The organism is Pyramidobacter porci, assembly GCF_009695745.1.
GTDB classification, from domain to species: Bacteria; Synergistota; Synergistia; order Synergistales; family Dethiosulfovibrionaceae; genus Pyramidobacter; species Pyramidobacter porci.
Window position 1 is genome coordinate 114229 of record NZ_VUNH01000004.1, and the last position, 57671, is coordinate 171899.

The 57671-nt window shown below is 57.8% G+C and carries 52 protein-coding genes (2 of these 52 only partly in view); 17 read left to right on the forward strand and 35 right to left on the reverse strand.

From position 1 onward, the window contains the following. The 5 genes from FYJ74_RS05140 to FYJ74_RS05160 form a co-directional block, all read right to left on the reverse strand. On the reverse strand, positions 1-1354 hold the 5' portion of the coding sequence (locus FYJ74_RS05140) for a TRAP transporter large permease subunit (RefSeq protein WP_154528512.1). 11 nt of this gene lie to the left of the window's left edge; 1354 of the gene's 1365 nt are visible here — the first part of the coding sequence; the start codon lies at positions 1352-1354; the stop codon falls past the left edge of the window. Between the two features lie 136 nt (positions 1355-1490). Next, positions 1491-3221, reverse strand: coding sequence for a malonate decarboxylase subunit alpha (gene mdcA, locus FYJ74_RS05145; protein WP_229769353.1), 1731 nt, complete (start codon positions 3219-3221; stop codon positions 1491-1493). Between the two features lie 268 nt (positions 3222-3489). Beyond that, positions 3490-4047: a DUF6305 family protein gene (locus tag FYJ74_RS05150; RefSeq protein WP_078015595.1), complete on the reverse strand. Its 558-nt coding sequence runs from the start codon at positions 4045-4047 to the stop codon at positions 3490-3492. A gap of 52 nt (positions 4048-4099) precedes the next feature. Beyond that, the gene (locus FYJ74_RS05155) at positions 4100-5836 is read right to left on the reverse strand and encodes a gamma-glutamyltransferase family protein (protein ID WP_154528513.1); all 1737 of its coding nucleotides are present in this window, start codon (positions 5834-5836) and stop codon (positions 4100-4102) included. A gap of 617 nt (positions 5837-6453) precedes the next feature. After that, positions 6454-7386, reverse strand: a complete 933-nt coding sequence (locus tag FYJ74_RS05160) for a LysR family transcriptional regulator (RefSeq protein ID WP_154528514.1) — start codon at positions 7384-7386, stop codon at positions 6454-6456. A 250-nt stretch (positions 7387-7636) separates the two neighbouring features. Between FYJ74_RS05160 and FYJ74_RS05165 the strand changes: the two genes are divergently transcribed. The 5 genes from FYJ74_RS05165 to FYJ74_RS05185 all read left to right on the forward strand — a co-directional run bounded on the left by FYJ74_RS05165 (position 7637) and on the right by FYJ74_RS05185 (position 12919). Continuing rightward, positions 7637-8611, forward strand: a complete 975-nt coding sequence (locus tag FYJ74_RS05165) for a Bug family tripartite tricarboxylate transporter substrate binding protein (RefSeq protein ID WP_195838809.1) — start codon at positions 7637-7639, stop codon at positions 8609-8611. Positions 8612-8735: 124 nt separating this feature from the next. Next, the gene (locus FYJ74_RS05170) at positions 8736-9206 is read left to right on the forward strand and encodes a tripartite tricarboxylate transporter TctB family protein (protein ID WP_195838810.1); all 471 of its coding nucleotides are present in this window, start codon (positions 8736-8738) and stop codon (positions 9204-9206) included. Between the two features lie 19 nt (positions 9207-9225). Continuing rightward, positions 9226-10716 (forward strand): tripartite tricarboxylate transporter permease, encoded by a 1491-nt coding sequence (locus FYJ74_RS05175; RefSeq protein WP_195838811.1) that lies wholly within the window; start codon positions 9226-9228, stop codon positions 10714-10716. A gap of 16 nt (positions 10717-10732) precedes the next feature. Continuing rightward, positions 10733-11899 carry an amidohydrolase family protein gene (locus FYJ74_RS05180; protein ID WP_154528518.1) on the forward strand — a complete coding sequence of 389 codons (1167 nt, stop codon included), beginning with the start codon at positions 10733-10735 and terminating at the stop codon, positions 11897-11899. A gap of 123 nt (positions 11900-12022) precedes the next feature. Beyond that, positions 12023-12919: an isocitrate lyase/PEP mutase family protein gene (locus FYJ74_RS05185; protein WP_154528519.1), complete on the forward strand. Its 897-nt coding sequence runs from the start codon at positions 12023-12025 to the stop codon at positions 12917-12919. Between the two features lie 144 nt (positions 12920-13063). Here FYJ74_RS05185 and FYJ74_RS05190 read toward each other — a convergent pair whose 3' ends face one another. The 10 genes from FYJ74_RS05190 to FYJ74_RS05235 all read right to left on the reverse strand — a co-directional run bounded on the left by FYJ74_RS05190 (position 13064) and on the right by FYJ74_RS05235 (position 24506). Then, positions 13064-14092 carry an alpha-hydroxy-acid oxidizing protein gene (locus FYJ74_RS05190; RefSeq protein ID WP_154528520.1) on the reverse strand — a complete coding sequence of 343 codons (1029 nt, stop codon included), beginning with the start codon at positions 14090-14092 and terminating at the stop codon, positions 13064-13066. A 557-nt stretch (positions 14093-14649) separates the two neighbouring features. After that, the gene (locus tag FYJ74_RS05195; RefSeq protein WP_195838812.1) at positions 14650-15996 is read right to left on the reverse strand and encodes an amidohydrolase; all 1347 of its coding nucleotides are present in this window, start codon (positions 15994-15996) and stop codon (positions 14650-14652) included. A 65-nt stretch (positions 15997-16061) separates the two neighbouring features. Beyond that, positions 16062-17003: a LysR family transcriptional regulator gene (locus FYJ74_RS05200; RefSeq protein WP_154528522.1), complete on the reverse strand. Its 942-nt coding sequence runs from the start codon at positions 17001-17003 to the stop codon at positions 16062-16064. 94 nt (positions 17004-17097) lie between these two features. Then, complete coding sequence (locus FYJ74_RS05205) at positions 17098-18006, reverse strand: L-2-amino-thiazoline-4-carboxylic acid hydrolase (protein ID WP_195838813.1); 909 nt, start codon at positions 18004-18006, stop codon at positions 17098-17100. Between the two features lie 47 nt (positions 18007-18053). Then, on the reverse strand, positions 18054-18938 hold the full coding sequence (locus FYJ74_RS05210) for an L-2-amino-thiazoline-4-carboxylic acid hydrolase (RefSeq protein ID WP_154528524.1): 885 nt from the start codon (positions 18936-18938) through the stop codon (positions 18054-18056). Positions 18939-18988: 50 nt separating this feature from the next. Continuing rightward, entirely contained in the window at positions 18989-19951 is a 963-nt protein-coding gene (locus FYJ74_RS05215; protein WP_154528525.1) for an ABC transporter ATP-binding protein, read from the reverse strand. After that, positions 19948-20985, reverse strand: a complete 1038-nt coding sequence (locus FYJ74_RS05220) for an ABC transporter ATP-binding protein (RefSeq protein WP_154528526.1) — start codon at positions 20983-20985, stop codon at positions 19948-19950. The genes FYJ74_RS05215 and FYJ74_RS05220 overlap by 4 nt, the downstream gene beginning before the upstream one ends. Positions 20986-20997: 12 nt before the next feature. Then, on the reverse strand, positions 20998-21915 hold the full coding sequence (locus tag FYJ74_RS05225; protein ID WP_154528527.1) for an ABC transporter permease: 918 nt from the start codon (positions 21913-21915) through the stop codon (positions 20998-21000). Positions 21916-21929: 14 nt separating this feature from the next. Next, a complete protein-coding gene (locus FYJ74_RS05230; protein WP_154528528.1) occupies positions 21930-22856 on the reverse strand; it encodes an ABC transporter permease in 927 nt (308 codons plus the stop codon). Between the two features lie 144 nt (positions 22857-23000). Then, entirely contained in the window at positions 23001-24506 is a 1506-nt protein-coding gene (locus FYJ74_RS05235; RefSeq protein ID WP_229769354.1) for an ABC transporter substrate-binding protein, read from the reverse strand. A gap of 592 nt (positions 24507-25098) precedes the next feature. Between FYJ74_RS05235 and FYJ74_RS05240 the strand changes: the two genes are divergently transcribed. After that, on the forward strand, positions 25099-25518 hold the full coding sequence (locus FYJ74_RS05240) for a winged helix-turn-helix domain-containing protein (protein WP_229769355.1): 420 nt from the start codon (positions 25099-25101) through the stop codon (positions 25516-25518). 792 nt (positions 25519-26310) lie between these two features. Here the strand turns inward: FYJ74_RS05240 and FYJ74_RS05245 are convergent. Together FYJ74_RS05245 and FYJ74_RS05250 are read right to left on the reverse strand one after the other, a co-directional pair. Then, complete coding sequence (locus FYJ74_RS05245; protein WP_154528530.1) at positions 26311-26856, reverse strand: phosphohydrolase; 546 nt, start codon at positions 26854-26856, stop codon at positions 26311-26313. Between the two features lie 314 nt (positions 26857-27170). After that, positions 27171-28145, reverse strand: a complete 975-nt coding sequence (locus tag FYJ74_RS05250; RefSeq protein ID WP_154528531.1) for a D-2-hydroxyacid dehydrogenase — start codon at positions 28143-28145, stop codon at positions 27171-27173. Between the two features lie 261 nt (positions 28146-28406). Here FYJ74_RS05250 and FYJ74_RS05255 point away from each other — a divergent pair, with 261 nt between their 5' ends. Continuing rightward, a complete protein-coding gene (locus tag FYJ74_RS05255) occupies positions 28407-29039 on the forward strand; it encodes a flavodoxin (protein ID WP_195838814.1) in 633 nt (210 codons plus the stop codon). 171 nt (positions 29040-29210) lie between these two features. Here the strand turns inward: FYJ74_RS05255 and FYJ74_RS05260 are convergent, their stop codons facing one another. The 6 genes from FYJ74_RS05260 to FYJ74_RS05285 all read right to left on the reverse strand — a co-directional run bounded on the left by FYJ74_RS05260 (position 29211) and on the right by FYJ74_RS05285 (position 38465). Beyond that, positions 29211-30374, reverse strand: coding sequence for a helix-turn-helix domain-containing protein (locus FYJ74_RS05260; RefSeq protein ID WP_154528533.1), 1164 nt, complete (start codon positions 30372-30374; stop codon positions 29211-29213). A gap of 301 nt (positions 30375-30675) precedes the next feature. Next, positions 30676-31065, reverse strand: a complete 390-nt coding sequence (locus FYJ74_RS05265) for a bleomycin resistance protein (protein WP_154528534.1) — start codon at positions 31063-31065, stop codon at positions 30676-30678. Between the two features lie 103 nt (positions 31066-31168). Continuing rightward, positions 31169-32698: a glutamine-hydrolyzing GMP synthase gene (gene guaA / locus FYJ74_RS05270; protein ID WP_154528535.1), complete on the reverse strand. Its 1530-nt coding sequence runs from the start codon at positions 32696-32698 to the stop codon at positions 31169-31171. A 127-nt stretch (positions 32699-32825) separates the two neighbouring features. Further along, positions 32826-34682 (reverse strand): DEAD/DEAH box helicase, encoded by a 1857-nt coding sequence (locus tag FYJ74_RS05275; RefSeq protein ID WP_154528536.1) that lies wholly within the window; start codon positions 34680-34682, stop codon positions 32826-32828. Positions 34683-34758: 76 nt separating this feature from the next. After that, positions 34759-36195: a proline--tRNA ligase gene (gene proS, locus FYJ74_RS05280; RefSeq protein WP_154528537.1), complete on the reverse strand. Its 1437-nt coding sequence runs from the start codon at positions 36193-36195 to the stop codon at positions 34759-34761. A 152-nt stretch (positions 36196-36347) separates the two neighbouring features. After that, positions 36348-38465, reverse strand: coding sequence for a patatin-like phospholipase family protein (locus tag FYJ74_RS05285; protein ID WP_154528538.1), 2118 nt, complete (start codon positions 38463-38465; stop codon positions 36348-36350). A 311-nt stretch (positions 38466-38776) separates the two neighbouring features. On the opposite strand from FYJ74_RS05285, the gene FYJ74_RS05290 reads away from it, so the two are divergent. Then, complete coding sequence (locus tag FYJ74_RS05290) at positions 38777-39703, forward strand: DMT family transporter (protein WP_154528539.1); 927 nt, start codon at positions 38777-38779, stop codon at positions 39701-39703. A gap of 271 nt (positions 39704-39974) precedes the next feature. Further along, positions 39975-40322, forward strand: a complete 348-nt coding sequence (locus FYJ74_RS05295) for a YtxH domain-containing protein (RefSeq protein ID WP_229769356.1) — start codon at positions 39975-39977, stop codon at positions 40320-40322. A 100-nt stretch (positions 40323-40422) separates the two neighbouring features. On the opposite strand, the gene FYJ74_RS05300 is transcribed toward FYJ74_RS05295, so the two are convergent. Continuing rightward, the gene (locus FYJ74_RS05300) at positions 40423-41379 is read right to left on the reverse strand and encodes a CRISPR-associated endonuclease Cas3'' (protein ID WP_154528540.1); all 957 of its coding nucleotides are present in this window, start codon (positions 41377-41379) and stop codon (positions 40423-40425) included. Positions 41380-41659: 280 nt separating this feature from the next. On the opposite strand from FYJ74_RS05300, the gene FYJ74_RS05305 reads away from it, so the two are divergent. After that, positions 41660-42241 carry a DUF5662 family protein gene (locus FYJ74_RS05305; protein WP_154528541.1) on the forward strand — a complete coding sequence of 194 codons (582 nt, stop codon included), beginning with the start codon at positions 41660-41662 and terminating at the stop codon, positions 42239-42241. 125 nt (positions 42242-42366) lie between these two features. Here the strand turns inward: FYJ74_RS05305 and larE are convergent, their stop codons facing one another. The 4 genes from larE to FYJ74_RS05325 all read right to left on the reverse strand — a co-directional run bounded on the left by larE (position 42367) and on the right by FYJ74_RS05325 (position 45498). Further along, complete coding sequence (gene larE / locus FYJ74_RS05310) at positions 42367-43176, reverse strand: ATP-dependent sacrificial sulfur transferase LarE (protein WP_154528542.1); 810 nt, start codon at positions 43174-43176, stop codon at positions 42367-42369. Between the two features lie 21 nt (positions 43177-43197). Further along, complete coding sequence (gene larC / locus FYJ74_RS05315) at positions 43198-44019, reverse strand: nickel pincer cofactor biosynthesis protein LarC (RefSeq protein ID WP_154528543.1); 822 nt, start codon at positions 44017-44019, stop codon at positions 43198-43200. After that, complete coding sequence (larB, locus tag FYJ74_RS05320) at positions 44016-44771, reverse strand: nickel pincer cofactor biosynthesis protein LarB (protein WP_154528544.1); 756 nt, start codon at positions 44769-44771, stop codon at positions 44016-44018. The genes larC and larB overlap by 4 nt, the downstream gene beginning before the upstream one ends. Before the next feature lie 298 nt (positions 44772-45069). Continuing rightward, on the reverse strand, positions 45070-45498 hold the full coding sequence (locus FYJ74_RS05325) for an RrF2 family transcriptional regulator (protein WP_154528545.1): 429 nt from the start codon (positions 45496-45498) through the stop codon (positions 45070-45072). A 542-nt stretch (positions 45499-46040) separates the two neighbouring features. On the opposite strand from FYJ74_RS05325, the gene FYJ74_RS05330 reads away from it, so the two are divergent. Genes FYJ74_RS05330 through FYJ74_RS05340 form a run of 3 tightly spaced genes read left to right on the forward strand, consistent with a single transcriptional unit; the run spans position 46041 to position 48701 of the window. Beyond that, the gene (locus FYJ74_RS05330; RefSeq protein ID WP_154528546.1) at positions 46041-46976 is read left to right on the forward strand and encodes an ABC transporter substrate-binding protein; all 936 of its coding nucleotides are present in this window, start codon (positions 46041-46043) and stop codon (positions 46974-46976) included. A gap of 22 nt (positions 46977-46998) precedes the next feature. Then, positions 46999-47913, forward strand: a complete 915-nt coding sequence (locus FYJ74_RS05335) for an ABC transporter permease (RefSeq protein WP_154528547.1) — start codon at positions 46999-47001, stop codon at positions 47911-47913. Next, positions 47907-48701: an ABC transporter ATP-binding protein gene (locus FYJ74_RS05340; RefSeq protein ID WP_154528548.1), complete on the forward strand. Its 795-nt coding sequence runs from the start codon at positions 47907-47909 to the stop codon at positions 48699-48701. Before FYJ74_RS05335 ends, FYJ74_RS05340 begins: the two co-directional genes overlap by 7 nt. Before the next feature lie 86 nt (positions 48702-48787). Here the strand turns inward: FYJ74_RS05340 and FYJ74_RS05345 are convergent, their stop codons facing one another. From FYJ74_RS05345 to FYJ74_RS05355, 3 genes are all read right to left on the reverse strand, one after another. Then, positions 48788-49075 (reverse strand): helix-turn-helix domain-containing protein, encoded by a 288-nt coding sequence (locus tag FYJ74_RS05345; protein ID WP_009163915.1) that lies wholly within the window; start codon positions 49073-49075, stop codon positions 48788-48790. Between the two features lie 222 nt (positions 49076-49297). After that, a complete protein-coding gene (locus FYJ74_RS05350; protein WP_154528549.1) occupies positions 49298-49468 on the reverse strand; it encodes a hypothetical protein in 171 nt (56 codons plus the stop codon). A 26-nt stretch (positions 49469-49494) separates the two neighbouring features. Further along, positions 49495-50382 carry a LysR family transcriptional regulator gene (locus FYJ74_RS05355; protein ID WP_154528550.1) on the reverse strand — a complete coding sequence of 296 codons (888 nt, stop codon included), beginning with the start codon at positions 50380-50382 and terminating at the stop codon, positions 49495-49497. 112 nt (positions 50383-50494) lie between these two features. Between FYJ74_RS05355 and FYJ74_RS05360 the strand changes: the two genes are divergently transcribed. From FYJ74_RS05360 to FYJ74_RS05375, 4 genes are all read left to right on the forward strand, one after another. Further along, positions 50495-50725: a MerR family transcriptional regulator gene (locus tag FYJ74_RS05360; protein ID WP_154528551.1), complete on the forward strand. Its 231-nt coding sequence runs from the start codon at positions 50495-50497 to the stop codon at positions 50723-50725. Between the two features lie 253 nt (positions 50726-50978). Then, a complete protein-coding gene (locus FYJ74_RS05365; protein WP_154528552.1) occupies positions 50979-51419 on the forward strand; it encodes a cyclophilin-like fold protein in 441 nt (146 codons plus the stop codon). A gap of 40 nt (positions 51420-51459) precedes the next feature. Next, positions 51460-51939 (forward strand): flavodoxin, encoded by a 480-nt coding sequence (locus tag FYJ74_RS05370; protein WP_154528553.1) that lies wholly within the window; start codon positions 51460-51462, stop codon positions 51937-51939. A 454-nt stretch (positions 51940-52393) separates the two neighbouring features. After that, on the forward strand, positions 52394-52840 hold the full coding sequence (locus FYJ74_RS05375) for a GNAT family N-acetyltransferase (protein WP_154528582.1): 447 nt from the start codon (positions 52394-52396) through the stop codon (positions 52838-52840). 171 nt (positions 52841-53011) lie between these two features. On the opposite strand, the gene FYJ74_RS05380 is transcribed toward FYJ74_RS05375, so the two are convergent. The 4 genes from FYJ74_RS05380 to FYJ74_RS05395 all read right to left on the reverse strand — a co-directional run. Next, positions 53012-54388, reverse strand: a complete 1377-nt coding sequence (locus FYJ74_RS05380; RefSeq protein WP_154528554.1) for an SH3 domain-containing C40 family peptidase — start codon at positions 54386-54388, stop codon at positions 53012-53014. A 297-nt stretch (positions 54389-54685) separates the two neighbouring features. Further along, positions 54686-56077 carry a transglutaminase-like domain-containing protein gene (locus FYJ74_RS05385; RefSeq protein WP_154528555.1) on the reverse strand — a complete coding sequence of 464 codons (1392 nt, stop codon included), beginning with the start codon at positions 56075-56077 and terminating at the stop codon, positions 54686-54688. A 67-nt stretch (positions 56078-56144) separates the two neighbouring features. Then, positions 56145-57323 carry a DUF819 family protein gene (locus FYJ74_RS05390; protein ID WP_154528556.1) on the reverse strand — a complete coding sequence of 393 codons (1179 nt, stop codon included), beginning with the start codon at positions 57321-57323 and terminating at the stop codon, positions 56145-56147. Positions 57324-57405: 82 nt separating this feature from the next. Next, positions 57406-57671 carry the final stretch of a class I SAM-dependent methyltransferase gene (locus FYJ74_RS05395; protein ID WP_154528557.1) on the reverse strand. It continues 409 nt past the right edge of the window, so 266 of the gene's 675 nt are visible here — the last part of the coding sequence; its start codon lies off the right edge, out of view; the stop codon is at positions 57406-57408.

Below are 57671 nucleotides of genomic sequence, written 5' to 3' on the forward strand. Positions count from 1 at the left end.
GAATGCCCAGACCGCGCAGGAAGACCACGATCTCGTTGGCATAGACCATGACGACAACGCTGAGGATCAACGACAGGACGGCGGGGAGAACGCATTTCTTGAGCATCTTGCCCTGATTCCCAAGCCCTACGGCGCGGGCGGCAAACTGCGCGGAAACGGAGGTCGGCGGCAGCAGCGCGCCCACGCACATGATCAGCGTCAGGGCGGAGGTGACCCAGATCGCGTTCTTGTTCGTGAAGGCCATGATCAGAGGGATGCCGAGCACGCCGGCACAGCCGAAGGGCATCAGCAGACCGCCGACGATGGGCGCGACGACCGCGATGGACAGATAAAGCAGCGGCCCCTTCAATCCAAGGGCGCCGAGCACCGTAGCGCCGCGGGCGCCGGTCAGACCCATGATCTGAATCATCATGCCGACGGCGGCAAAGAGCGCCATGACCTCGACGGACTCGGACATGGACTGGACGGAGACCTTCCAGAAATTGATCTTCTTTTTGCTGCACAGCAGCGCCATGACGATGCCCATGCAGAACACCAGCGGCGTGCCGGGGTCGATCTGCGGATAATAACTCTTGACGATCATGTAACCGATCAGGAACACCAGCGGGAACTGAGGCAGGAATCCCTTCACCGCGGGATCGCCGGGGATCTTGGCGAGAACGGCTTCCTTGTCGACCTTGCTGACCGAGCGGCGGGCGATGTACAGCACCGAGAAGACGGCCAACGGCAGCGTCAAAATCAGCAGCGGGATCGCAAAACCCTCGTACGGCATGTAGACGCCCGTGCCGATCAGCATAGCGGGCACGTTGACGGGCGGCGCCACCATGCCGAACAGCGAGCCGAGAGCGATGATCGCCGCGGCGTCATCGCGCGAGACGCCGATCTCCAAAAGAATGGGCAGCACGAGCACGCCGGTGCTGAGGACCGACGCGGGGGCCGAACCGGTGAGCATGGCCGGCAGCATGATCAGGATCATGATCAGGATCAGCAGAAGCGTGGGCGACTTGTGGAAGCCGCCGACGATCTCGCGGGTCAGCAGATTCAAGGCGCCGTTCTCCTTGAGAATACTCATGAAAAGCATGCCGGCCGCCACCGTCAGCATCAGGTTGAGGAACAGCATGGAACCTTCCATGAAATGCCTCAGCAGCGACGGCACGGTCTCGCTGTTGCCGACGAAGACGCTGGCGATGGACGTGAAGTAGTCGCGTTTCAGAAGGGGATCGGTCATGCCGCCGACAACGGCCCCCGCGATCGACGCGACGACCAGCAGGACGGCGACGGGGATCTTACGCATGAACGAACCTGCCACCAGGATCGCCAGCATGACTCCCAAAACGATTAACGAATTGGTCATTCTCTTTCGTACCTCCAGAAAGGTAAAACTGTGACTTCGGCTTCGCTGCCCCACGGCAGCACTCTCACGCGCGGAACTTCGAATCGATCGCCGCACCCCGCCCGCGACCGCGGACGGAGCGACGGCAGACCGTTATTCACCGACGGGACGAATCCTCTTTCCCGGGCAGGAACTTTGCGGGCGGATCGTAGAGCCCGCCGGACCACTCCACCAGCTCCATGATGTCCTTGGCAGCCAGTCGGTCGCGGGTCGCCGTGGCCACGTCGATGCCAAGATCGGCGGGCGTTTTGACGATGCCGAGCTCGCGCATCCGGCGGCGCTCTTCCTCGCTGCCCTGCAGCCCCACGGGGGTCTTGCCGGCGACGCTGCGGATGGCGGCCCGGCGCTCTTCGATGTCGCGGCAGCGGTGCAGATACGCGATGCCCTGCTCGGTGACGATGTGAGTGAGGTCGTCGCCGTAGATCATGACGGGCTCGATGGGCAGGTTGGCGTTCTTCATCAGTTTCTCGGCGTCAAGATGCTCCACGAACGCGGGGATTTCTTTGAACTGGCCGGGATTCTTCTTGTCCCTGATCCTGGCGACCGTGTTCAGAATCTGCACGACCAGGCGGCGGCCGCGGTGCAGATCGGGGCCGATGGCAGCGGCCTGGGAGCCGACTTCGGCGCCCGCCTTGAGCCATGCCGCCGTCGAGTGACGACGGCCGCGGGAATCGCAGCCCATATTGGGAGCGCCGCCGAAACCGGCGACCTTCGTCGCCGTGGCCGTGCTGCTGTTGCCGTAAGGATCGATCTGCAGCGTCGCGCCGACGAACGCATCGATGGCGTAATGCCCGGCGACCTGCGACATGCAGCGGTTCGACCGCATCGAGCCGTCGGGGCCGATGAAGAACACGTCGGGACGGGCCGCCACGTAGCGTTCCATGCCCAGTTCGCCGCCGAAACTGTGAACCGACTTGACCCAGCCCGACTCAATGGCGGGAATCAGCGTCGGATGAGGATTGAGGATCCAGTTGGAACAGATCTTGCCCTTCAGTCCCAGCTCCTCGCCGTACGTGGGCAGCAGCAGCTCGATGGCCGCGGTGTCGTAGCCGACGCCGTGGTTCAGGTTCTGGATGCCGTATTCGGCGTAAATGCCTTTGATGGTCATCATCGCCGTCAGCACGCGGGCGTCGGTGATCTTGGCGGGATCGCGCGTGAACAGCGGCTCGATGTAGAACGGCCGGGGCGACGTGACGATGAAATCGACGAAATCGGCGGGGATGTCCACGCGCGGCAGCCGGTCCACGATTTCGTTGACCTGGACGATGACGATCCCCTGGCGGAACTTGGTGGCCTCGACGATCGTCGGCGTGTCTTCGGTGCTGAAACCGGTGTAGAGGTTGCCCTCCCGATCGGCGGCATCCGCCACGACCAGTGCCACGCGGGGCGTCAGATCGAGGAAATAGCGGCCGTAAAGTTCAAGATAGGTGTGAATGGCCCCGAGATCCAGCTTGCCGGCGCCGAGCAGCTCGGCGATGCGGCCGGACTGAGGCCCGGAGAACGAGAAATCAAGTTTTTTGGCGATGCCCTTTTCGAACACGTCGAGGTGCTCGGGCAGCGTCAGGACCGACTGCACCATGTGCAGATCGTGCACTTTGGCAGGATCGACGGCACACAGGCACTGGGCCAGAAAATCAGCCTGCTTCTGATTGTCGCCTTCGATGTTGACGCGGTCGAAAGGACGGATAACCGCTTCGAGCAGAGCGACGGCATCCTCCGCCGTGACGACCTTGCCGCTGCCGACGATCTTCGCCGCCGCGGCAAGACGTTCGTCGGTATCGCGCTTGATCGTATCCCAGGTGCGGGAAGTATCGTGATTGATCATCATCTGAAGTCTCCTTGAAATTTTTTGCAGTCCTCCGCTTCCCTTGCGTATTTCCTACACAAGAGAGAAGAATCCGCACAGTGCCGCATTCAGACAGGATGACGGGCTGCGGAATGCGCAATTTTCGGCGTCATGTCGGCAAAAAAGCCGAAAGAGGGCGGAACAGCTTTCCAACAACGCGAGTGAAATCCGCTCCCGCCCCGTTAAAACATCATGACTCACTCCCGCGAAAGAAGAATGAGTCATGACGTTCAGATCTATGCTTCTGAAATTACTTGAGCATCTCCGGCATGATCTTGCGAAGATCGCCGGTCTTCTGAATCGTGTACATGGGAACGTTCTTCTCAGTGCTGAGGTTGGTAAAGTAACCGTCAGCATTGCCGTCCTCACGAACGATCATGAAGTTGGCGTCGCCGGCAAAAGTCAGGAAAGGGGCCGAATTCGGACCGCGGCGGTCGGGGCCGCCGATGTGGAGCGCCACGACATACGCGTTGTTCTTCTTGGCTTCGGCGATGAGCTCGGTGCAGCGGGCCAGTTCGGAAGGGATGTCCAGACCGGCGGCGCCGAGCCCCTTGCCGCTGCCGCCGAGAACCACGAACAGCGTCTTGTACTTTGTCCAGTCAACGTCTTTGGCAAAAACCGCCATTTCGTAGTCGACCTGATACTTTTTCGTCATCAGCTTCACGGCGTTGGCGTCCTGGCTCTGACCAAAGGGGGTCAAAAGGACGGGCTGCTGAACCGTGGGAAGCGCCGGCTGATCGGCGAAAGCCGCCGCGCCGAAAGCGAGAAAGCTGGCGCAGAGAAGCGCCGCAAGCGTAAATTTCTTCATCGTTGCGAAAATCTCCTTTGAAGGATAGATTTGAGCGCCAGGCAAGAAAAACTTACCAGGCAAAGGTGTAGGCGTTTCTGGTGGGATCGGCGCCGACGCTCCAGAAGCCGTTCTCGCGCACGCCAAGGCCGAGAGAACCGGTATTGGTCACGGGAACCATCTTGTAGCCCATGGCCTGCAGCTCGTCGAGCACCTTGGGATCGACCTGGGTCGGGTAGTTGACCATGTAGGAGATCTGCTTGGGATACTTGTTCAGGCTGGCCGTGTCGCCGGCGGCGTCCGTAGCGATGCGGGGAGTTTCGACGGCGGCCTGGGGACGCATGCCGAACTCGACGACGTTCAGGAAACCCTGGACCTTGGTTTGTTCCTGACGGTCGGCGTTGGGCGTGCCGAAAGCCATGTAGGGTTCGCCGTCCTTCAGAGCGATCGAAGGCGTGATCGTCTGCACGGTACGCTTATGAGGCGCCAGCGCGTTGGGCAGATCCATGTCGGGCGAGTACTGGATGCGGCGGTCGTTCATCATGATGCCGTGCACCATCATGCTGGAACCGAAGAAATGGTTGATGGAGTGCGTCACGGCCACGATGTTGCCCTCGGCGTCGCAGACGAACATATGCGTCGTGTCGGGGCCCTTCTTCTCGTAGTCGACGAAGTACTTCTGGTCGCCCAGCGGGATCTCGTCGACGGCCTTGTTCATGTCGATCTGCTTGGTCATTTCCTTGGCGAACTCCTTGGTCAGGAGCGCCGCGGGGAACTTGTGGAAGCGCGGATCGGCGCTGAAGCGGTTGCGGTGGTTGATGGCGATCTGCAGAACCTGAGTGAGGACGTTGATGTAATCCTTGCTGTTGTGCCCCATGGCCTTGAGGTCATAGTTCTCGAGCATGTTGAGCGTCTCGATCAGAACGGTGCCCTGGCTGTTGGGAGGCGTGCAGTACACATCGATGCCGCGGTAGTTGGTGGTGATGGGGGTGGTCTCCTCGGCGTGGAACTCGTTGAAATCCTCGATGGAGAAATCGCCGCCGTTTTCGTTGTTCCACTTGACGATCTCTTCGGCGACAGGGCCGCGATAGAAGTAGTCGTCGGCCGCCTTGAAACCGTCGGCAAGCGTCTTGCCTTCGGCCGCCTTGGCCGCCACCTCGCCCATCGTCTTCATCAGATCGGCATAGTCCTTGTTCACGTAGACGTCGCCGGCTTTCAGCGCTTTGCCGTTGGGGAAGAACACCGCCTTGGCCTGATCGTTCATGGGGCCGGCGTTCTTCTCGATCATGTTGGCCAGGAAATCGTCGACGATGATGCCGTTTTCGGCCATGTCAACCACGGGAGCGAGGATGTCCTTCAGGGGCATCGTGCCGTACTTGGCGAGGAACGTCATCCAGCCCGACCACTCGCCGGGGATGTGCATGGAGAAAATGCCCTTGGCGGGAATCTCGGCGTCTCTCTCGAGCTGCTCCTTGGCCTTGTTGGGAGCCCAGCCGGTGCCGTTGAAGCTGAAGACCTTCTTGTCCTTGGCGGAATAACCGATCAGCTGCAGGTCGCCGCCGAAGATATGGCACATCATGACCTCGCTGTAGCTCTGAGCCGCGGCCATGGCCAGCGCCGCGTCGAAAGCGGTGCCGCCGGCCTGCAGGATCTTCATGCCGGCCAGTGCTGCGGCGGGACTGCCCGCATGGGCGACGGCGCGGCCGCTGATCGTGGGACGAGTCTGCTTGTACATCAGATTCGCGCTCGCGCTGCCGGCCCAAACGCCCAAGCCAAGCGCAACTGCTGCCAAAACCTTCTTACTCTTCATCGTACTTCCTCCTCACAAAGATGAAATACTCTCCCCTGCTCCATCCGGAGCGCCCTTGCCTAAAACTCTATATGTCAGCCCAACCAAATCACGGGGGACATCAAAAGGTTATAACAACCTGACGAAATTTTAACACAGGCCATTCAATAAAATTGTCATTGAAGCTAACCGACATGTTGGGAACCTATTTAAAATATAGCGGCGGTTCCTTTAAGAAACGGGTATGGAGCATCTCCCTCTTTCCGAAACGGACCGTTGCGCTTCGTCACGCGCCAGCCACGAAACGGCATGACGCATCTCGCGAAATCGACGGGGCCCTCCTTCAAAAAAACAAGTTCAACCTCGTCCTTTTCTTCACATGGACAGAAACGACTCTCCGAGGAAACGCGTCGACCGCTCCTCCCTTTCATCCCCGACACGCGGTCCATTATAAGCAAACCGCACTCATGCGTCTAATACATCAATTATATATCGCTTATGCTTCAAATTTATGATCGCGGTTTTGTTTTCGCAAGAAAAGGGCCTTCGCGATCTTTGCTTGTCCGTTACAAAATTTTCACCCCGCCCTTTTCATTTGCGGAGCGTCGCCAAACAAACTTCTCGCTTGACGATGCGCATCACAGCATCATCGTGTTGTATGAAAAGACGTGCTCGCGCCATTCCGTGCCCATGGCGTATTCCCAGAAGAGCCTCATGCCGCCGGTGAAGGAACTGCTTTCGCGCCGCAGCATGTAGACGTAACGCGTCACCTGCAGACGGCGCACCGGTACGATCATAATGTCATGGTTTTCGCGGTTGGCCGCCAGCAGCGAGCGCGCCACAAAACCGACGCCGGCGCCGAGCGTCACCGACGACAGCACGTCGTTGTTGCCCGACACCTGCATGACGACGTTCATCCGCTCCAATGACAGGCCGACGCGGTTCAGCGCCTGGATCAGCAGGCGCATCAAATTGCCCGAGGCGTCGCGCACGACCAGCGGCAGGCGCTTCAGTTCGCGCAGCGTAATCGGTCCTGTCAGTCCCATGCGTACCGGAGCGATCAAAACAAGCGGATCGTAAAAGAACCGCTCGAAAACGATGCCGTCGTCCTGCGGACGAGTGCCGGTCACGCCGAGATCGAACTCCCCCTCTTTGAGACGACGCGCCAGTTCGGTGCCGCGAAACGTTTTGACCTGTATCGTAAGCGCCGGGTTCTCCTCGCGGAATTTATTGGTCAGCACAGGCAGAAGCGAGCTGCCCGGCGTCGGCGTGACGCCGATTCTGACGGGCGCTTGCGGCGCATCCGACGACAGCGTGACTGCCGACAGCATGCCCCGATAATCGGTCAGCGCCTTTCGGGCGAACCCGGCGAAGATCTCGCCGGCCGCCGTCGGACGGACGGGGTGCCGCTGCCCGGGCGTGCGTTCCAATAGTCTCTGCCCCACTTCCGCCTCCAGCGCGCTCAGCGAAGTCGTGATGCTCGGCTGGCTCAGGTGCAGCAGACGGGCGGCAGCGGCAAAAGAACCGCAGCTCAAAATCGTCGCAAAAAGGTGAAGCTGTTCGAATCGCATCTGTTGGCCCCTCTTCTCTTGGAAATTTCTTATTGAAAAAACTTATAACTTTTAAAATCGAGTATACACGCATGGGACGATTTTGCCAGCCTTCAGAAAAATCAAATATACAGTTTTTCAATAGGTCATTCGTGAAACGCAAAAAACGGGCGCCTCGCAAGCCTTTGATTTTACTGGACTGGGCTGATATATTGAAACTGTGAACGAAATGACGTTCACACATACGAAATTATTCAACAGGGGGACAATCATGATGAAAAAGAGCGTCTTAGCAAAAGTCGCGTCTGTCGCCGCGCTGTTCATCACATGCGGTGCGGCCTTCGCCGCCGGCAAATACGACAACTGGCCGGAAAAGGATATTCACATCGTCTACTACACCCGCCCCGGTTCGGGCGGCGACACGTTCCTTCGCAACATGGCCGTCGCCGTCAAGGACAAGCTGAACGGCCACAACATCGTGATCGAGAATCTCATCGATCCTTCCGGCGCCGTGCCCTGGGGGCGCGTGCAGCGAGCGCCCAAAGACGGCTACACGCTGGCCTGCCTGAGCACCACGGTGGTCACCGCCGACTTGATCGGTCATTCGCCCGTCAAATATCCCGACTTCGCCTATGTCTGCGCGCTGGGCAACGATCCTCAGTACGTCTTCACGCGTAAGGACATGCCGTTTAACACGCTGCCCGAGCTGATCGAATACGCGAAAAAGAATCCCGGCAAACTCAACTGGGGCACCGCAGCTCCCACCAGCGCCAGCACGATCTGCTCCGCCGAGATCATCCGCACGACGGGGATCGACGTGAACCGGATCGTTTTCGACACCGGCAGCGACACGCTGGTCAACATTCTCGGCGGCTTCTGCGACGTGGGCGTCGGCGAATACGTCGACATGCGTCCGCAGGTCGAAGCCGGCAACCTCAAACTGATCGCGCTGCTTGCCAAGGACCGCAACAGCCTCAACGTGCCTACCACCGTCGAGAACGGTTTCAACATCGTCTTCGAGCGTCTGCGCGGACTCGCCGCTCCCGCCGGCACCGATCCCGAACTGGTGGGGCGCATGGCCGAAGTTTTCAAGGCCGCCCTTGACGACGAGAAGTTCAAAAAGTATCTGGCCGACGAGGCCATCGAGGGCAAGTTCGTCGATGGCGCCGCGTTCCTCGCCTCCTATGACGGCGTGGCCGCAACCATCAAGGACAACGAGGCGGCTCTGCGCGGCAAGAGAAATTAGGCGCGCCAAAACGCCGGCAGATTCGCCGCCACGGCGCGGCGAATCTGCTCTTTCATATCGAAATCGGCGGTTCGCCGCGGTTTCGGGCATTGATTTTTATTTTTTCGTCCAAGGAGGAATCCCTTTGAGCAGTTTTCTCAGCAAGGATCGCCTGATCGGCCTCTTTTGCTTCGCCTTTGCCGGTTACGTCTGGTACGAAGCGGGGACGTTCCCCACATCCGACTTCGACGCGGTCGGTCCCACGCTGTATCCGCGTTTTCTCGCCACGGTCATCGGCCTGGCGGCGCTGATCATCTCCTTGAAGGCAAAGCCCGAAAACGCCGCCGGCGCTTCGCGCCCCAAGTACGGATCGTTCCTGTACGTGATCCTGCTTTCCATCGCCTACGCCGCCCTGCTGAATCCGCTCGGTTTTATCCCCACGACGGTTCTGTTCCTGCTGTGTATGGTGATTTACTTCGACCCCAGCGAGATGAAGGTCCGGCTGCGCAACGCCGCGCTTTATGCGGTGCTGTTCAGCGTTTTCCTGTATCTCTTCTTCGCCAAACTGCTGGGCGTACTTTTGCCCGGCGGCGTGCTTCACGGGCTGCTCGGCTGATTTCAAGGAGGTTTTTCCCATGTTGGCTCTTTTCGGTCAGGGTCTGATGCAGGCCGCGACGCCTCTCAACATCATGTACATCGCTTTCGGCGTCATCTGGGGCATCATCGGCGGCGCCATCCCCGGCATTTCCGCCTCGGTGGCCATGTCGCTGCTGCTGCCGCTTACGTTCGGCATGAATCCCGCGCATTCGCTTCCCATGCTGGCGGCCGTTTACGTGGGGGCGGAGTACGGCGGCTCGATCCCCGCCATTCTGATCAAGACGCCCGGCACGGGCGCCGCGGCAGCCACGGTGCTCGACGGTTACGAGATGCAGCGCAAGGGGCTGGGCGGCAAGGCGCTGTGCATCTCTCTGTATGCCGGCGTGCTTGGCGGCCTGGTTTCCGTCGTCATCCTGGTGTTTTCCACGCTGCCGCTGGCGCGTTTCGCGCTGAAGTTCGGGCCCAGCCAGTACTTTTGGATGGCCATGATGGGGCTTTCCATCGTCGGCGCTGTGTCCGGCAAGGATTCCATGAAGGGCATCATCTCCGCCGCGTTCGGTCTGTTTCTCGCCATCATCGGCATGGACAAGTTCACGTCGACGCAGCGTTTCACGTTCGGCGTGTTCCGGCTTTCCGAGGGGCTTGACCTGATTCCCGTGCTGGTCGGGCTGTTCGCCTTAAGTGAGGTGTTCCGCCAGATTTTCTCCGGCGAGATTTTTGAAGTCATCAGAGATAAGATCAAGATGACCTATCCTACCAAGAAAGAACTTGCCAGCGTTACGCCCATCGTTTTGGCCTGCGGCGCCATGGGGTCCGTGGTCGGGGCCCTGCCCGGCGCTGGAGCCACGATCGCCTCGTGGATCGGGTACTCCGAAACGAAGATGTTCTGCAAGAACAACGAGACGTTCGGCACCGGCGACATCCGCGGCGTCGCCGCTCCCGAGTCGGCCAACAATGGAGTCCCCGCCGGCGGCCTGATTCCGCTGCTGGCGCTCGGCATTCCCGGTTCGAATTCGACGGCCATCCTCATGGTGGGATTCAGCCTGGCGGGCATCTCCTGCGGCCCGATGCTGTTCATCAATCAGCCAGCCGTTCCCTATGGCCTCATGGCCAGCATGTTCGTGGCGCAGATCGTGCTGCTCTTCGTGGGGCTGATGATGCTCCGTCCCTGCGTGTACATCACCTCCATCAAGAAGATTTATCTCACCTCGGCCATCATGCTGTTCGCCTTCATCGGTGCGTTTTCCACAACCAACGACATTTACTCCGTCATTCTCGTGCTGGTCTTTGGCCTGATCGGTTTCGCCATGAAGGAACTGGGGTTCGCGCCGGCGGCCACGGTGCTCGGATTCGTTCTCGGCGAACTGGTGGAGGGCAACCTGCGCCGCACCATGCAGATGTCGCGCGGCTCGATGGACATTTTCTTCGCCGGCGGGCTGAACAAGTTCTTCATCGCCCTGACGGTCCTCGGCGTGCTGTTCCCCTACATCTCCAAGTGGATCAGCTCCCGCCGCAAGGCCGCGGCTTAAAGCGGAGGTTTTCCCGATGGCAGATTTCGATTTCAGTCACGAAGCTTTTTATGACAATCACACGCACCGTCTGTTTACGGACAGGACCTTCGTTACGGCTGAAGAATTTGCGCTCAACTACTATCACGGCGTGCGCGACGTCGAAGACGACGCGGGACGCCCTTGCCCGTCTGCCGCGGCGCTCAGCCATATGCCGTACCAGAGCGTCGTACGGACGCTGGTTCACGCCATGTCGCGCCGTTTCGGCTGCGAGGAGTCGCTGCAAGGCGTCGTGGACTTCCGCAACAGCAACACGAAAACGCCCGAGGGACTGCGCGGCTACACGCGCATGCTCTACGCCGACCAAAAGGTCTGCGGCTGCACGCTCGACTGCGAGCTGCCCATGGGGCACCGCGACACGATGTGCTTCCCCTGCCGCGTAAACCGTCTGTTTCAGTTCGAGAATGTCTTCGCCGAACAGCTTCAAACGGCGGATTCTTACAAAGCGCTGTTGGACCGGGTGCTGCGGAGCATTAACGACGCGATCCGACAGGGTTTTGCCGGACTCAAAGGCCACATCGGCGAAAAGTTCGGCGGCATGGCCGTGCGCGACATAACGGAACAGGAGGCGGAAAAAGCCTTCGCCGTCGCGAAATCCGGCCAAAAAGAAGCCGCAGACACGGTTTATCACGCCATGTTCCCTCATATTCTCACGATCTGTCAGGATTTGAACGTGCCGCTGCACCTTCATTCCGGCAGCACGGGATTCAAAAATCGTACTGCCTTCTATCAGGTCGATCCGATCCTGATGGCGCCGTTCCTCAAGGAAAAACGTTTCTTCCGCGCAAAAATCGTTTTCCTGCACCAGAGTTTTCCCTTCACGCGCAACGCCGCCATCATGGCCTGCAACTTCCCCAACGTGTACCTCGACCTGAGCCAGACGCTGCCCTGGCAACCGCTGCTGTTCGCGCGCTGCCTCGAAGACGCGCTTTCGATCACGCCGCACGACAAGATCATGCTCGGCACGGGGCAACACTGGTACGCCGAAATGGTCTGGATCGCCGCCTTCATTGCCAAAAACGCGCTGGCGCGCGTCATGAGGCAGTTCGCGGAAGACGGCCTGCTCTCCGAACGTCAGGCGAAAGAAAGCGCCCGCATGGTGCTGAGCGAGAACGCGCTGAAACTTTACGGGCAAAGGGATTGATCCGCGCTTTGCCGCACGCGGCGAAAAAAAGAAAAGGCCCTTTCAGATTCGCGACAGAGCCTGAAAGGGCCGATTTTATTTCACATGCATCACATCTGATCCTCCAAGGAGGGATTTCTTTATATGTACAACGGAAAATCACGAGCCGCGGTTTTGCGCGATCTCTTCAGAAACAATCGGGTCGTCGTCGCGCCCGCCGCAGGCGATGCGCTTGGCGCCCGCATGGTGGAGGACGCCGGCTTCGAGGCCGTGGTCGTCAGCGGGTCGTCCATGTCAAATCTCGAGCTGGGCAGCGCCGACGTGGGCATCCTCTCCTACGGCGAACTGCGCAACAACTTTCTCAACATCCTCGGCGCCACGACGATCCCGATGATCGTCGACGCCGATACGGGGTACGGCGGCACGCTGCCCATCTACCGCATGGTGCGCGAGTACGAGGCCATGGACATCGCCGGCATCCAGATCGAGGATCAGGTTTTCCCGAAGATGTGCGCCTATTACAGCAACACGGCCGTGGTCAGCGCCGAGGAAATGGTGGAACGTCTGCGCGCCGTGTTCGCCGCGCGCCTCAATCCCGATTTCTTCGTGATCGCCCGCACCGATGCGGCCAAGTCGCTCGGCTTCGACGAGGCGCTGCGCCGCGCCCAGATCTATCACGGCGCCGGCGCCGACATGATCTTCATCACCGTGCCGCCCAAGGCCGAGGACATGAAGCGCATCGCCGCCCTGCCCTTTCCCGTCTGCACGAGCATCGTCGAAGGCACCGTCAACGAAGACTTCACCGTCGACCAGCTGGCGGACATGGGGTTCAAGCTCGTCAAGTTCCCGCAGACGCTGATCCGCGCTTCCATGAAAGCCATGCACGACGCGCTCGCGAGCCTGCGCGAGACCGGCGGCACCAAAGCCTACCGCGACCGCATCGCCACGCAGAAAGAGCGCGGTCTCTATACCCATATCGGCGACTTCAGCGATTTTCAGGCACGGCTCGAGAGAAACAGTTCTTTCACAGTCGAAGAGTAGCGATCGTGCGGAATGTTCCACGTGGAACATTCCGCATGAAAAACGCCCGACGGTTCAGCAGCCGCCGGGCGTTTCGTTATGATGGCCTTGCCTCGTTTTTTTCGTTTTCGCCTTTTTCCGGCGGCTGTATTTGGCGCGCTTCGCCTAAAAATACGCGGGCACGCGCACCATGTCGCGGCCGATCTCGGCCAGCGTGGCCGCGCCGGTCATGAGCATGGTCCCCGCCAGCTCGGACTGGATTTTTTTCAAATAGAGCTCCACGCCTTCGGCGCCGCCGCCGAAGGCCGATACGGTGACGGGACGGCCGATCAGCACGGCGTCCGCGCCCAGCGCCAGCATTTTGAACACGTCGACGCCGCTTCTGACGCCGCCGTCGACAAAGATCTTCATGCGGCCGTTCACGGCCTGCGCGATCTCGGGCAGCACTTCCACGGTGGACTGGCCGTGGTCGAGCACGCGGCCGCCGTGGTTGGAGACGACGATGCCGTAGCACCCGGCTTCGAGAGCTTTGAGCGCTCCCTTGACGGACATGACGCCCTTGACGATGAACGGCGTTTTCCCCGCGGCTTCGACGAGGGCGCGAAGATCGGCGACGCCCTTGGGATAGACGGATTCGCCGCGCAGCTTCACGTTGACCAGGCCGGCGGCGTCCACGTCCATGGCCACGGCCATCGCGCCGGCGGCGACGGCGTCGGCCATGCGCGCCAGCGCCTGCTTCATGGCCCATGGTTTGATGGTGGGCACGCCCCAGCCGCGCAGCGCCTTGATCGCCTCCAGCGGGCCGTAAAAGGCCTCGTCGGGCGAATCGCCGGTGAAGGCGGCACTTCCGGCGGCGTGCGCGCCTTTGACGACGCGCTCGCCGTTGGCGCCTTCGCCGAGGTCGGAAGCGTAGTTGAGCTTCATGCCGCCGATCGGCGCGGCGAAAACGGGCATCGCGAACGTGCGTCCGAAGAACTCGCAGCCCGTGTCCTGGCCGCGGTCGGCGTAGAGCGTGTCGAGCACGAGCTTCACTTCCGCAAGGGCGGCGACGTTGCGCACGAACGTGGCGCCGGTCCCCTTGCCGCCCACGCCGGGCACCTCGCCGCGGCAGGCGCGCCCGTCGCACACCGGGCAGACGCGGCACTTGGCCGCCAGCACCTTGCGCGCGTTTTCCAGCACTTCTTTGTAATCCATCACAGATCCCCCTATAATAGCAAAATATCGAACAAAACTCCGTTCCCCTGCTCCTATTATACCGCACAAAAATCAGGCCGAAACACTTCCTGTCGCAGAGGTGTTTCGGCCTGATTCGTTTCTGTATATAAATAAGTTTTTCCACCGCGTCACCCTAGCCGTGCTTCTCTGTACAGCCAGCGACGCGCCAGGGTGTAATCCCGGCTGTTGAAGTCCATGAACCTGAAGGTGGTAATGAACGCCCCGGGACCGGCGGCAGGACTTTCGTGTAACGCATCACATCTAACAAATCTTCCTTGTCTGAATCATCCCACTCAGAGATTGCAACTGCGCAATAAATTCATAACAGGGCACAAACTGTGCCAGCGTCCCCAGACACTTACTTTCGTAGTACATAAGACTTTATGCGCATTACAAAAGTCATAACGTAATCTACATTTTCATCGGAGGGGCAACCAAAGATGTCGGTACTCTCGTCTGAGGGCAAGCCGCCGCAATGGGGAACAATAAAGTCACTCTAAGCCACTAATAGATTTTGGCTTAGAGCAGATGGTGCATTAAACACGTTCCGGCGCAAAGAGCGGCGCCATGGGAAGATGCTCAGTCACAAGCTGGCTCTCCATAAGTTCAATGTAGCCTTTGCGTGTCAGAGTCGGAACAAACTCGTCCATAACGCCGCGTGCTCGAACTGCCCCATTTCTCAGCAAACGATACGCGATCAGGGCAAATATCTTTGCCGGCTCCACGTAAGCCTCATAAGGGTTGCCAACTTCAACAGACGGACTGTGCAGGGCCCCAGAAAAACCTCCTGTATTGAACTGTAGGAGAGGCATCAGGCAGCTAATGTCCCCGTAGTCTCCGCTGCTCGTGGAATGAACGTCCGGCCCTGTCTCTGTCACAGGAGTCCCGTCCGCCACGATCTCCAGCGCTTCGCGAACAACGCTGGCATCCCTCACCGGTACGATAGGCAAATTGCCGGGCAAGGTGCTGATCGAGAGACCACAGCCAGTAGCGACGGCTCCGGCACGCATAGCCCGGTCTACCTTCTTTGCCGCATCCATGTAGGACGCGATCGTCTTTCCACGAATCGAGTACTCCAAACGTACATCATCAGCTATGATATTCGTAGCTTCGCCAGCTCCCGAAGCACGACCATGGATACGAATTGTGTCTTCGTCATAGAAACTCTCCCGCTGAACATTCACGGCATGCATCGCGATCTCTGCCGCCATCATTGAGTCGACGCCATGCTGAGGGTCACCAGCAGCGTGAGCAGCACGTCCCTCAAAACGTACCATTTTCGTCACAAATCCGTTGCAGGATCGGTTGGCTACAAGATATTCCTTTACACAGGCTGCATGATGTCCTACGACAATATCCACATCGTCCAAAGCGTTCAGACGCAGTAACTCACATTTACCGCATCCATAGCGGATCAAACCTTGTTCGCGCATTCTGTTTCTCAAAGCAATTTCTATATACTCCTCTGCGGGGACGCCAAAGAAAACAACGTTACCATCCAGAGCCGTTCTCACATCAGGCAAAGTCAACGCCATTGCAGCACCAATGACCCCGGCGATTTGCGCGTTGTGCCCGCAACAGTGAGCTGCCCCAGTCTTGGGGTTAACGTGCGGACTGTTCGGGATCGGCAAAGCATCGAACTCACCCATTAGGCAGATGCTAGGACCGTCCACCCTCCCCTTCAAGCAGCTCTTAACACCTGTCACGGCCATGTTCGTTTGGGATTCCAGGCCGCACCGCCGCAACGCTTCGGTAAACTTTTTTGCTGTACGGTACTCTTGAAAACCAAGCTCCGCGTGATTCCAGATATCTGTCGCAAAGTTAATGATCTCATCCTTGCGAGCATCAATTGCCTCACAGATCCTTTGCTCGATAGTATCCACAATAACCTTTCCTTCCAGAGAAGTAAAATCTGATGTTACCTTTCCCAGCTTTCACAGAGATCACGTCAGTTTGCGGAAAGATACGCCTGAAGCCCCTGGACGAATGTCATCCCATCGTCGCTCAGCGCAGTGTTGGCATTCGTCAGGAGGCCTATATCTGACGTAATGGGACAATCCTTCAGTGCCAGGAAACGGCGTTTGCAAATGTCAAGCACCGAAGAATTTTCACCGTATGGAACGTCCACATGCCCAGAGTTGAGCGTATACCCGTCGGTTAATTCCAGCAGCTCATACTGTGCAGCCCGACTATCAACAATGTAACGTATTTTGCTCACTGGAAGATGAAGACGATCCAGTATGTCGGAGTATGGGCCAGAGTCAAGACTTTCCTGTAAGATCTGCGGAAAATTCTGAAGCTGTGCAGGTTCAACTTCATCGCCAGCTACGTGGTACAGTGGATTTTTCTCGCCGATATCCACGCCGACGCGCATTTTACATAATGGGCGCCAGACCAGCTTCCGCAAATTATAGAATGCAAGAGTGTTCTTTCTGTAACAGCTCCACAGGCGCACAATACCGAAATCAACAATGCGGTTGGTGATCGAGTCCACCATATCACCGCTGTAGTCCTCTTTGATCAGGATGCGTATATTATCAGCCTCCATTGTCGATGCCACGCGGGCTATCACGCTGCTGATATAAAAAAAACCATTGCTGATAATCCGCAGTGTTTTTGAAAGCGACATGCGAGGCGAATGATTCTGCATCGCGTAGAGCTGATTTAATTGCTCATTGATAGGCATAATGTGAGCAAGGAACATTCGGCCAAATGAGGTCAGTCTTACACCCTTCGGACTGCGATTAAAGATTCTATGCCCAAATTCATTCTCGACATTGATAATCGCGTTGGATACAGCAGATTGTGCTATAAAGAGGTTTTGCGCCGCCTGATTGATGGAACCAGCACGAGCGGCTTCGATAATGTACTTGATCTGATTATTGGTCATGCCTCCTGCCCCCTGCTGTCATGAAAAGTGAGAAGCATCTCAATCTTAGTCGATAAAGCACCCCAACAGACTAGTCATGCCCAGAAGCATCATATCATATTCGAGGAGCAAGATAAGAACAACGGGCACTTTGCCATTTACGAAGCTCTGCTTTCATGGCTGGTACAAAGCACATCTCAAAGAGCTCTCTCGCGCCATAGGCGCTATATCTCTCCCACATGTTGGCAACGGACGCCGTATCAAGGCTCAAGGGATAAGAATCGTTTAGTACCTTCGCGTCGAAAGGTAAATTATATTTTTCCGCAGTATTTTGTGCACGCTTGGCACCATCTGCAGCCATACTAAGAAGAGCCAGTGATACTGTCGTTCCAGCCGTTCCGCCAAAGGCTTCAAAGGCTGCTTCGAAGATATAATAGTACAGCTTGATACTTAAACTTTCAAAACCACTCTTGCCATCAGCCTTCGAAGGAACTACAACAGGATCAATATAGCCTGGATCATATTCGGCAAAGCTCCTTGAGCGCAGTTCTTCAGGCATATTCTGAGCTCTCAGCACCACATTGAAAGAGCAGTATTCGTCGCCTTCCTGGGTGAGAGTCTTGCCAAGATTGGTATGCCCACAATCAAAAGCGTAGTGGTTGTAGCACGCAGGATGGAACTCTTCACAATATATACGACCAATTTCGCGCTCGCCATAAGCTTTCCAGATATCCGCCATAGGACAGATCAAAGTATGGGAAATACGTTCCTCTGGGTTGAGTTCCTGCAGTTCCCGGCGAAATCGAGGATCCGGCGGCAGATCTCCATCCACTGAAAACAGACTCTTCATATTAATCTTTACGCCAAGAGCCTCATGCTTGGCACGCGTCACCTCAGCGCGGTCACGGCCAAAGCGGCGCGTTCCCTCTCGGAGGGCACGCTCCCCCTCAAGACCGAACGCGTCGATGAGCTGACGGCCCATGAAAGAGTAGAGGACCGTATAGTTATCCGATAAATCCATCATGCATTGCTGCTCATATGTATACATATACAGACACCTTCCCGGACAGACTAAAGCAAAACTGCCTTAAGAGGCTGAAGAACAAGCTTTTCAAGAAGTTCTAGCGCTTCATAACCTGTCCATGCAGTGAACTTTGTCTCAATATTGGCTGTCAGATTCAGCGGCAGAGGAAAGTTCAATTCCACGAAATCGGCATTGAACAGTTTGAGCGTCCTCGCTGCCTGACTTTGCATAGCTTCGATAGCTTGCACAGCCCATTTCTTGAGCCCCTCAGCCACAGCACACGTGCCTTCAGGACCTTCGCGTTCGGTCGCGACCTCAAGCAGATGGAAGTAAATTGAAAGCGTCATGCCCGTAGCCCCATCGTCGAAGTTCGTATTAGGAAGCTGTGCTAGATCAACCTCACCATGCGTGAAGGATTCAGCGCCGCGCTCCGATGAGACATTCGCCTCGCGAAAGTACATTGAAAAGCGGCAGAAAGTATCGCACGGGGATGTCAAAATCTTCGAAAGATTCAGCTGACCTTTATCCTCCGTAAAAGCCAGAAGGCGCGCGTACTGATATTCTTCACAGTACAGACTGCCGATCTTCGACTCGCTGTACTTGTTCCAGAAGTTCGCCAGCGGACAAGTGTACACCTCCCAAATCTGGCGATCTTCTTGATCAAAAAGCACATTGCAGCGAACGCGAGGGTCATCCAAATAATCCAGTCCTGTGTTGAACAGATTGTGCAAGTTGGTTGGAATGCCCGCTGTCCTCAGCTTTTTGAGTTGCGCCATGCCGCTTTCGCGCCCTGCACGACGGACCGCCTCGCGTATAATGCCTTCTCCTTTCCGTTCGCCGCAAAGTGCCAAGATGCTGCGCGACAGAAACATAAACATCGCCGAAAAAGCGTCCTGCTTATTCTGCAACCTTATTTCCGGATACGTATACATAAATAGTTATCCTCTTTTCGCTGAACTCTCTCGTGAAAAATAACAAATGTCTATACCAACTTCAGACCGTAACGGAAACATGCGACATAATGGTCCGGCTCAGCTTCGCACAAGCAAGTTTTATTATGACAGCACTCGTCCATAGCTTCAGGACAACGTCTCGCAAAACGGCATTCAGGCGACGGTTCAATTGGAGACGTCAGTTCGCCGCGGATCAAACGACGTTCGCGCCGATTGTGCAGACTGGGCTCGGGAATGGCAGATAGAAGAGCTTGAGTATAGGGATGGAGCGGCCTATCAAAAAGAATCTCTGTCGGGGCTTTCTCGATCACCTGCCCCAGGTACATTACCATAATCTCGTCCGAGATATGGTAGACAACGCTCAGGTCATGCGTGATAAACAAATAGGTGAGGTTCATTTGCTGCTGAAGATCCTGCAAAAGGTTCAGAATCTGCGCTTGAATCGATACGTCAAGAGCCGATACCGGCTCATCACATACAATGAAACGAGGTTTCAGCGCCAAGGCGCGGGCAACACCGATGCGCTGCCGGCGGCCGCCGTCAAGTTCATGAGGATACGCATTATACAGTCTCCGCGCAAGACCGACCGTGTCCATAAGACGGGCGACCTCCTTTTGGCGCGTCCTGAAATCCGGATACAGGTCATACAGAATAAGAGGCTCTTCAATTATCTGGCTGATCGTCATACGCGGATTGAGAGATGAAAACGGATCCTGAAAAATCATCTGCATCTCCTGGCGCTGTGCCCAAAGCTCCTTCGCATTCAGGGAACTCACATCGCGACCATCAAAGAAGACCTCTCCGCTCGTAGGTTCTTGGAGCCTGATAATGGTACGGCCAAGCGTACTCTTACCGCAACCGGATTCGCCAACCACGCCCAGCGTCTTTCCCTGTGGAATTTCGAAACTTACATCGTCAACAGCATGAAGCATCCCATGCGGCGTCTTGAAATATTTTTTCAGGTGCCGGACAGTTAATAGAGAAGAACTCATTTCAAGACACCTCCCTGAACGATATTTTCCGAGGTGTACAAATGACAGGCCACAACATGTTCATCAGTACGGCGCAAGATTGCGGGACGCTCTAAAAAGCAACGCGGGACGGCGTAGTCACAGCGCTCAGCGAGAGCACAACCGACAGCACGCTTGCTCGGATCGGGCATCAGCCCTTTAATTGGCTTCAGACGATCTTTTCTGCTGTTCATTTTCGGCAATGAGTCAAACAGACCGCGCGTGTACGGATGAAGAGTATGATCAAACACGTCTTCCAACGTACCGTGTTCAACGACGCGACCAGCATAGATAACCGACACAAGATCGCACACATCCGCCACAATGCCAAGGTCATGTGTAATCATCAGCATAGACGTGCCGTTCTTCTCACGAAGTTTCTTCATCATATCAAGCACCTGCGCCTGAATTGTCACGTCGAGCGCCGTCGTCGGTTCGTCAGCAATCAGAAGCTCGGGATTGCAGGCTAGCGCCATGGCAATCACAACGCGCTGTTTCATACCACCTGAGAACTGGTAAGGGTATTCCTTTCCGCGTTCCCGAGGTATTCCTACCTGTTCCAGCGCCTCACCCGCCCGACGAATCGCTTCCGCCCGCGAAACATCCTCGTGAGCCTCGATCACCTCAGCAATCTGAAACTCCACCGTCAGAACCGGATTAAGCGATGTCATTGGATCCTGGAAGATCATCGAGACAGATTTGCCTCGCAGATGTTCCAAATCGCGTTCTGTCATGCAGACGCGGCTGCCCCCATTGCCATCATCATTGAACACGTATCTGCCATTCACGGAGATACTCCCTCTCGTCACCCTGCCAGCAGGTTGAGGAATAAGGTTCAATACAGCCAGGGCCGTTGTTGTTTTGCCTGCGCCGGTCTCACCGACAAGCCCCAGCGTACAGCCTTTGGGGATCCTTAAATCCAAGCCGTTCACAGCATAGGCTGTTCGACGCCGTGAGGAAAATTCAACATAAAGATTCCGGATATCAAGCGCATAAGGTATATTCTGCTGATTCATTTTAGCAAACTCCTATTTCAAACGGGGGTCAAGAGCGTCTCGCAATCCATCACCCAGCAAGTTAAGCGCAAGGATTGTCAACATGATGCAAATACCCGGAATACATGCAAGATAGCTACTGTCACGGATAAATTCACGACCGCTTGAAAGCAAAGCACCCCACTCCGGCTGAGGCGCTTTGACTCCTAAGCCGAGAAAACTCAACGCAGCAGTGTTGGAGATCGTCGCTGCAATCCTGAGCGTCGTCTGTACAATAATGGGTCCCATACAGTTGGGCAGAATGTAGCGCCACAACACGCGACCAGTTTTAACACCAACGGCACGCGCGGCTTCAACGTACTCCATGTCCCTAACGCTTAAAACGGCACTTCTTACGATACGTGCGAAAATGGGAACCGAAGAGATTGCAAGCGCAATCACAAGATTCGTGATACTAGCACCAAGGGCGGCTACAATTACAATGGCCATAAGCATCATCGGCACAGCTAGAAAAACGTCACAGAAACGCATAATCACGTTATCCACCGCGCCGCCGAAAAAACCGGCAACAGCTCCCAACATTCCACCAACCATAAGCCCAAACGCCACGGCGATAACGCCGATCGAAAGTGACACACGGCTGCCATGAACTACGCGCGCTAACAAGTCACGCCCGAATTCGTCTGTACCGAACCAATGTTCGGCCGACGGCCACTGCAATCGTTGGCTAATATGGAGATCAACGCACATTTTCTGATAATCGAACAAGACGTCAGCAAGGACAGCAACCAATGTCAAAGCAATCAAAAAAAGCAGTCCTGCGACAGCGGCTTTATTCTGACACAGACGCAGGAAGTTTTCTCTCAGCTGACTGCTGCGTGGAAGTGTTGAGAAGTCAAAGTCGTCCCCTAATACGTTTTCATCAAGAATACTCCGACTTACCTCCGACATTGTCCGTTCCCCCCTTACCGGTACATAGTACGGATTCTAGGATTCGCTACACCATACAGCAAGTCGACCATAAGGTTTACGAACGAGAAGCACACCGTCATCAGCACGATGCACCCCATTACCATAGGCGTGTCGCGTCCGTTAATTGCTTGGATCATCAGGCGCCCTACGCCTGGCCAGGCAAACACCGTTTCTGTCAAAACAGATCCTCCGAGCATCTGCCCAATTTCAAGACCAATAACAGTTATGGTAGGCAGCATTCCATTCCTGAAAGCATGCCGCATAATAACAACACGCTTGGAAAGCCCTTTGGCATAAGCCGTGCGGATGTAGTCCTGCCGTATGGTTTCAACCATCGCCGAGCGTGTAGTTCGTGCAATCGAGGCCATATTCATCACGCCCAGCGAAAGTGCAGGCAACACGATACTCTTCCATGAGTTAGCACCATACACAGGGAACCATCTAAGTTTGAGAGAAAACAGCAGTATGAGCATCACCGCAAACCAAAAGATAGGCATGGACACTCCGATCAGTGACAAAACCATGCTGAAGTTATCAATAGATGTGTTCTGTTTTACAGCAGCTATCACACCGAGAGGTAATGCCAAAAGAATTGAAACGACTGCAGCTACAACGGTCAATTTGATTGTATAAGGGAAGCAGGCGAAGATCTTCTTCGTGACGGGATCGCCTGAAGCATAAGAGATTCCAAAGTTGCCGTGCAGCAACTGCCACAAATAGTCAAAGTATTGTATGAGGATTGGGCGGTTCAGTCCCATCTCGTTCTCAAGGGCGGAGATCTGCTCCGGCGTGGCATTCTCGCCGAGGATCATCGCAGCTACATTACCGGGAGCCAGGTGCATAATCAGAAACACGAGCAGAATAACGCCGAGAAGCACAGGTATCATATATAGTAAACGTTTTATGATATATCGAATCATAGTGAACGTCCTTTCAGACATTTCTTCCTCCGACCCGAACAGCGTTAACAAAAAGTCGGAGTCCCGGTACAAAACAGCCACGGCATCGTTTGCCGCGGCTGCCTGTTTAACTACTTATTGCTGATAATTCCTAACTAAATATGACTATCTCCACGACATCAGAGAGAAATCTACATAACCGGTAGCACTACAAACGACATCCTTCAGTTCAGAATTATGCGCTCGGAAATAGTTCACTTGGTAGATCGGTACGAAAACACAGTGCTCGTTGGCAGTTTCGATCAGCTGTTTCACAATACTCGCACGGGCAGCGTCATCCATAGTGGAATTCATCTTCACGACGAGCTCGTCAAGCGCCGGATTCACGTAGCTGGTCGGCGTCTGTTGGCGACGATTGGAATGGAAACGCTGCACATAAGTCATAGCGTTGGCCGGAGACCAGGAGACGATAGCCGACGTGAGCTTTGTCGTGCGCATGGCAGCCTGATAAGACGGTGAATCCATCTTGTTGATCGTCACCGGGATGCCGATCTGGGAAAGTTCAGCCTGCATAATCGTGGCGATAGAAGACTTGACATCGTTGCTACAAATAATGTCGAGCGGTGCCTTAGCCGGATCGCCGCCCCATGCCGCGATATACTCCTTTGCCTTGTTCAGGTCATATCCATACCCGTTCTCAGTCGTTGATTCAGCATACCCCATGGAAACGGTCGAGTAACTTGGCGTACCGAATCCGTTCAGAGCACCGGCGACAATGTCTTCACGATTGATGCCCCACGCTACAGCCTTGCGCAGGTTATCATCGGCATACGGCGTGTTGAGACAATTGAGGTACAGGAAAAAGTTTTCGACACTTACGATCTGCTCCACCTTGATGCTGTTGGCATTCTTGAGACGCAACACGTCAGACAGGGCGACCGCGTATACGAAATCGACTTCCCCTGACTCAAGCGCCATTGTACGCGTGGATCCCTCAGGAATGATGACGAACTGCAGCGTCGGGACTTTTGCCTTACGATCGGCATCAAAATAATCACTGAACACTTTGAACGAGATCTTATTGCCCTTGTTCCACTTGTCCAGCATATAAGGACCTGTGCCGACAGGATTGGAGCTGAAATCGTTCTTTGACTCAATTAGTTTCTTGGGCAAAATAAAATTATAATGATAGGCCAGGTTGAACGGCAGATTGGGCGTAGGCGACTTTGTTATGATCTTGACTGTCAGAGGGTCCAATACCTCGACAGCAGCAATGTCGCCCGTATATGTCGTGCTGGCGGGAAAGGTCTTGGCGTAATTAATGCTCGCTACGACGTCCTCGGCGGTGAAATCATCTCCATTATGGAACTTCACGCCATTGCGCAGCTTAAAAATCCATTCATTATCGCCGGCCTGAGAATACGACTCGGCAAGATCACAGACCGGCTGGAGCGTTTTCATATCGATACGCAGCAACCCATTGTAGGTGAGCAAATTCATCTGAACTCCCATAAGAGAGTCGTGCTCACACGTTGAAAGATAGTCAGGCTCTTCCGTCAGCGCCACTACAATGCTGTTCTTATCTGCAGCAAAGCAGTTTCCCCCGCATATCAGGACAAACAAGGTCAATAAAATACCACTGGATCGCATTAAAGACCACCAATTCCTCATCTCAATCCCCCTCAACTTTCTTGAAATTATCCCCCGTCGACCGAAGGGACGTGATTCCTTACTTGCTGCGCAGAATATCACGTTCTGTAAGCTTGTTTAGATAATACAAACAATACCACAAAAATCGATACGCAGGTAATATCTATTTAAGATAGAATTGACCTAAAGAAAATATTACCATACTTGAAAATTCAGTCTCTCCGTTAAGATATCGTCGTTTTAATTCTAAAAGTAGCTGATCACAGCGTTATGAACAAAAATCAGCGTTTAAAAAATCGTAACTGCTCGCTTCTTGCATTTAAACTTCTATCACAAACCTTTAGATAGGCGATTATATTAAGCCTTATAATCTCCAAGGGAGAACATCATCTTTACCTATCAACACTGGACACGTCAAGATTGTGTGAATAAGCTATTCCACATCATCCTGTTATTCGCACTAATACCCCCTTGATAAAAGAACTAACATGTTATCATGAGTGTTATCCTGCGTATGAGGTGATGGCAAATGGTCTTGAGATATGAGATTTCCCAAGAGCAAAAAGCGGAGATCGAACTGGCACGCAAGAAGAACCGTCATAAGAGGATCGAGTTGAAACTGAAAGTTCTCAGCCTTCGCGCCGAAGGGAAAACCCTGAAAGAAATCAGCGAAATCACGGAATACCACTTCACGAACGTCAGCAAGATCATCTCGCATTTTATCCACAAGGGACTCTTATACTTTACGCAATGCCATTACCTTGGCAACCATCGCAACATGACCTACGAGCAGGAAGAAGCCGTACTTGCCCCTTATCTGGAGAAAGCCGAAAAAGGAGAAATCGTTTCGGTGGCGGAAATCGCCCAGGCCTATCAGACCGCGGTTGGACATACTATCAGTCCGACTCAGATTTATGCGGTGTTGAAGCGTCATGGCTGGAGAAAAGTCATGCCGCGCAGCCGTCACCCCAGGAAAGCGAGCGAGGAGGTCATTGAGGCCTCAAAAAAATTAACGCTCGAGTCCAGGAATTAAAAGAGTTATCCACAGCGGGGAACGTCAGACTGATGTTTCAAGACGAAGCCGGCTTCGGCAGAATCAACAAGCCCAAATACTGCTGGTGCAGAAGGCATTCGACCGAACGTCCCCTGCCTTCACATCCGCGAATACCGTTATGCTCACGGCGCGGTAGAGCCGCTTACGGGAGAAAGCCTCTTTCTGATCATGCCCAACTGCGACAGCGATTGTATGAACGTTTTCCTGCGGGAACTCTCACAGCAGTATCCCGAGGATCGAATCCTGATCTGCTGTGACGGAGCCGCCTGGCAAAAGTCCAAAGCGCTTCGGGTCCCTGCCAACATCACCCTGTCCCATATCCCCCTTACACCCCCGAAATGAACCCCATCGAGCAGATCTGGAAAGAGCTGCGCTGTCAGGGCTTTCGAAACGAGATCTTTTCGACGCTTGAGAAGGTTGTCGAACGTCTGTGCCGTACAATCAGAAACCTCACCGCTCAGACCATTAGAAGTATTACCGCAAGGCAATGGATCATTAGATGTTTTAATTAAGAAATAGTATAACCTCTGCAAACATATACTTTAAACGTTTACACGAAAATCGGAGAAATACACGCAGAACCTTTAATTTCCCGATAAACGCAAAGAGGCCGTCTCAAAATTCAATTGAGGCAGCCTCTTTACTATTCTTTGATGAACTCTATGCAGTGCTAAAGCAGTGCGCATAAGCAGAACGAAGGAAAATGGATATAATTCGCGTCCCGCCGCGTCAGTTCCCGTTCCCGCAAACGCCTCCCGAAAGATACCCATTCTATTTCAAAATTATCGCCGACAGTTTGCGCAGCCGCTTTTCGAAGCGGGCCGCCGCGATCTCCGGTTCTTCCCAGCGGGTATCGACGGCACAGCGGATTTTGCGCCAGCGTTCGGAAATGTCCTCGGGCATGAGAACGTGAAACTCGTAGCTGAGCATGTCGTCGTCGATTTCAAAAATCAACGCCCGCTCGCTCTCGTCCGGCGCTTCGTCGAGAAATCTGCGCCAGATCGCGTCGAGCAGGCGTTCCTCGGCGGCACGAAGCTGCGGCATCAGCGTCTTCATGGGGCGCGTCACGTCCGACAGATAAGCTTCGGCTGCGTCGTGAAGCAGGCAGGCCAGCTGAACGCGCGCCGAAAGGCCGCGGGCCTCCGCTTCGTATGAGCAGGCCAGACTGTGCTGCGCCACCGAGTAAAAGCGCCGCACGTGCCCGTTGCCGCGGCAGATCAGCGACAGGGCGTGGGCGATGTCTTCCGCCAGGATCTGCTCCGGCCGCGGCGCCAGCGGATCGAAATGGACGCCGCCGTACGTCGTTATATAGCTCATGCTTCACTCTCCTCGCGTTTATCCTGTGCAGGTCAGTATAACATCTTACGCGCCCCGACTTCGAAGCGGCGTGGAAGGTTTTTCGTTAGAAAGACGAATTTTCGCGAGCCATCTTTTTTAAACCTGATGCGGATATGCAGATGATATAAGTCATATTATTTATGATAATTATAGATTAACACAACTCCGAAAGGCTTCGCGCGCGGACGACGGCATTATACGCCGTATCCGTAGTCCTTTTCCCAAGCGGTCGCCAAAACGGACGGCGCGGCGGCTCATGAAAAATTTTCACAGGCGGCCGCGCCGTTCTGCGTTCAAGCGTCTTTTTTCACGTCGACAACATGGGTCCTCGGCTCGCCGCGCGTCCAGGCGCGCAGGTTGTCCCCGGCGATGCGCACGATGCGGTTCAGCGTTTCGGGCAGATAAAAGAATCCGGCCACGTGCGGCGTGATGATGACGTTGTCGAAACCCCACAGCTCGTCGTCGGCGGGCAGCGGCTCCGGCTCCGTCACGTCCAGGGCCGCGCCGCCGAGATGCTTGGCGCGCAGCGCCTTTTTCAGCGCTTTCGGGTCGACGGCGCTGCCGCGGCCGACGTTGATGAGAAAGGCGCCCTTTTTCATCAGGCCGAGGCGGCGCTCGTCCATCAGGTGTTTCGTCGCGGCGGCGCCGGGCAAAACCATGGCGACGATGTCGGCGCGGGGCAGCAGGAAGTCGAGCTCGTCGATGGCGTGCAGTTCGTCGAGATAATCCGGCTTTTCACTGACGCGGCGGCGCACGCCGATGACGTGAGCGCCAAGCGCGTGCGCCTTGCGCGCGTAAGAGCCGCCGATGTCGCCCAGGCCGAGGACGAGGATCGTCGCCCCCTCCACGGAGATGATGTCGCCGCGTGCGCTCCACTCGCGCCGCGCCTGATTGAGGGCGTACTGCTCGAGGCGGCGCACCAGCGCGAACGTCAGCGCCAGCATGTGCTCCGACACGGTCAGCCCGTAAGCGCCCGAAGCGCTGGTGAGCCGGCAGCCCGGGGGAAGCGCGCCGGGCCGCGCGTAGGGATCGGCGCCGGCGGAATTGAGCTGCAGCCATTCGAGCTTCGGCGCGCCTCTGGCCAGTTCCGGCGGCAGGTTGCCGATGACGACGTTCACGTCTTCCAGATCGGCGGCGCTCAGACCGCCTTCCTTATAGACGAACTGACAGTCGAAATTTCCGCCCCCGGCCTGTTCCTCCAGCCACATCTTGTGTTCTTCCGTGACGGGCATCACGGTAACGAGAATCTTTTTCGTTGTCCTGCTCATTTTGGTCACTCCCTTGATTTGTGCGTGCCGTTTTCCATTTTCCGGAAAACCGCTGCGGCAGCGGCCGTTTTTCCGCACGCCGAAAACGCCCGCCGACGTTCCAGGATCATTTTAGCAGGAGCGCCCCGCAAAAAGAAGCGCCGCTCAAAAGACGGGCAGGATGCAAAGTTCCCCCTCGCCATAAAGCCCAGTCCATATGTTATAGTGATGACATCATCACAGCGGCCCATAGGCCGCGATCTTGCGAATGAGGTGATCCCAATGAAAAAACTGATGATGATTCTGCTGGCGCTGCTCATTGTCGCCGTCGGCGCCGCCGCGTGGAAATGGGAGTCCGTCGTCGGCTGGCTGAACACGAGCCGTGCGCGCGTAGACGCCACCGCCGCGGAAAAAGACGTGCTCGGCACGACCGCCAAAAACGGCAAAAAGATCCTTGTCGCGTATTTCTCCTGGGGCGGCAACACGCGCGCGGCAGCCCGCGCCATTCATGAAAAAATCGGCGGCGACATCTTCGAGATCCGCACCGAGACGCCCTACCCCGCCGGTTACAGCGACACCGTGACTCAGGCCAAAAAGGAAAAAGCCGAAAACATCCATCCCCCGCTGACCGCCTCCGTGCCCGACATCGGAGACTACGACCTGATCCTGCTGGGCTATCCGATCTGGTGGTTCGTGGAACCGATGCCCATCCGCTCCTTCCTCGACGCCCACAACCTCGACGGCAAAACTATCCTGCCCTTTGCCACCAGCGGCGGCAGTTCGATCCAGAAGAGCGTCGAGAGCCTGCGGGCGTCAGCCCCCAAAGCCGACATCCGCGACGGCCATCTCTGCAACGTGACAAGCTCCATCGACGCCTGGCTCAGCGAGGTCGGAGCGATGACCGGCCGGCGGTAATCACACAGGTCAAGCCCGGAGGCTCATCGAGCTCCCCGTGTGAACGTGATCTTGGCATGTTTCCGCCCAAATATTTCAATTTCTTTGTACGCGCACGGTTTTCTCGGCATCAAAAAATAAAGGAGCGACAGCAGCATGATTTTGCTGTCGCTCCTTTATATATACCTCGTTTTATTCTGCGAGCTCCTCTTCCTGCTCTTTGCAAATAGCCTCTTCTATATTAAACAGCGGAAGTTCGATAATCGATACATTGTCTTTATTAGAAAAATTTTCTGTTCCATCATAATCTTGAAAGAACAAAAACCGTTCGTCAGAAGCTTCATCGCCGAATTCGTAGATTAACGAGATTTCCAAGCTCAAGGATTGCTCTTGATCAAAATCAATGTGATGCTGTTCTATTTTTCCGCCAGCGTAGTAAAAGACGGCTGCTTCCTCAGATGACAATATGTCGCCTGTACCTTCATTTTTCTTGACGTAGCTGTCCAGGAATTCGCACAGATTCTGAGAGATAACGTCTTCCGGTACCTTTTCTCCCGAATCGCTGTAATCAATATAGTCCCTCAACGACTCATATACGACTGATGGAGTTTCACCGTAGTCAACAGGCTGATCCCAATTGCATGCCTCGGGCGCATCGCAAGCATCATCAAGCAAAATAATTCGATCAACATTTTTCGTGTTTATCCAAAGAACTTTGTTATTCATGCAAGGAATGACAAGATATCTGTGTTCGATCCAACCATAAACCATGCTTCGCGCGGTTCCGGTAATCGGATACCAAAGATATTTCTCGGAAGATGAGGGAAGAATTCCCACATGCCCCCAGAACCCGTTTTCCGCTAATTCATCTCCTGCGCTGCAACGGTCAAGAGACGCTTCCCACCTTGCTATTTGCGGTGGAAAATAATTCGTCCCCAGGAGGCTCCGCACGCCTGTGCGCAAGGCATAGGCAAGGTCGCGAAGTTCAGAGATCTCAGCTTCTGCGCCGGCTTCAATTTCTTTCAGTCGTGCCGTCGATACTCCCGTACGTTCGGCCAGCTGCTTCTCGTCAACTCGAAGAAGCTGCTTCAGGAGCCGGGTTTGATTGAATCGATTCGGGCTGTTCCCCATGAACATGTCTGCAGAGATTTTCAAACTTTCAAGAGCCTTTGCGATATGTTTTTCGTAATTCGTCTTGTTCGTAATGCCTGCGGACAAAAGCTTGTCCAAAGTCGGGCGCGATATGCCCGCGGCCTTGCAGAAACTCGCTTTTGTAAAACCACGTTCAAGCAACATCGATTCGAGTTTCGCTCCGACAGCGCTGCGCATATCAAACAAGTCCGCTATCTCATACATTTCATCAGCCTCCTTTTGGGCTTAGTATAGCCCAGCCCTCAAGACATGTCAATAAATATTTTACACTTTTACATTCAGATATTTACATTCCCTGCTCGTCAAAGCCACTGTCATGTAAACCGCGGGCCATCGTTGCATTTAAGAAAACATCGGCGTTGCGTTCAGCCTGACGCAATTTCTCGGACGCGATTTTTAAGCGGAGCGCTCCCAAACGTCCAACTTCTTGTACTGATCTTTCTTAACAAGCACAAAAAAACACATGGCTGAAGGATTTTCCGCTCTTCAGCCATGTGCTTTTTTGTTACTCCGTAAATCTCAATAAATACCCGTCGGGATCCTGAACCAAAAACTCTTTCTGAACGATCTCTTCCGTCCCGCTTCTGTAGCGATTCGCCGCCAATCTTCTAAACGGCACGATCCCCGCAGCTATCACTCGACCGTAAAGCTCTTCCACATCGGAAACGGACATCTCAAAGTTTACGCCCCTGCCAAAGGGATACTCCAGGACGCCCGTGCTCCAGCTGCCGTTGTCCTGTTCAAACATCAACTGATTTTCCTCCAAAGACAAAAATACGAATTTATCTTCAGGGCGCTCATACTCAATGTTGAATCGCAGCACGTGCGTATAGAACTTCTTCGTCCTTTCGATATCCCTAACGGTCAACTCAGGGATCAAAGAATTGAATTTCATATCTCATACCCCTCAAAGCTTCGAATTCATTTTTATTATATCCACAAAAGCCTCCCAACACAAACTTCTGGGAGGCTTTTTGAGAAGCAGTGTATTTAGATCGTTATTCCCACTCCACCGTCGCCGGGGGTTTGCTGGTGACGTCGTAGACGACGCGGTTGACGCCGCGGACTTCGTTGCAGATCCTTGTGGAGGCGCGGGCCAGCACTTCGTGGGGCATGCGGTACCATTCGGCGGTCATGCCGTCGCGGCTGGTGATGGCGCGCAGGGCACAGACGCGGGCGTAGGTGCGCTCGTCGCCCATGACGCCGACGGTGTAGACGGGCAGCAGCACGGCGAAGGCTTGCCAGATCTCGTCGTACAGTCCGGCTCTGTTGATCTCTTCCAGATAGATCTTGTCGGCGGCGCGCAGGATCTCGAGTTTTTCCCTGGTAATATCGCCGAGGCAGCGCACGGCCAGGCCGGGGCCGGGAAAGGGATGGCGGCGCACGATGTTTTCAGGCACGCCGAGCAGGCGGCCGACGGCGCGCCCTTCGTCCTTGAACAGTTCGCGCAGGGGTTCGAGCAGCGACAGGTTCATGTCTTTGGGCAGGCCGCCGACGTTGTGATGGCTCTTGATGACGGCGGCGCCTTTGCGCTGGCCGCTCTCGATCACGTCGGGGTAAAGGGTGCCTTGCAGCAGCCAGCGGGCGCCTTTGATCTTGCGGGCTTCTTCCTCGAAGATGCGGATGAAGGTCTCGCCGATGATCTTGCGTTTCTTCTCGGGGTCGATGACGCCGGCCAGTCCTTTGACGAACTTCTCACTGGCGTCGACGTAGGCGACGTTGAGTTTCATCTGCCGGTAGCTGGCCAGCACTTCTTCGGCTTCGCCGGCGCGGAGCAGGCCGTTGTTGACGAAGATGCACTGCAGGCGTTCGCCGATGGCGGCGGCGGTCAGCGCGGCGGCCACGGAGGAATCGACGCCGCCGGAGAGGCCGCAGATGACTTTGTCCTCGCCGACTGCGGCGCGGATCTCGTCTTTCATTTTCTCGGCCCAGTCGCCGAGGTCCCAGTCGCCCTTGCATCCGCAGATCTTGAACAGGAAGTTGCCGAGCAGCTCCGCGCCTTTTTCGGTGTGCGAGACTTCGGGATGGAACTGCACGGCGGTGATGTGGTCGTCGGGCGTACGCATGCCGGCGACGACGCCGTCTTCGGACACAGAGGTGGGAACGAAGCCGGCGGGGACTTTTTCCACGTCGTCGCCGTGGCTCATCCACACCTGCGACCTCTCGGGCACGCCGGCGAAGAACGGGCACTCCCCGTCTGTGACGACGAGCGTGGCGCGGCCGTATTCGCGCGCGGCGGAGCGGCGCACGGTCCCGCCGTAGCGGAGCGCGGTCAGCTGCATGCCGTAGCAGATGCCGAGGATGGGCAGTTTGAGGTCGAAAAAACCCTCGGCCAGGCGGGGCGAATCGGGTTCGAGCACGCTGCGCGGGCCGCCGGAGACGATCAGTCCGGTGGGCGTGCGCGACATGATCTGTTCGATCGTCGCGTCCCAGGGCAGGATCTCGCTGTGCACTTTCATTTCGCGCACGCGGCGGGCGATGAGCTGGGTGTACTGCGAGCCGCAGTCGAGAATGACGATGTTGTCCATGAAGAACTCCTTTCGCGAATCGGGAAAAGTTGGCGTTCGATTTATTATATCAAGGGACGGGTTCTCCGGCGTTTGGGTGCGCGCGGGGAACCCGTTTCGTTTAATTCGAAAAGAGCGGGAAAACGCGCTACTCTTCCGCGGCGTCCAGCGCTTCCTGGATCTGCCGTTTCTTTTTGGCGCTGCGGCGGCGCCCGCCGCGGTGGCCGCGGCGCTTTTTCTTCTTCGCTCCGGCGTTCCCGTCCTTCTTTTCGGGCGGAGTTTTCTGAGCGGAAGGCGTTTTTTTGCGGACGCGGCGGCGTTTTTCGAGGCGCACGCGGTCGCTGGGGACGAGGCGGACTTCCGCTTCCGGCAGGTCGACGGCGGTGTTGTCCATTTCGAGGATGCGGTCCTCGAAACCGAAGACGGTGGGGTCGATCTCTTCGATGGCCTGTTCCACTTTGTCCATGCCGTTGAACTTGTATTCGTCGGGCAGCGAGTTGTTGTAGCGTTTGACGCGCAGCAGGGCCTGCAAAAAGTTCTTTTCGTACTTCTGGAACAGTTCGGCGGCGATCAAGCCGTCGGGATGGACGTATTCGTCGCCGCTGCCGGCGCCGCGGAAGAACAGATCGGCCATTTCCAGGTTCTGGTCGATCTCCATTTCGCCGTACCATACGTCGGCGAGGATGCGCTTGAACATTTCCTTGCGCCCGGGGGCCAGCAGGCCGAGGCTGGAATCGATGCGGCGCACGGCGTCGCGGATCTCTTCGAGCACGGTCTTGGTGCGGAGCTGGGGCAGCGAGTAGCGGGCGACGATATCGGCTTCGTTCTCGACGGTGCTGTGTTTTTTGAGGATGGCGCCGAAGTCGGGGCGCAGCTCGATCGTGGCCTTTTCGTCGCCGGTGCGCTCGAGCGCCTTGAACATCTCGCCGGTGTCGACGCCGCGGGATTCCACGGGGGAATCGGCGAGCCAGCTGACGAAGCCTTCGTCGAACAGCCCCTTGCGCCCGGCGCGCCCGGCCATCTGGCTGAAGCTGGTCTTGGTGAGGGGGCGGCGGTCGAAATATTTCACCGTCTGGGCGAAGACGACGGTTTCGGCCGGCAGGTTGACGCCCAGCGCCAGCGCGTCGGTGCCGACGACCACGTCGATGATGCGTTCGCGGTAGGCGCGCTCGACGAGCAGTTTTTCCTTGGGCAGCAGTCGGCCGTAATAGACGCCGACGCCTTTGTAGAGGTGTTTCTGCACGACTTTCACTTCGAGGATCCAGGCCAGATCGCGCAGACGGGCCTTGCGGTCCTTGTCGATGTCCATGCGCTGCGCGGCGATCAGGTCGGCGACCTGGTGCACGCCTTTCTGCGAAAACGCGAAGACCAGCGCATCGTGGATCTCGCGGGCGGCGAGCGCGCGGCTGAGATAGGTCAGCCTGGTCGTGCGCTCTTTGAGCAGGTACAGTTCGAAATCGCGCTCCATGACGCGCTCGAGGTAGCAGCGGATCTCGTCCGGCTGGCCGAAGGTGGCGGACATGACGAGGATGGGCACGGCGGGATGGGTCTTGCGCAGGCCGTCGATGTAGGCGCGGCTGCGCTCGTTTTCGCTGAAAATGTAATGGAACTCGTCGATGATCAGGCGGATGCGGTCGCAGCCGGCGTACTTGAGGTCGTAGATCTCCTGCGTGCAGCAGATCACGGGCGCGCCGTCGTTCTTTTTGAAGTCGCCGGTCTCCAGCCCCACGTCGAAGCCCATCTTGAGCAGATCCATGTAACGCTCGTTGCTGAGGGCCTTGATGGGCGCGGTGAAGATGACGCGGTCGCAGCCGCTGCGGTCGGTGAGCGGGCGGCCTTCGCCGTCGACGAGGCCGGCCCACAGGTAAGCCACCATGGTCTTTCCCGCTCCGGTCGGAGCCGACAGCACGGCGCTGAGGGGAGTTCCGCCGTCATCCGTCAGCTCGCCCCAGGCTTCCAGCTGCCACGGATAAAAAGGATAGACGCCCTCTTTATTTTCCTCCATGCTTTTTCAACTCCTTCCACGCGTATTACGCATAACGGCGCCTGAGTCCTGCCGCGGCCCAAGCGCTTTCCGTCCGTCAATAAGACTTGGCGAAGACGGCCAGATGCGCGCCCTCTTTGCCGGTGTAGACGCATTTTCCGGTGCGGTCTTTTTCGGCGAGGGGATAGCAGCGCACGGTGGCCTGCGTCTCTTCTTTAATCTTCTTCTCGTCTTCCTTGCTGCCGGCGAAGAAGCATTTGACCCAGCCGCCCTTTTCGAGCCGCGCTTTCAGCTCGTCGTAACTGCTTGCCTCGTACGTGTTGGCGTCGCGGAAGGCGCAGGCTTTTTCGTAGAGACTCTTCTGAATGTCTTCGAGGATCGCCGGCACGCGCTCGGCCAATTCTCCCCACTTCAGGTCTTCCCTGGCGCCGGTGTCGCGGCGCACGGCGCGCACGGTTCCGGCGGCGGCGTCCTTCTCGCCCAGTTCGAGGCGCAGCGGCACGCCCCTTTGCAGGTGGTAGAAGAAGCGGTCGGCGGGGCGCATGTGGTTCTGCTCGTCCACGCGCACGGTCAGCGGCCCGAGCACGTTGTTGAGCTCGTCGGCCAGCTCGCGGGCCTTGGCGTCGAGTTCGGCGAACGCGGCGTCGTCCTTGGAGATCGGCACGATCACGGCCTTGACGGGCGCGACGCGGGGCGGCAGTATCAGGCCGTCGTTGTCGGAGTGGGTCATAATGATGGCGCCGATCATGCGGGTGGAAACGCCCCAGCTTGTGGTCCAGGCGTACTGCATCTCGCCGTTCTGGTCCTGGAACTGGATGCTGAACGCCCTGGCAAAGTTCTGGCCGAGGAAATGGCTGGTGCCGGCCTGCAGGGCCTTGGTGTCGCTGACCATGGTCTCGCAGGTGTAGGTGTCGAGCGCGCCGGGGAAGCGTTCGCCCTCGGACTTGACGCCCTCGACGACGGGCAGGGCCATGTCTTCCTTCATGATCTTGGCGTAGACGTTGAGCATCTTCACGGTCTCTTCCTCGGCTTCGGCGGCCGTGGCGTGGGCCGTATGGCCTTCCTGCCAGAGGAACTCGGAGGTGCGCAGGAACAGGCGGGGGCGTTTTTCCCAGCGCAGCACGTTGGCCCACTGGTTGATCAGCAGGGGCAGGTCGCGCCACGACTGCACCCACTTGCTGTACATCGCTCCGATGACGGTCTCGGACGTGGGACGGATGACGAGCGGCTCTTCCAATTCTTCGCCGCCGGCGTGGGTGACGACCGCGCACTCGGGCGCGAAGCCCTCCACGTGCTCGGCTTCCTTCCGCAAAAACGACGAGGGGATCAGCAGCGGAAAGTAGGCGTTGACGTGCCCCGTCTCTTTGAAGGCGCGGTCGAACTTGGCCTGAAGGTCTTCCCAGATCGCGTAGCCCGTGGGGCGGACGACCATGCAGCCGCGCACAGGGGCGTAGTCGGCCAGCTCGGCGACCTTGATGATGTCCAGATACCACTGTGAATAATCCTGTTCTCTCGGGGTGATGTTGCGTGCCATGGCGCTCTTGTCCTCCTGCGTGAAATCGAAAGTCAAAACAAAATCCACCGCGGCGGAGCGAAGAAGCAGCACAAAGCGAAAAAAATATTTTTTCATTCCGTTTATTTTTTCGCCGCTTCTCTGTTTCTCCGCGGTGGTCTTCGTTCTATCACTTAAAACAAATGGAACGCGTCCCAGTTAGGGACGCCGATGCTGACGCCGAAGCGCCACTCCTTGCGGTCGGTGTAGACGGCGTACAGTTTGCCGTCGATGAGGCGGCGCGGCGCACAGAGCGCGACGCCGACTTCCCACGGCCGGGCGATCTCCGCGCCGTCGCTGCCCCAGGCGTACCCCTGACCGCCGAAGATCTCGGCGATAACGTTGCCGAATATGGTCTGCGACAGCGGATAACGCAGCTTGGCGCGCCACCAGGCAAAGCGCTCGGCCTCGATGGGGTGTTCCGCCAGGCTGTAAAGTTCTTCGCGGGCGCCAAGATAGGCGCTGAACAGGCGCTTATCGTCCATGTCGCCTTCCGTGAAGCCGCCCTGGAGCTCAGCCATGAGTTTCGGGCTGATGCGGCGGCGCCCTGTGAGGCTGAGCCGCATCAGCATGGTCCCCGTCTCGGAAGGCCACATCGAGCGGGCGTTCAGCAGCCACCCGTTGACCGGATCATCGGGATTGTCCATCAGGTTGAGCGTCGCTTCGAGGAACGGCGCCGCGTAGTTGGCGCTTTCGCCTCCTTCCACGCGACGCGCGGCCGTGGCCGACACGCCGGCGGAAAGGCGCAGACGTTCGTGCAACGTAAAGTGACGCTGCACGTCGAAGTTGTAGCGCTGCCATTCAAGCGGAGCGCCGGACGCGTCGATCCTGAAATGAGACGCCGACAGCCCCGCCTCCCAGAAGGAGCTGTGCGACACATCCATATCCCAGAAATAGTTGAAATCCGCGCCCCAGCGCTGGCCAAGGTAGAAGCTCGACTGCAGCGTGTCGCCAGGGGTGAACAGGTCGTAGCGGCGGCTGCCGATCACCAGCCAGCCCATGCCGCTGTAGGTGCTGGCATAACCGCCAAGCGAATAACGGTGCGCGGGGAAGCGTTGTACCTTGAGCAGCACGATGACGCCGCGCTCGGTGTCGAGCAGATCGTAATCGACGCTGCGGACGTCCTCGCGCTTGGCGATGTTGGCGCTGGCAGCGACGATCTCCTTCATGGGCACGGGGCGCCCCAGCCAGACCTTGAGCAACTCCCGCTCTATTTCCTTGCCCATTTTCTCGGGAACACCCACGACATGTACGCCCATCACGTGAGGCGGCTTGGGCGGCACCAGTTCCTTTTCCTTGACGGGGCGCCGCGGCGCTTTCTTCAACAGCGCGCGGATCTGCGGCAAAGCCTTGACGGCAGCGTCGCGCCCCTGCTGAATAATCTCGGCGGCAGGCGAGGTGCCGAGGATGGGGTACTCCTTCACGCCGGGACTGATCACCAAATCGGCCAGCGTCGCTTCGCGGCGCACATTCTGCATGGTGAGGATGGTGATGGACTGGCTGACCACGTCGAACACGGTACTCAGCTTTTCGCGCGGTTCCAGCTCGCTGGTGAGGTTGACGGCGATCACGGGATAGCCGGGGAACAGCTCTTTGGCCGTCTCCACAGGCATGTTGGAGACCATGCCGCCGTCGACGAGCAGGCGGCCGTTGATCTCCCACGGGTCGAACACGCCGGGAATGGACATGGAAGCGCGCACAGCCGAAGCCAGAGAGCCGCGGCGCAGCACCACTTTCTCGCCGCTGACAAGATCGGTGGCGATAGCTGCAAACGGTATGGGCAGACGGCGGAAATCGGTCACGGTCACGTGGGAAAGCAGCTGAGCGATGTGCTCGAGCACGCTCGTGCCGGCGACGAACCCCAGCGGTCCCGCCACTTTGTTGTGAACGTCGGTGTAGATTTCCGGCCGGATCATGCTGATGTCGCGCGTAGCTTTGTCGGACAAATTGAAATAATTGCCGCCGCTCGCCGTGACCAGTTCGCCGAGATTGACGTCCATGACGATTCGTTCCAGCTCCGCCGGCGTCCTGCCGCTGGCATAGAGACTGCCGACGATGGCCCCCATGCTGGTGCCGACGATGCCGGCGATGCCAACGCCTTCTTTTTCCAGTTCCCGAAGCACCCCGATATGAGCGTATCCCTTGATGCCGCCGCCCGACAGCGCCAGGACCACGTACGGTTTGTCTTCCGCGCCGGCCGGCGTCGCGGAGAACGTCAGCGCCATCAGCAGCCACAGCCATATTTTCTTCATGCCTCAGCGCCTCCTCACGGAATCATGGTCCATCGCTTCTCGCCATTTTTTACCGAGAAAATCCGACTCTCGGGCAGCGGATTGTTTTCTATCGACCAGTCGAAAACATGATCGAAGATATTTGTTTATTTTAGACGAGCCAACGCCGCTTGGCAAGTTTTCGCCGCGATTTCCACGCGCCGGACGCATGCGTTCTGCATGTTCGAAAAAGTTTAGTTCCTTCGCGTCTGCCATTTCGAGGCCAAAGCGGTAAAATAAGGTCGTTTTGGCCAACGTCTTTTTGCGTTCGGCACATTTTCCGAGGTGATCCGATGAACGAAAACAATTCGACATTGCAGCGCTATCTGCCAATGACGCTCGTGCTGCTGATCTGGGGTTTTATGAACGTGCCGGCCACTTATGCGCTGCGTGAGATGCCGCCGCTGGAGTTGCTGCTTCTGCGTACGGCTATCGCCGCCGCGATTCTTGCCCCACTGGCATACTGTCGTGAGCGGCGTTTGCTGCCGAACCGCAGCGATCTGGCGATTGCCGTGCTGATGGGCATTTTCGGAGTACTGCTCAACAATCTCTGCTTTTTCTACGCGATCAAGTTCACGTCGTTGACAAATATCGCCATCATCTTCGCCACGTCGCCGCTGATCACGACCATCCTGGCCGCCGTTTTCCTCGGCGAAAGGCTGACGCCGCGGCGCGTCTGCGGCATCGTTTTCGCGCTGGGCGGAGCGGTCTGCCTGCTCTGCAAAGGCGACCTGTCGCTGCTGGCCAATCTGTCGCTGAACAAAGGCGATCTGATGGAATTTTGCGCGTCTTTCTGCTGCTCGGCGATGACCGTGCTGGGCAAAAAAATCACAAAATCCTCGCCGATCGTGGTGACACTGTGCAACATGGCCGCGTCCTGCGTGCTGGCCGCAGCGCTCATCGCCACCGTTGGCCAGCCGATGAACCTGGCGCTGTCGGGACGCGCCCTGCTCGGCACGTTGTACATCGGCATTCTCGGTTCAAGCTGCGCTTACGTGCTTCAGCAAATATCAATCCAGCGCATCGGCGCGGGCGCGACAGGAGCGTTCCTCAACGGATCGCCGGTCGTCAGCATTTTCGCCGCCATGGTTTTTATGGGAGAAGCGCTCTCCATGATCCAGGCCGTCTGCGCCGCCGTGATCTTCGTGGGAATTTTCCTCAACGCCGGTGGAAATAAAGCATCAGGCAGCGTCGATTTGAAGACAAAAAGGGCCTCGTAAGTTTCATTCCTCCCAAACGCCTGCACCACATACCGCCACTTCTACGCTCCCCCGTTCCTGCAAGACGTCGATCGTAAATGGGGCGTCACTCTGCAAGCTCTTGAAGAGACCGTGCACCATAATGACCGCGACCTTTCGGAGAAAACGCCTCGCCTCTTGGTTCTACTGCGTTGTCCGGGTCGCAGTTTGCCATTCTGAAGAAATATAGTAAAATGTCGTCGTGGCATCCGAAAGAATGCCGCAAATTTAGAAAGAGGAGCTGTGACTCAAGATGAAAAAAATGATTCTTCTCATTCTTCTAATTGCCGCCTGTGTGCTGGGATATTGCTATTACAAGGGGATAGGCCCATTCGAGAAAACGCCTGACGGCAACGTTCAGATCAAGCAGGAAGTCAAGGACAAGGCAGCTGAGCTCAAGGACAAGGTTGTCGAAAAAGCTGAAGAGGTCAAAGAGAAGGCCGGCGAGATGAAGGATAAAGTCGTCGAGAAAGCCGGAGAGGTCAAAGAGAAAGCCGCGGAACTCACCGACAAAGCGGTCGAGAAAGCCGGGGAAATAAAGGATAAAGTGATGGATTCCATGGCTGACACGAAAGAAGAATCTGCTCCTGCCGCAAAGTAACGCTGGTTTCAATTAAAAAATACCGCGCCTCCATGTGGCCGGGCCGCATAAAAACAGGTGCTCTAAGGCCTCATGCAGCTTTCAACGCACCCTCGGCGCTCTAAAAATGGCAGAGAGTCGTTGGCCTTTTTAACGGAACACGGCATAAAGGCGCGAAAAGAAAAGCCTGTCTCAAACTCCCACGACAGAGAGGGAGAGAGACAGGCTCTTTTATATTATTTCTTGATAAAAGCGACTTTGCGGCCGCCAGACAGTCGTTCAGAACGTTCCGACGGCAGCGGTTCACCGGCGTATCTGCCGCAGATTCGGACAGCTTTTTCATGAAAAGGGCAAACGCCTTTTCGATCTCCGCAAGCGTCGCGTAACCGCCGCGGTCCTGCGTCCGTTCCGGCGTCATGAAGGATTCCGTGTCGAGAAAATCCGCGTCGATCAGGCACGAAAACAGCATCCTCACCCAGAGATGGAAATTTTCGCTCTCGTTTAGATAATTTTCCGTCGTCAGCCCCAGAAAAGACCTTGGCAACGGCGGCTGGCAATGCAACATCGAAGGGGCAAAATTGATCCGGGAATCCCCTTCCCCCAGACATTGCCCAATCTCTTCGACAGCTTTCGCCTCGTACGCTTCTTGGAATCGGCTGATCAGCGCCGAGCGCCCGTCGCCGTCCCAGTCGGCGAGTCCGGCGTGATGCCCGGCGATCGCATAGGCCAGCGCCCAGGCACACACCGCAGGCACGTCCATCGGCTCCTTGCGGCCGAGAAAATCACAAACAGCCGCCACGGCGCCGGCGACGCTGTGCTGGGGCGCGCTGCCGCCGTCACCGTCGAGCTTCTGCACCAGCTCCGGTTCACAGCCGCTGTCGTCCTTCAAGTGTTTCTGCCAGGCCGGCAGCGCTTTCCCGAGATCGTGCAGCCGGCCGGCGATGCGCCCCCAGTCCTCCGAGGCGAACGCGCTAGCAAACTCCGCCGCCAGCCGCGAGACCGCCTCGAGATGCTCGGCGAGCGTCTGTTTTTCCCACGAACCGTCTTCGTTTTTTCTCACATGGGCAAGAGGAATCAACGCATCACCTTCGTTTCTTCATTCTTTAACAACGTTTAGATTATATCAAAAATATCATTTAAAAACATCTACATTTTATCGCTCAAAAAAACTCTTCCCCCAAAAAACAACCGCAGAGTGCAGCAAATATAGCGCGATTGCACCGGGATATTTTATTATGAACGAAGCAAGAGCTTTCGCCGCTTTTACAAAGGGTTCTTCGGGTATAATGAAAAGACGCCCGCGGACGGCTCGCGGGCGTCAATAAAAATTATCACGGACGGCAAGGGGATGAACTGCGATGCATCCGCTCCTCCACTTCAAAACGATCACGCGGCACAAGCTGCTGGTGATGAAATTCTGTTTCCGCCTCGGACTGTACCGACAGGGCCTGCTGCACGACCTGTCGAAGTACGCGCCCGTCGAATTTTTCGTGGGCGCCAGGTATTACCAGGGCACGCGCAGTCCCAACAACGCCGAGCGCCTCGACAAAGGATACAGCGCGGCGTGGCTGCACCACAAGGGACGCAACAAGCACCATTTCGAATACTGGATCGACTACGCCGTCGGCGACGACGCAGACGGCGAAGCCCGGCCGATGTGCGGCATGGAGATGCCGCGGAAGTACGTGGCGGAGATGTTCTGCGACCGCGTCGCCGCCAGCATGATCTATCTCGGCGAAAAGTACACCGACGCCGCGCCGTGGGAGTATTACGACAGGTTCAGGAACCATTACCTCATTCACCCCAACACGGCGGCGCTGATCGAAGAAGCGCTGCGCGTGCTGAAGGACGAAGGCGAATCGCGCGCGTTCGAATGGGTGCATACGCATATTCTGCACGAGAGAAACGCGCCCCGCCGCGGAAAAAGGCGGACCGAATGAATTCAAACGGGAAACCGCCGGCCATACGTCGCCAACGACCATGTTCCACACGGAACATTCCATGAAAATCGAAAAATCTCCGTTTCCGAAGCGACCGTTCGGGAACGGAGATTTTTTTGCGCCAACTACTTTGTGCCCAGCGTTTCGTTCATGCTGCCGGTGCGGTAGCCCTGCAGGTCGAGCGCGGCATAGCCGAAGCCGATCTTTTTGAACTCGGCGGCGAGACGTTCGCGGTTTTGCATGACCAGGGCGAACTGTTCGGGCAGCGCTTCGATGCGGGCGACGTCGCCGTGAACGCGCACGCGCATCTGCGTCAGTCCCAGCTCGAGGAGCAGCTGCTCGGCCCGTTCGACCATGTTCAGTTTTTCTTCGCTGAGCGGTTCGCCGTAGACGAAGCGCGAAGCGAGGCAGGCGAAGGACGGTTTGTTCCACGTCGGCAGCCCCAGTTCTTTTGACAAGACGCGGATCTCGGCCTTGTACAGGCCGGCATCGCGCAACGGGCTTTTGACGCCCAGCTCGGCGACGGCCTGCAGGCCGGGGCGGTAGTCGCCCATATCGTCCATATTGCTGCCCTCGGCGACGCAGCCGAACCCGCGCGAGGCGGCCAGCGCGATCATCTTCTCGAAGAGGGCGCGCTTGCACAGGTAACAGCGGTTGCGCGGGTTTTCGCGAAGGCCGGGAACGTTCAGCTCGTCGCAGACGCAGATCTCGTGCCGGATACGCTCGCGCGCGCAGAAGTCGTTGGCCTCGTCGAGCTCGCGCCGGGGGAAAAAGCAGGACTGCGCGGTGACGGCGAGAACGCGGTCGCCCAATGCCTCGCGGGCGGCCTTCAAAAGAAACGTCGAATCGACGCCTCCGGAAAAGGCCACGGCCACGCCGCCGAACCCGCGCAAAAGGTCTTTGAGCCGTCCGTATTTTTCGTGAAGCTGGTCCATGAAGTAATTCCTTTCAGGCGTTTACTCGCTTTCGCCGAGGAAGGCCCGCACGCAGTTGGCGGCTTCAAAGTCTTTTTTGCCCATGCCGTAGCCGATGGCCGAGACAGCCATCACGGGCATGGCGCCGAAATCGGAGACGAAGCGCTTGAGCAACGCCGCGCCGGTGGGCGTGCACAGTTCGCCGCTCACGTGCCCGCCGTACATGGGGACACCGCGCAAAAGCAGAGCGGTCGCCGGCGCGGGAACGGGCATGACGCCGTGAGCGCAGTGCACATGTCCGCCGCCGACGTTGACGGGGGAAGCGATCACGCGCCGCGGCGCCAGTTCTTCCATCAGCGTGCAGACGGCGGCGATGTCGGCAACGGCGTCGAAAGCGCCCACTTCGTGGAAGTGGATTTCCGTCACCGGCACGCCGTGAACGGCGCTTTCGGCGGCGGCGATGAGCTCGTACACTTCGAGGATTTGAGAGCGCACGTTTTCGGAGGTGTTCAGTCCGTTGACGATAGCCTCGATGTCGGCCATGCCGTGGTGGGCGTGACGGCGATGCTCATGATCGTGATCGCGGCAGTGCGCCTCGTGCTCATGATCGTGGCCGTGCTTGCAGCAGTGACCATGGTCACGGGCGCTGCCTTCGCCTTCCTCCTCGCCGTCGACCGTGACGGTCATCTGCGTGCCGGCGATGCCGCTCCTGACAGCCTTCGCCGCGGCAAAACGCACGCCGGGCACACCGAGCGCGTTCAGCTTCGCGAGCGCCGCCTCCCGGTCCGGTGTCAGCTCCAGCAATGCGGCCGTCAGCATGTCGCCGGCCGCCCCCATCGCGCAGTCAAAATAAATCGTTTTCATTTTTTGACCTCCATATGATTGACCATGCTGGCAAAGTACCCCGCGCCAAAACCGTTGTCGATGTTCACGACCGTGACGCCGCTGGCGCAGGAGTTGAGCATGGAGAGCAGGGCGGATATGCCGCCGAAGGACGCGCCGTAGCCCACGCTCGTCGGCACGGCGACGACGGGGCAGTCGACCAGCCCGCCGACAACGCTGGCCAGCGCCCCCTCCATGCCGGCCACGGCGATGATGACGCTGGCGCTCATCAGCTCGTCGAGATGCGACAGCGTGCGGTGCAGTCCGGCCACGCCCACGTCGTACAGGCGCAGCACGTCGTTGCCCAACATCTGCGCCGTCAGTGCCGCCTCTTCGGCGACGGGGACATCGCTCGTGCCGCCCGTGGCGACGACGATGCGGCCGATGCCGTCGGGCTTCGGAAAGCCGCCGACAAGCCCGAGCCGCGCCTCGGCATGATATTCGATCGGGAAGGCGGCGTTCACTTCCTGCGCCGCTTCCGGCGACAGGCGCGTGACGATCGCGTTGTTCTGGCCGTGACGGGCCATGACGCCGAGAATGGCGACGATCTGCGGCGGCGTTTTGCCCGCGCCGTAGATCACTTCCGCCGCGCCCTGCCGCACGGGGCGGTGCAGGTCCACCTTGGCGAAGCCGATGTCCTCGAACGGCGCTTCTTTCAGGGCCAGCAGCGCCTGATCCACCGGCACCGCACCGTCGCGCACGTCTTCGAGCAGTTTTTTGATTGAAGTTTTCATCCTGTCACTCTCCGATCCGCCGCTGCGTGACCGCACATACGGCGTAGAGTCAGCATAATTGTACCTCATGAAGTTTGTTTTTCATTCTCGTTTTCGTTAAAAAAGCACAGGCTCTTCGCCCTTTTCAGAGCGCCGAAGGCGCGCCGAAAACTGCATGAAATCGCGCGCCAGCGTGGCATTCTCAATGACGCTTTCTCATTGAAAATCAGTATCAGATCAAAAAGGCGAACTTCAGGACGGAAAAAAGCTCCCCGCGCCGAAATGCTCCGACCGCGGGAAGCCCGGAATTTTTGCTCTTTCAAAGGCCGTCGGCGCCGGAACCGCCTTTTTTGACCAGATCCGCCAGCTTGCGCCCGTCAAGATAGGCGAGGATCATCGAATCCAGTTCCCGCCACATGGGCAACGTGCGGCATTCTCCGCGGCGTCTGCACTTTTCGCCGCGCTCCGCCAGGCAGCTCACGGTCGCCAGAGAAGGTTCGGTCAACCGCAGAATGTGCCCCACCGTCAGTTCTTCCGGCGCGACGGCCAGCTTGTAGCCGCCGCCTTTGCCGCGCATGCCGGCGAGAATCTTGTCGCGCACCAGCGACTTGAGGATGGCTTCCAGATACTTTTCCGAGATCTGCTGGCGCTCGGCGATCGCCCGCAACGGCACATAATCTCCCGTCTGATGCTCGGCCAGATCGATCAGTACGCGCAGAGCATAACGCCCTTTCGTCGAAACAAGCATGTGATATTTCTCCCTCGTTCACGGTAAAACGCCGTCTCATGTCAGCGCCATTATAATACATCAAGTCATAAATACGGACTCGCCCGCTCGTGCCCGGCCGTAAAAAAACACTTGCTTTTTTCGAATTTCGTGCTTAAATAATCCCAACGACTTCACAACGCCAAACCGAAGACGCGGAGATAAAACCGCAGCGCGCGCTCACAGAGAGCCGGGGCAGCTGAGATCCCGGCAGAAATGCGGCTCGGACAAATGGACCGCCGAGGGCGGACCCAAACGGCGAAAGCTCGCCCAGTAGGGCCCGACGGGAGCTCCCGTAACAGAGCGGGGATGTGTTGGCATCCCGCGAGCGGCCTTTTTCGCGAAAGGCAATCAAGGTGGCACCGCAGGCCTTTTTTCAGGACCTGTCCTTGAACGTATCCGTTCAGGGGCGGGCCTTGTTTTTTTGAGAAAGGAGGAAAAACTCGCTGCCCCGGCACCATGCGGCGGCCGTTGTGAATTTCGTCGTCCCGGAAAAAATCATTTTCGAAAGAGAGGTTTTTGTCATGACCATGAAAAAATTCTTCGCGACCTGCGCCCTGCTGGCCCTGTACGCCTCGTCATCCCTGGCCGCTCCGAAGCTCAGCGTCGGCATCGTCCAGCTGGTCGAGCATCCTTCGCTCGACGAAGTGCGCCTTGCCATCCTCGCCGAGCTCAAAGCGTCCGGCTACGGTCCCGACGTGGCGGAGATCGACTACCAGAACGGGCAGAATTCGCCTTCGCTGATCAGCGCCATCTGCCAGAAGTTCGTCGCCCGCGGGGTGAATGTCATCGTCCCCATCGCCACGCCCGCCGCGCAGGGCGCTGCCGCGGCCGCGGAGACAATTCCCGTGGTCTTCGCCGCCGTCTCCGACCCTGTTGCCGCCGGGCTGGTAAAAAACCCCGCCCGGCCTGACGGCAACGTCACCGGCGTCAGCGACGCCATCCATCCCAGCAACGTGCTCGACCTTGCCGAAGAGCTCACGCCTGGCCTGAAGAACTACGGCATCATCTACAATACCGCCGAAGCCAACTCCACCAACACGGTACGCAAGGCCGAGGCCGAAATGTCCAAGCGCGGCATCGCCTTCCGCGAAGCCGTCGTCTCCACCGCCGCCGAAGTCGTCCCCGCCGTCAACTCATTGATGGGCAAGGTCGACGCCATTTACGTGCCCGACGACAACACCACGGCGCTGGCCATGCCGCTGCTGTCGCAGGTGGCCATAGAGCACAAGGTGCCCGTCTATACCGCTGTGGACTCGCTCGTGCACGACGGCGGGCTGGCCACGAGCGGCATCAACTACACGAATCTGGGACGCCAGGCGGGGCAGATGATCATCCGCGTGTTGAACGGCGCAAAGATCGCCGATACGCCCGTGGAAGTGCTGCACGAGGTCTCGGTCGTGGTCAACGGCGAAACTGCCGCCGCGCTCGGCGTCGACGTTTCCAAATACGTCAAGTAGCCCGGCGGAGCCGCTGTTTCTCATGAGCCTTTTTCTGATTCGCGGCGCGGTCGAGCAGGGGCTGATCTACAGCCTTGTAGCGCTGGGCCTGTACCTTTCCTTTCGTACTCTCAACATCGCCGACATGACCGTCGACGGCAGCTACACGCTGGGAGCCGCCGTATCGGCGGCGCTGACGGCGACGGGGCATCCATTCTTGGCGCTGTTCTGCGCCGCTCTGGCCGGCGCGGGAGCCGGCCTTGTAACGGCCTTTTTGCAGACGAAATTGAAGATCCAGTCGATCCTTGCCGGCATCGTCACAATGACGGCACTCTACTCAGTCAACCTGCGCGTCATGGGGGGGCGCGCCAACTTGACGCTGCTGCGTCTGGACACCGTATTCTCGGTGCTGAAATCCGCGCTGCCGCGCGTCGCGCAGCCATGGACACGATTATTGATCGCCGCGGGCGCAGCCGTGGCCGTGGGGCTTATGCTCGTGTTTTTTCTGCGCACGCGACTGGGGCTCTCGATCCGCGCCACCGGCGACAATCCTCGCATGGTCAGCGCCTCGTCCATCAATCCGCAGTATACGATCACCGTCGGCCTGTGTCTGGCCAACGCCATGCCGGCCTTGTCCGGCGCGCTGATCGCCCAGTACCAGCAGTTCTGCGACATCACCATGGGTACGGGCATGGTCGTCATCGGCCTCGCTTCGCTGATCATCGGCGAGGTGCTGACCGGCGCCATGCGCTGGCCGTCCGTGCGTCGCGGCGTTTCCGCGGCGCTGCTGGGAGGCGCGGCGTACTGGCTTATCATCGCCGGCGCCATCTCCTCGTCGGTGTCGGCCAACGACCTCAAGCTGCTCTCGGCGCTGATCGTGGCAGCGGCTATCTCCTGGCCGGCGCTGGCGTCGCGCGTCAGGTTCGCGCTGCGGAAGAAGGCGAACCGTCGATGCTGACTCTCGACAGGATCAGCAAGACTTTCGACCCCGGCACGGCCAGCGAGAAAAAAGTGCTGGAAAACTTCTCGCTGCACCTCGATCGCGGCGAGTTCGTGACCGTCATCGGCTCCAACGGCGCCGGCAAGTCGACGATCATCAACGCCGTCAGCGGCGCCTTTTACGTGGACAGCGGCCGCATCGCGCTCGACGGACAGGACATCACCTTCATGAAAGATTACCGGCGCGCTCACTTCATCGGCCGCCTCTTTCAGGATCCCATGCAGGGCACGGCGCCTTCCATGTCGGTGGAGGAAAACCTTTCGTTGGCCTTCATCCGCAACGACGAGCACGTCTCCCCCTTTGGCCTCTCGGCGCGCGAAAAGAAATATCTGCGCGACCGCGTCGCCACGCTCGAGCTGGGGCTGGAGAACCGTATGAGCGCGCGCGTCGGCACGCTTTCGGGCGGCCAGCGTCAGGCGTTGACGCTGCTGATGGCGACGCTGGTGACGCCGAAACTGCTGATGCTCGACGAGCACACGGCGGCGCTCGATCCCGCCACGGCGGAAAAAGTGCTGGCGCTGACGAAAAACATCGTTGCCGAAAACAAACTGACCTGCATGATGATCACGCACAACATCAGTTCGGCGCTGGCGCTCGGCTCGCGCACGATCATGATGGACAACGGGCGCATCCTCTTCGACCTGCGGGACGAGGAGCGCGCCCGTATGACGGTGCCCGCGCTGCTGGACCGCTTCAAGGAGGCGATGCAGAAAAATCTGGACAACGACCGCATGCTGCTCAGCTGAGAACGAATACAAAAATCCGTCAGACATTCCGTTTTTCGGAAGTGTCTGACGGATCTTTCGTAAATTTCCTAACCACGCAGAAAAAACTACTTCTTTTTGACGTCGACAAATTCCACCTTAAGCGCCATGCCCAATCCTTTGGCGAGGTTGTTGAGCGTTCGCAGCGACGGGTTGCCGCGCCCGTTCTCGAGACGGCTGATGTCGGGCTGCGTGATGCCCGTCATCTCGGCGAGCTGCTTCTGCGTGACGTTCTTCTTGCGGCGCGCTTCGATCAGAGTCTTGATGACCTGATACTCAGGATCGTAAGCGTCCCACTTCGCCTTGTACTCGGGATCGCGAAGCTTTTTCTCCAGTTTCTTTTTGAAATCGTTCATCGCGGAATCTCTCCCCCTGTCAAAAATGGCAAAAAATTATTTACACAGAAATTTTTTACACTGCATTACACGAACACTCCCCAGCTCCCCCACACTTCAAGACCACGGATTCCCTCACGCCGCCCCGGCTTTAAGCAAATCGCACGACTTCTACATTGACACCAAAATAATTTGAGCACGCACTTATTTTCTTGGTTATTATATGGAATCATTCTTATAGTGTCAATAGGTTCCGCAATTTTCATTGACGCCAACACCTTGGCCTCGCTTCAGAAAGAACTGAACTCCCAGGATAAGCATGGTGACCGCCGGGACTTTCAGTCCAAAGCGACAGATCTCTTTCGGCGTTACGGCATTTTCCAAAATTTCTTTTTCGTTCAGAAGATCGCCCATAGCCGATCTTCCTCCATCCGCGGCAGTCATTCTGCCGCTTCGCACTGCGCGCGCAGCGCTGCAAGAAATCGTTCCGCAGCGCGTGAGTGAACCTGGTATTTTTTCCACACGACCTGCATTCCCGACTCCACTTTCGGCGAGAGAGGCCGAAAGGCAAGTCCGCTCTCGCCGCCGGTGCCGACAAGGCGGTCAAAGGTCAGCGCCAATCCCACCCCTTCTTTGACCATCAGCGAAGCGTTGAAGACCAAGTTGTAGGTCGCGGCTACATGAAGCTGGCCGATTTCTTTTTTCAGCCAGCGCGAGATATCGGACTCGATCATGCCCTGACGCGAAAGAATCAGCGGCTCGTCCCAAAGTTCCTCGGCGCGGATGGATTTCTTCTTCGCCAACGGATGGCCGGCGGGCATCAGAACTCCCCAGATGTCCTTCGCCGGCAACAGCAACGAATCATATTTTCTCGTGTCGATGGGGCCAAGCAAAATGCCGAAATCCAACAGGCCGCGATCCAACCGTTCGGTGACGTCGATGGAGTTGCCGCTGTACAGATGACAGCAGACGCGCGCACCTTCCCGACGCAACTGACACGCCGCCCGCCCGGCCATGCGCATGGCGTCGGTCTCGCCGGCGCCGATGAACACGCCGCCGCTTACGGCCTCGCCGTCCTGCTGCAGTTCGGCAAGCGTCTTCTCTTCCAGTTCGATCATCTCTCCGGCGCGCTTGCGCAGCAGCATTCCTTCCTCGGTCAGGCTGACTCGGCGCGCGCCGCGCACGAAGAGTTTCTTGCCCAGCTCCTTCTCCAGCTCCATGAGCTGGCGCGACAGCGTCGGCTGGGTCAGGTGCAGATAACCCGCCGCACGGGTGATGTTCTCTTCGCGGGCCACGGCCAGAAAATAACGCAAAACCCGCAGTTCCATAAATCCACATCCTTCCTTGCCGTATGCTTATCAGGCATTGTCAAGAATTTAACATGAGTATTGGATATTGTAAAGCTCAAAACCTATAATTGGCCTCATCAAGCAAAAAGGGGTGATCGCTCTGTACGACGATCTATCGCAGGAACGGACGCTCGTCCGGCATCTGAAAGACGCGGGCTGCGCGTCCGACGCGATCGGCCGTTTTACGGCTCGCGCGAAGGGGAACGAACGCCTGAAGTTTCTGGCCGAGCATCGGGAGCGCCTGCTGCGGAAAATCCACGCGGATCAGAAAAAGCCGGACACGCTGGATTTCCTGATCTTCGCCATGAAGCGCAAAGTTTGATAGTACGGTTGAGAGCGCCAACTTTTTAGGGGGGAACTTTTCACATGAAAAAAGTATTGGTTATCTCGTCAAGCCTGAGGCCGGGCAGCTCAAGACGCTGCTGGATCGCGCCGCCCAGCGCTCTTTTTCCGACTGCGGATTCCGCGACATCTATCGGCTGGCGACGGCGGCCGACGGTGAGCCGTACGCCGTGGATGGCGCCGAAACAGCCGGCGGAATCGAGAGTTATCCGGCCATGACAGAGGCCTCCGCTATGGGCAGGAGCGTCCAGGCCGTGCGCGCACTGTTCTTCGCCGTGGCGCTGCTGTCGGCGTTCATCGAGCCCGCCATGGCCGCCGAAAAGACGATGATCACGGCGACGATCGGCGGCAAGAGCTTCACCCTCGTCCTCGAAGACAACGCCGCCGCACGGGCGCTGGCCGCCAGATTGCCGCTCCGGCTGCGCATGAGCGAGCTGAACGGCAACGAAAAGTATTTCTCTCTCGACGCTCCGCTGCCAACCCAAAGCGAACGCCCCGGCCGGATCCGCGCCGGCGACTTCATGCTTTACGGCGATAATTGCCTGGTGTTGTTTTACGGAACGTTTTCCAGCGCTTACAGCTACACGCGCCTCGGGCGCGCCGCCGATTCCGAAGGTCTGTCGCAGGCGCTTGGAGACGGCGACGTCACGGTTCTCTTCGAATGGAAACGTTAAACCAATGCCTGTATGATGACCTTCAAGGAGGAGTTCTTTCATGAGCAAAAAACTGGTCGCTTATTTTTCCGCCAGCGGCGTCACGCGCGCCGCGGCCCAGAACTTGGCGGAAGCCGCCGGAGCCGATCTCTACGAGATCCGTCCGGCCGTTCCCTACACCGATGCCGATCTCGACTGGATGAACAAAAAATCGCGCAGTTCCGTGGAGATGCGGGACAAAACCTTTCGTCCGCCGCTGGCCGAAAAGAAAACGGGGCTTTCCGGCTACGGCGTGATCTTCCTCGGCTTCCCGATCTGGTGGTACACCGCCCCCTCGATCATCCGCACGTTCCTCGAAGCCGGCGACTTCGCCGGCAAGACGGTCGTGCTGTTCGCCACCTCCGGCGGCAGCGGCTTCGGCAGCACCGCCAAAGACCTGCAAGGCAGCGCTCCCGGCGCCGATATCCGCGAAGGCAGGCTGCTCAACGGCCGCCCCAGCGCCGCCAGCCTGAAAAAGTGGCTCGACGCGCTGGGCGTGTAAACAAAGCGCGCCAAAAAACAATCCCGGGGCTCGGTCATCACGGCCGAGTCCCGGGCCGTTTTTATCAAGACAAGCGATGCCGCGCGTTCCTGTCGCCCCCTCCCCTGCGCAGCGTTCCGTCTTCGCACATGGCACACAGCGCCGTGACCGCGCTAGCCGTGAAACTCCACGAACGCTCTGAAGTTCCCAACGCGTCACCGCGGCCGCCGCTTCAAAAAACGATCACGCTCGACTGACGCCGGATCCTTTCCCTGCGGCGGGAGCGTCAGCCTGATCGGGGGGGCTGCGGAGTGAAGCCGGCATACCATTCGTGGATCTTCATCGGCCCCGTGTCGTAGGTTCCGATCATATGCGGGCGATAAAAGACGTTTGCCAGATGAAGATTTCTCATGAAAGTGCAAATGATATAATGGATCTGCAACGATCGCAGAGAAGCGGAAAGGGAAAACGGCAAATGAAGATCGTAAAGATCGATGACAGCGATAAAACAAAGTATATGGAACTTCTGCTGATCGCGGATGAACAGGTACACATGATAGAGAAATATTTGTATCGCGGCGACATGTTCGCTTTATGCGACGACGACGCAAGGGCGATCTGTGTCGTCACACAAGAACACGCAGGGAGATACGAGCTTAAAAATATCGTTACCGTTCCCGAACACCAACGGAAAGGATATGGGCAAAAGCTCATTGCCTTTATCGTCGATCACTACAAGAAGCCTGGCGGCGAGTTATATGCAGGGACAGGCAATACTCCTGCGATACTCCGTTTCTACGAAAGATGCGGATTTGTAAAATCACACATCGTCAAAGATTTTTTTGTAGAGAATTATGACCACCCTATATATGAAGATGGTCGACAGCTGATCGATATGATTTACTTGAAAAGGGATCTATAAAGAGCCGTCGCTGCGGCGGCAAGTTTAGGCGCCTGAACGGAATACGGCAGCCTCACGGCGGTTTTGAAATAACGGTCAAAGCCGCCGTTTTTCGTTGTGAAAATCAGAAGCACAGAGCGGCGTCAAGAAGGTATCGCCGTGCTCGCTTTTCATCGATAGAATCTGACATCCTTACTCTCGCTCCCCCAAGCCTTTCTCCGCCGGTTCGAAGCCCGGCAGGAAGGTCAGCGTGGTGATGCGGTCGAGCAGCCCGCCGGGAGCGACCATGCCGCGGCGCTCGACGCCGGGACGCAGCGTGGTGACGACGACGCGGCCGAGCACGATGCGGCCGCTCAGATCGGGATTTTCTTCCGACGCGAGCCGGACACCCCAAAAGTTATGAAGGATCAGCGGCTCGCCCTTGGGCGACAGCCCGATGAACAGGGCCACGTGCCCTTTCATGCCGATCAGCGTGCGGAACGGGACGCCGCGTGCGCGGATGATCTTCAGTTTTTCCTCGTTGCTCTTTCCGGTCAAATCGATGAAAACACCGCATTTCGCCTGCAAAGAACTGTGGTGCGGCAGGCCGATGCCGAAGGGCAGGAACAGGTCGTGCATGGTGGCCGAGCAGTCGCGGTCCTCGAACAGACCGCCCCAGCCGTAGTTCACGCTCACGAAGCGGTCGGCGAGCGCGCCGACGCCGGCGGCGTCCATCGGCAGCGGCCAGCGTTCCGCCGCGCCGGCGACGGCGCGAGCGACTTTCGCAGTTCCCGCAGAAGTGCGGACGGGCACGTTCAGCACCAGCGCGCCGTCGCGCTCCGAAGCCACGGGAAAAATCGCGCCCGTGTGAACCACGGTCAGCGTGCGCCCGCCGGCGTCGCGCAGCGGCGTGTCGTCGGCCACGATCACGCCGTAACGGCCGGTGTCGTATTTTTCCATGAACGAACGCCCCGCCAGAGCGACGTCGGCGGCTCTGATCCATCCGGAGAACAGACCGGACTCGCACAGATACCAGGCCCCGCTGCGGTCGGCGTGTTTCACGCGCAGCGGCGTGCCGGCCCAAACGGCGCCGCACTGCATGTAATCGAACGGAAAGCCTTCGCCGGCGGCTCCCGGATCGGCAAAAGCGGGGCGGTTCGTGGGCAGCGCCCGGGCGCTGGTGTTGACCACGGCGACGGCGCAGAGGTCCATGGAGGGGAAGCGCCCCATGTCGGCTTGCCCGCGCAGGGCCGCTTTTTTCTCCTCCGTCAGCGGCTGCAAATTTTCGCCCCAGCGCGGCGCGTCGAGCACGTCGAAGCCCCATCCGGGAACGAGAGGATCGTCCACGGCGCCGCCGCGCCATGGCGCGAAAAATTTCGCCATGGCCGCCGCGGCCAGTTCGTTCTGCTTTTTTCCGCCAAGCCAGCGCACGTTCAGCGCGCCGCGCAGATACGACGAGGGAATCTGCGAAAGCTCGTCCACATCGGCGATGCGTTCGTCCGTCAGGTTCAGCGCCGGCCGCGCCGCCGCCGGCACGACCGGCAGGATCAGAAGCAGCGCGGCAAGGCACAGCATTTCGAATCTCATCATGATCAGACTCCTTTTTTTGAAAAAAATCGCGTAAATAAATCGCGCGGACGCACACGCCGTCCGCGCGATTTATTTTATAACAGTTTTCGCTAAAAAGCCTCGAGGCCCTTTTTATCGACAGCGTTTTCCAAGGAAACGTTTTCGTTCTCCGCAGACGAAACGGATAAATTGTTTTTGGCGTATATAAAACAAACAGTTACTACGGCTTCATTCACAAAAAATGTTCCACACGAAACATTCCACGCGAAGAAGAAAGGCGGCGTTCGGAGCGGCGTCTTGCCGCCGAAAAAAACAGCTTCATTCCGCTTCTTCGCAGGAAACGACCTCTTTCGCGCTCGTGAACTCATACCAGCGCAGACCGCGCCCGTCGCAGAGCATTTCGCCCGACTGGTTGTCGTACGGGTCGCAGCGCCAGCCTTCCCACGGCACGGGGAAGTCCGCCTGAAAGGCCGTGTTGGCCGCCATGCGCCACGGGTCGAGATTGCCGAAATAAAATTGCCGCCGCGCCTCGTTCCCGTCGCGCGCCGCGCCGCCGCCGAAGGACGGATCGGCGTACAGCCAGCCGAAAGGAGACGCGTAGAACGCCATCCAGTCGTGCCCGCTGCAGAAGTTCGGCCGCGTCACCCAGCCGCTCTCCCAGCGCGCCGGTACGCCCGACACCCGGCACAGGGCGATCAGCAGCAGCGCCTGCACGCCGCAGTCGCCCGTCAGGTTGCGGGCGCAGTTGGCGGCGATGTCCTCGAGGCAGAAATAATCGGGCATGAAGCGGTACTTCACGTTCAGCGTGATAAAGTCGTAAAAGCGCCGCGCTTTTTCCAGCGCCGTTTCGGCGCCGCCGGCGATCTCGCGCGCCAGGCTCTTCATGAAAGGCGTGAAAAGCACGTGCGGCGGCAGCTCGGCCGTGTCGTCCAGCCGCGGCGCTTCGCCGCGGGGCTGCTTCGGCGGCCGGGACAGATCGGCAAAGTTTTGACGGCGCGTGAACGAGAACTCCACGGAAAAATCGTGGTTCCACTCCATCGTTTCGTTCCAGACGGCGACGCGCTGCGGCGCGTCCTCGGGCGCGAGCAGCGACGCCTGCGGCGAGACCAGATCGATCTCGACGCCGCTCTGAGACGGGCAGGCGCAGGGCAGCGGCAGCGCCGCGCTCACCTTCATGCCGGGGCGGAACAGCTCGTCTTTGAGCCGCAGCAAAGCGCGGCAGCGAAAGCGCACCGCCATGCTCCCCTTCTCGCGCATCAGGCGCGCGGCGCGGTCAAGCCGCGACTCGCCGTTTTCGTCCGGCGGCTCGATTCCGGCGGGAACGACGCCCGCCCGCGCGGCAAAACGCGCGTCCACCTTGCAGAGCGTCTCGAAAAAACGCCCGAAATAGCGCGGCTCGCCGTTCACGTAAATCCATTCGACGCGCCCGTCGCGAACCATTTCGTCGAATTCGTCCGCGCCGAAATCGGCGATATGCTCCCGCACCAGATCCAGCGCTTCGCCGCGGCGGTAAGGGAAGTTCCCCGGCAGGCGGCGGATCATCTCCGCCTGCGCCGTCAGGGCGTACCGCATCTCCGCCGGCGTGTTCCCGCAAGCCAGCCGCCGTTCGATCGCCGCCAGAGCGCCCTCCAAGTCCCCGTGTACCTTCAGTCGCCGGATGTCCTCCGGCAGGCCGGCGTGCAGCGCGCGAAAACTTCCGTTCAGTTCCATTCAGATCCTCCGTTCCGTCGAAAACAGCCCCGCCGCGAGGGCGGGGCCGCGCCGTTTTTCGTTGGTATCACGCGAACATTTTCATCAGATACGCGGCCGCAAAGCCGAGGATGTTGCCCGCCGCGGCGCCGATCACGCCCATGACCACGCCGATGGCGGTGTAGCCGGGATTGTAGGCGGCCGCCACGATCGGGGCCGAGGCCGCGCCGCCGATGTTAGCCAGCGACGCCGTGGAGACCATGCACAGGTCGAAGTGGAACAGCTTCGAGAAGATCACCATCGCCACGATGTGGACGACGAACACGAACAGCCCGGCCATCAGCCACATCGGCGCGTCGAGCAGCTCGTTCAATCCGGCGCGGGAAGCCAGCAGCGAGATGACGGCGTAAAGGTACATCGTCGACAGCGCGTCGGCGCCGGCAATGCGCCCGATCGGCGACAGCGCCGCGACCAGGCCGAGCGCCGTGACGATCAGCATCGTGCAGGTGGAAGCGTTGAACACGTCCTTGAGCATGCCGGGCATCAGGCCGGCCGCGTACTTGCCCGCCGCCTGCGACAGCGCCGAGACCATCAGCGACAGGCCGAGCAGGATCGTGAGCGTGGCGCCGCTCATCTTCGCCGTGCCTTCCGCGGCGGCCTTCTGGGCGTCTTCCGCCTCTTCGAACGTCACCGTGCGCGCGTCGCAGAAGCGGTTCCACGCCTTTTCGAGCGGCACCGCCATCAGCAGCAGCGCGATCCAGACCGAGTAATAGATCGTATCGACGATCAGCGCGCAGGCGTAATCGCCCTCCGGCACGTTCAACGCCCCCTGCAGCGCCGCCATGTTGGCCGAGCCGCCGATCCACGAGGCGCACAGAGCGCCCATGGCGCGCCACGATTCGGCGCCGATTTTGCCCTTGAACATCACATAGGCCACGACAAATCCCGCCATGATCGTGAAGGCGCAGCAGAAAAAGATCGCCAGCATGCGCGGCCCGATCTTGACCATCTTGCGGATGTCGCAGCGCAGCAGCATCACGAAGATCATGCCGTACAGCAGGTTGTTCTTCACCGCAGAGTAGGCCGGCGCCGTGGCCTTCATGTCCCACAGGCCGACCGTGCAGAAGAGCATGTTGAACAGATAGACCATGACGATCGGCGGCACGAAATCGAAAATCTTCCAGCCGGTGGCCTTCTGGCACCACACGAGCAGCCCGGCGAAGAACACGAGGAACGCCACATAGGTGAATCCGCTGGTGATCAACATTTTTCTTCCTCCTTTGAAAAGCTCCATATCATGGACGACGGCAAAGCAAGGGCGCCGCGTCCGCCCGTCCGCCACAGCGGCTTTATGACGTTTTGTGAATTATCAGAAAAACACTGGAATCATCCACTTCCGTCACCTGATAAGGAAAGCCGGAAGCCGCTCCGATCCTCTCAAAATCATCGGGCGTGTGGGTCGCCGCTTTGAATCCGTCCGCGCAAACGATAACGCCGTCCTTCGTCTTTTCGGGATCGATCGCTCCCAGCAGTCCTTTGGAAGCCTGTTCTTCGAACCATTTCAGGCGGAAATCCCAGAACTTCGCGCTGTAGCTGCTGAAATAGGCCGCGCCTC

Coding starts and splice junctions, on each gene's coding strand:
- FYJ74_RS05345 (WP_009163915.1), bottom strand. CDS start 49,075: ATGAACGATTTCAAAAAGAAACTGGAGAAAAAGCTTCGCGATCCCGAG.
- FYJ74_RS05355 (WP_154528550.1), bottom strand. CDS start 50,382: ATGGAACTGCGGGTTTTGCGTTATTTTCTGGCCGTGGCCCGCGAAGAG.
- FYJ74_RS05175 (WP_195838811.1), top strand. CDS start 9,226: ATGTTGGCTCTTTTCGGTCAGGGTCTGATGCAGGCCGCGACGCCTCTC.
- FYJ74_RS05260 (WP_154528533.1), bottom strand. CDS start 30,374: ATGTATGAGATAGCGGACTTGTTTGATATGCGCAGCGCTGTCGGAGCG.
- FYJ74_RS05295 (WP_229769356.1), top strand. CDS start 39,975: ATGAAAAAAATGATTCTTCTCATTCTTCTAATTGCCGCCTGTGTGCTG.
- FYJ74_RS05245 (WP_154528530.1), bottom strand. CDS start 26,856: ATGAGCTATATAACGACGTACGGCGGCGTCCATTTCGATCCGCTGGCG.
- mdcA (WP_229769353.1), bottom strand. CDS start 3,221: ATGATGATCAATCACGATACTTCCCGCACCTGGGATACGATCAAGCGC.
- FYJ74_RS05155 (WP_154528513.1), bottom strand. CDS start 5,836: ATGAAGAGTAAGAAGGTTTTGGCAGCAGTTGCGCTTGGCTTGGGCGTT.
- FYJ74_RS05235 (WP_229769354.1), bottom strand. CDS start 24,506: ATGAGGAATTGGTGGTCTTTAATGCGATCCAGTGGTATTTTATTGACC.
- FYJ74_RS05255 (WP_195838814.1), top strand. CDS start 28,407: ATGAAAAAACTGATGATGATTCTGCTGGCGCTGCTCATTGTCGCCGTC.
- FYJ74_RS05150 (WP_078015595.1), bottom strand. CDS start 4,047: ATGAAGAAATTTACGCTTGCGGCGCTTCTCTGCGCCAGCTTTCTCGCT.
- FYJ74_RS05340 (WP_154528548.1), top strand. CDS start 47,907: ATGCTGACTCTCGACAGGATCAGCAAGACTTTCGACCCCGGCACGGCC.
- FYJ74_RS05250 (WP_154528531.1), bottom strand. CDS start 28,145: ATGAGCAGGACAACGAAAAAGATTCTCGTTACCGTGATGCCCGTCACG.
- FYJ74_RS05230 (WP_154528528.1), bottom strand. CDS start 22,856: ATGATTCGATATATCATAAAACGTTTACTATATATGATACCTGTGCTT.
- FYJ74_RS05275 (WP_154528536.1), bottom strand. CDS start 34,682: ATGGAGGAAAATAAAGAGGGCGTCTATCCTTTTTATCCGTGGCAGCTG.
- FYJ74_RS05335 (WP_154528547.1), top strand. CDS start 46,999: ATGAGCCTTTTTCTGATTCGCGGCGCGGTCGAGCAGGGGCTGATCTAC.
- FYJ74_RS05290 (WP_154528539.1), top strand. CDS start 38,777: ATGAACGAAAACAATTCGACATTGCAGCGCTATCTGCCAATGACGCTC.
- FYJ74_RS05390 (WP_154528556.1), bottom strand. CDS start 57,323: ATGTTGATCACCAGCGGATTCACCTATGTGGCGTTCCTCGTGTTCTTC.
- guaA (WP_154528535.1), bottom strand. CDS start 32,698: ATGGACAACATCGTCATTCTCGACTGCGGCTCGCAGTACACCCAGCTC.
- FYJ74_RS05380 (WP_154528554.1), bottom strand. CDS start 54,388: ATGATGAGATTCGAAATGCTGTGCCTTGCCGCGCTGCTTCTGATCCTG.
- FYJ74_RS05305 (WP_154528541.1), top strand. CDS start 41,660: ATGCATCCGCTCCTCCACTTCAAAACGATCACGCGGCACAAGCTGCTG.
- FYJ74_RS05385 (WP_154528555.1), bottom strand. CDS start 56,077: ATGGAACTGAACGGAAGTTTTCGCGCGCTGCACGCCGGCCTGCCGGAG.
- FYJ74_RS05330 (WP_154528546.1), top strand. CDS start 46,041: ATGACCATGAAAAAATTCTTCGCGACCTGCGCCCTGCTGGCCCTGTAC.
- FYJ74_RS05220 (WP_154528526.1), bottom strand. CDS start 20,985: ATGAATCAGCAGAATATACCTTATGCGCTTGATATCCGGAATCTTTAT.
- FYJ74_RS05285 (WP_154528538.1), bottom strand. CDS start 38,465: ATGAAGAAAATATGGCTGTGGCTGCTGATGGCGCTGACGTTCTCCGCG.
- FYJ74_RS05365 (WP_154528552.1), top strand. CDS start 50,979: ATGGGCAGGAGCGTCCAGGCCGTGCGCGCACTGTTCTTCGCCGTGGCG.
- FYJ74_RS05215 (WP_154528525.1), bottom strand. CDS start 19,951: ATGAGTTCTTCTCTATTAACTGTCCGGCACCTGAAAAAATATTTCAAG.
- FYJ74_RS05165 (WP_195838809.1), top strand. CDS start 7,637: ATGATGAAAAAGAGCGTCTTAGCAAAAGTCGCGTCTGTCGCCGCGCTG.
- FYJ74_RS05265 (WP_154528534.1), bottom strand. CDS start 31,065: ATGAAATTCAATTCTTTGATCCCTGAGTTGACCGTTAGGGATATCGAA.
- FYJ74_RS05325 (WP_154528545.1), bottom strand. CDS start 45,498: ATGCTTGTTTCGACGAAAGGGCGTTATGCTCTGCGCGTACTGATCGAT.
- larC (WP_154528543.1), bottom strand. CDS start 44,019: ATGAAAACGATTTATTTTGACTGCGCGATGGGGGCGGCCGGCGACATG.
- proS (WP_154528537.1), bottom strand. CDS start 36,195: ATGGCACGCAACATCACCCCGAGAGAACAGGATTATTCACAGTGGTAT.
- FYJ74_RS05375 (WP_154528582.1), top strand. CDS start 52,394: ATGAAGATCGTAAAGATCGATGACAGCGATAAAACAAAGTATATGGAA.
- FYJ74_RS05200 (WP_154528522.1), bottom strand. CDS start 17,003: ATGACCAATAATCAGATCAAGTACATTATCGAAGCCGCTCGTGCTGGT.
- FYJ74_RS05350 (WP_154528549.1), bottom strand. CDS start 49,468: ATGGGCGATCTTCTGAACGAAAAAGAAATTTTGGAAAATGCCGTAACG.
- FYJ74_RS05190 (WP_154528520.1), bottom strand. CDS start 14,092: ATGGATTACAAAGAAGTGCTGGAAAACGCGCGCAAGGTGCTGGCGGCC.
- larE (WP_154528542.1), bottom strand. CDS start 43,176: ATGGACCAGCTTCACGAAAAATACGGACGGCTCAAAGACCTTTTGCGC.
- FYJ74_RS05160 (WP_154528514.1), bottom strand. CDS start 7,386: ATGCGATTCGAACAGCTTCACCTTTTTGCGACGATTTTGAGCTGCGGT.
- FYJ74_RS05185 (WP_154528519.1), top strand. CDS start 12,023: ATGTACAACGGAAAATCACGAGCCGCGGTTTTGCGCGATCTCTTCAGA.
- FYJ74_RS05225 (WP_154528527.1), bottom strand. CDS start 21,915: ATGTCGGAGGTAAGTCGGAGTATTCTTGATGAAAACGTATTAGGGGAC.
- FYJ74_RS05205 (WP_195838813.1), bottom strand. CDS start 18,006: ATGATGGATTTATCGGATAACTATACGGTCCTCTACTCTTTCATGGGC.
- larB (WP_154528544.1), bottom strand. CDS start 44,771: ATGAAAACTTCAATCAAAAAACTGCTCGAAGACGTGCGCGACGGTGCG.
- FYJ74_RS05370 (WP_154528553.1), top strand. CDS start 51,460: ATGAGCAAAAAACTGGTCGCTTATTTTTCCGCCAGCGGCGTCACGCGC.
- FYJ74_RS05180 (WP_154528518.1), top strand. CDS start 10,733: ATGGCAGATTTCGATTTCAGTCACGAAGCTTTTTATGACAATCACACG.
- FYJ74_RS05210 (WP_154528524.1), bottom strand. CDS start 18,938: ATGTATACGTATCCGGAAATAAGGTTGCAGAATAAGCAGGACGCTTTT.